Here is a 57,671-nt window from a genome sequence, read left to right on the forward strand (position 1 = left end):
AGTAAATTGACTGGATAGGAAGAGCCGTATGAATCGAGAGGTTCACGTACGGTTCTGTGAGCACCTGAGGGGGAAGTTCCTTCGGGTGACTCGACTAGAGTGTCCAACACACGTCCGCGAGCGCCATGGCGATCATGATCAATAAAAACTTATAACTGAAAATTCCATATAACTACCTAAAGAAAGCGTTGCTTGCGCGAATCATGCAGTGTGAATCAACTCAGAGTTAATTTGCTGCTGCCCGTTGCTTGCAGTGATATGGTTTTCATCTTTAGAGCCAGTATTGTAATCGTCCATGCCATACCTTTTTTGATTGTGAGAGATTGTTTATAGCTGAGCAACTTGGAGATCGTTAAAATAATTCCGGTGATAGGCAGGCGCTGCTGATTTCGGATAAAGATTGTTCACGAATCCGATGACCTTGCCTTGATAACAGGTTGGACCACAGATAGACAAATAACCATTGCTGTTGTTAATTTTTAGTATTCCACCACGCGAGGAAGTGGTGAGTGGCAATGCAGTCCCAAAAACCTTGGTCGCGACATATGCACTTGCGGCGCTTCCTGTGCCGCAGCTCTTGGTCACATCTTCAACACCCACCTCATACGTATGCAATGCAATGCCTTCTGAAGTCCGCCAAATAAAATTAACATTAACACCTTCCGGATGACCAACGGACAGGGCTAACGATTTGTCTTTTCGTAAAGATTTACCTAATATTCTGGCAGTGTCTAAATCTAGTGCCGAGCCAACCACGACTACATGGGGTACTCCGGTAAAGACGAAATGAAGATGCTGATTGATTTGCTGATAATTTCGTGCTTCACCTAAATTGGCTTCGATAAGGTCGCCGCTCACACTCACTTCCTTTTGGCCGTCACCTGTGGCGATCGAAAATTTGTCATTGCTGATGTGTGTGTCGCGTAAATAGCGTGTTGCGCATCGCAGACCATTTCCGCACATTGTTTCTTCGGTACCATCTCGATCGAAAATTCTCATACTGGCCATCCCTTGTTGCACTTCGAGGTAGACAATCCCATCAGTCTCGTGCTGCGTTGCAAGTGCGTTTGAAATCAATGATCGATCCAGACCGGCGAGTGGAGTTTTCATCTCATCTACGATCAAAAAAGAATTGCCACATCCATCCATTTTTGTTGCTTTGATTCTCATCGTTTTTGCGCGCTTTATAAAATTGTTAATGACGGGTTAGCTGCACACTGGATTCAGAATCCCTGTGGGGCTAGCTACGGCCTGTATCCCATTCGTCGAGTAAGGTGCACTTGCGCGACGCCTGAAATAAATTCATCTTGCACGATACCAGTCAGAACAAAGCCGTTCTTAAGATAGAACTGGAGGCTTTCATTGGCATCGGCATCGGTAACCACATTGAGGATTTTTCCACCTTGTTGTTTGATCTCAGCAAAGATGCTATCTAGCAGGAGAGAACCCAATCCCTTACCGCGATGATGCTGGTCAACTGCAATCGTCAATAAGTGATAAGAATCAACCGTTCTTTTCGCGATTGCATAGCCAACGGGGAGGCCATTTTCGATAGCGCAGACGCCAAAACTCTTACCAGATGTGACATCCTCCAACTCGTCGTGGATTGCTGATTGGTACATGGAACCGATGTCTTGTAATGCAATTCTTACGAGATGGGGGTGTAATTCATTTGAAATGGGTACAATCATGATGGTTATTGCTCCCTGGTTTTCTTGTCTAGTAAGGTATACATGCGGTTGCGATAGATAATCGTGTCGGCTTTAGTTGTTTTGTCGAGGGCGAGATCTGCTAATTTCTTGGGTAATTCAGCTTTTCGATCAATTTGTTTTGGATAATACGGGGCGAGCCGTTGCATGGCAGCGTTGACGATTAGAGCAATCATGTCTTTGTGCAAGATATTTGCATGACGGCACATATTGGTAAGATCGGCTTCTGTAGGGTGTATGCCGGGAATGACGTTGGCTTCGAGGAAATAGAGTTGGTCATCCCGTTCGCGGAAATCCATGCGGTTGTAGTCGCGCACTTCAAGTGCTTCGTGCGCCATGATGGCTAGCTTGGCGAAGTGTTTCGTTTTTTCTGTCCAGTTGAGATGTGAGATATAGGGATTTTCAATGTCTTTTACATGCGGGTCACGCACTTGAGGACGCCCTGGGATCTTAGCAAAGTCAATTTCCAAGATCGGGAGTACGTAGTTTCCAATAATGCCGACTGTGTATTCTTTTCCGGGCAGAAATTCTTCGACGAGTGCGGGTTGATTGAACTGCAGGTAGATTGCTTCCACGGCTTCATTGAGCTCAAGCATATCGTGCACCTTGCTTTTTTGGCTGATACCAATACTGGTTCCTTCGCTGTAGGGTTTCACCATCAAAGGAAAGCATAATGCTTCCAGTTGATCGCCCGGCACCATGAGCTGGAATCGAGCAGTAGGTACGCCTTCATAAGCAACGATTCTTTTGGCTGCCGCTTTATCCATCTTATTGATGAAGGTTTTGGGACTGCTGCCTGTATAAGGGATATGTAGGTATTCACAAAAAAAAGGAACGATGGCTTCTCGCAACTCTTTTTCGTCGAGACCCTCTGCATTATTGAAGACTAAATCGATGTGGTGCTTGCGTTTATCAAGCTGATGGTAAATATCTGAATCGACATCGATCAATTCTACGCTTGCACCCAAGCGTTCGAGGGCTGCTATGACAGCTTCAATGGTAGCCGGGCTTTCAAATTCACCGTAACGTTCATCTTCCATACCGGGTTTTCTGACGTTACAGGTGTAAGCAATATTGAATGGTTCCATATGAGAGGGGTATCGTAAAAATAAACGTTCTTTTTATTTGAAAGCGATGGTTACTCAATTATCGTTCAGCAATTCGAGCAGTTTCATCCGTAGCTATACCCGCTCATTAACGCAGTAAAGGGGTCGCCCGTTGACATGCAAGCAAGGTTTAATATTTACTCAGCGAATGATGGTATCGGTAGGTTTGGGGGCATGCGGGTAAGTACTGTTTAGCGGGCTTCTCGCTTAAGTGTATATAACCTGTTTTTTGTCGAGCCGATAGAAACAGCCGTAAACCTGGCGTCGTAAAGATTTTAGATTTTAAGGTTGGATAATGGGGCCGCCAGGGCCAGGTTCGGATAAAGAAGAATTGGTGAAAATAGTAGACAATAGTCTGCAGGATAGGGAGTGAGCTACACGGACGTTATACTTGCCTATCCCTAGGAATCGATTTCATGTCGGCTAGGATGAAAACGTAAATGTGCAGCGCCCTGGGACGGTCTGTATTATTGACTGTATCACGGGTATTCTAGTACCTGTACATTCCGTTCTTGAATTCATACCCATCGTAGATAGGAACCACTGGCAATCCAATATTCTATGGGTTTAATCGTATTGCTTGCTTGTGGGTAACCTAATGGTGTGGATCACAGCACGTAACATTCCCATAAAGGTTAGAAACCAGATCAGCAGCGCAAACCACCCCCAGTATTGAGAAATGATTGCGAGGTATTCAATACCAGCTGCTTGGCCTAGGAAAAGTGTGCTTGCGGTATACATTCCCATTGGGAATACTCTGCTCCATGCTGGTGGATCATAGGCATAATGTTGTTTTCCAAAGGCTAATCTCGACCAGGGAAGCATTTTGATCCAGAGAGGTGTTGAGGTTGCGGCATTGACGCGGATAAATTTTCGAATATCCATCAACAACAAATAGGGTATCCACAAAGTGCCCAAGAACCATATGAAAACGGTCATTTTCATGACTACCATTCTGATATCTTCCCATTCCGGCATGCGAATAATGAACTCAGAGCCCGCCAGCGTGATGATTGCCGCAGCGCCCATGCAGATCCAGTAAGGTGCGTCCCATTCGGCAATTTCAAATTGTCTGAAAAACATGCGGTAAATCAGCATTGTTATGATGATTAAGTAAAGGACAAAACCGGTAAGCCAGAATCCTCCGACAACGCAGTAAGCATATGCTTCGTTTATACCCATTGAATCCAGAAGACGAATTCCCAGCAGGGATACAGAGGTCGTACTGACTACCAGCAATAAAGTTACGCCATTCACAATTTCGTAAATAGGTTTGTCGCGTATCGCAAAGAAGCAGTGAGTAATGAAATAGATGCATCCAAACCAGCTAACGAGCGCCGTTGACCACAATAACATTGCGAGCCCTGTTGCTTGATAGAAGTAAATAAGCTGCATACCAATGGTATTGGTCCCAACTACAAATGTAAGAAAAAGTAACGCGCGCCGGAGTGTTCTGAAGTCTGCCAACAATTTTGGCCAGAAAATCATTCCCCGCGCCGCGAGCAGGCCACAAAAAGCTGGATAAAAAAGCAAGTTTATTCCGAAGAGTGTTTTGGCTATCGCTGGAAAACCGATTGCTTCAAAGGCGATCGAGACGATGCCCGTCGCCATGATCATGGCGAAATAGGCTGGATGAAAATCCCTTATGCCATTATCGATAATGGCGTTGAGTAATTTCATAATAATGCAGAAGTACTTTTCCTTGATATGTCAAAGCGTGTGAGGGATGTGCGAGTGCCGGGAGTAAGAGCGTCTTCCAAATTCATGTGAGTATGAGCGTACATTTACTCCGCTTTGGGGAGAGGCAATCTAATTGTTGACATGTTCACGACAATAATGGTCAATCTCGATCATTTTGTAATGATCAATTTTACTTACTGGATTTCTTACTTCCTTCTTTCGTGATTGGGTTTTGAAGGGTATAGCCTTTCTCTTTCATTTTATACCCTCCATAGGCTCCAGCCCCACCTACAACCAGTGTCCAGCAACCAGATAATAAAGGCAGCATTATTAAAGCAACCAAGATATTCAGAATTCGCTTCGCATTCATTATGAATCTCCTTCTTTGAAATTATATTTCAATAGCTTCGATAACTTACAATGATCAAATGGCTGCATGCTGTACAAATAATCTTTAGGTTACAGATTCTCCAGCCGCCATACAACCGCAAATTCTATCCAAGATCAGCAATACAAGTATCACAATTTTAATCAAGGTGCGCGCCGCCACAAAAGCGATTCGTTAGAATCAGAGTCACTGTCGCTTTCACCGATCAGCGTTTTAAGCTTCTAATTTTAGACTGGCCTGGGCAGGCGGGGCCTGCTTTTGATAATAAGACAAGACGCAGGATGAAGAGGTTGTGACAACCTTCGTCAAGAAGAGAGATGTAATGCTAGAATGCGTTCGTTTATTTTTATTAAAGTTTTTTTTATGCGGCCCATATTGGAGATTGCAGCGGCACTTGATTTACAGCCCAATTCGCTGATTTGTTATGGCGAGCATATGGCCAAACTCCGACTGGGTGTCTTGCCTAAAAAAGAGGCTAAGCCAACGGGTAAGATCGTCTTGGTCTCGGCGATTAATCCCACCCGTAGCGGCGAAGGGAAAACCACTGTTTCGATCGGTTTGGCGCAAGGGCTTGCACGTATCGGTCAGCGTGTAGCGCTCGCTTTGCGTGAGCCTTCATTAGGCCCCATCTTTGGTGTCAAAGGCGGCGGTACCGGCGGCGGCCATTGCCAACTCGAGCCATCGACGCGTATCAATCTGCATTTCACAGGGGATTTGCACGCGGTAGGTGCGGCGCATAATCTATTGGCTGCCTTGCTAGACAATGCCATCCATTTTCGCAGCGAACTCGACCTGGAGCATCGCCAGGTCTTTTGGCGGCGGGTGTTGGATGTAAACGACCGTACCTTACGTCATTCAGTGATTGGATTGGGTGGGCGTCTCAATGGCGTGCCGCGCGAGGCGGGTTTTGATATCACCGCTGCTTCAGAAATTATGGCCATTCTCTGTCTGTACGAAGACCTTGCTGATCTAAAAGTTCGGTTGGGGCGCATCCTGGTCGGATTCGACCGCTCAGGCGATCCGGTAACGGCACAAAGCCTCCAGGCGACTGGCGCTATGGCGGCGTTGCTGCAGGACGCAGTTTTGCCGAATCTTGTGCAATCTAGCGAAGGCGTGCCTACTTTTGTACATGGCGGCCCATTCGGCAACATTGCACACGGCTGTAATAGCGTGATTGCCACCAAGACTGCCGCCACCTACGCAGATTTCGCCGTGACCGAAGCCGGTTTTGGCTTTGATCTCGGTGCGGAGAAATTTTTCGACCTCAAATGCCGCAGCTCTGGTCTTTGGCCGAGCGTGGTCGTGCTGGTCGTAACGGTTCGCGCGTTAAGGGTCCACGGAGGGGGTGAATTGGCTCGCCATGGTGCCATCGAAGAAATCGAAAGTGGCTTGGAACACCTCTCGCACCACGTCCATAGCGTACGCGCTTTCGGTTTCGAGCCGGTTATCGCTATCAATCGCTTTGCCGGCGATACAGCGCAAGAGCTGGCTGCTATTGACAAGGGGTGTGTTCAGCTTGGGCTGAATGCCGTCCACTTTACTGGATTTACCGAGGGGGGTGCGGGTGCTGAAATGTTGGCGCATGCGGTCGTTACCGCTGCTACTCAGCCGATCCCGCCCATTCGTTATCTTTATGATTTGGAATCCTCACCTGAAGAGAAAATCGCTACTGTGGCCCGCACCATCTACGGTGCCACTGATCTTGAGATCAGTCGTAATGCGAGGAAAGATCTGGAGCGGATTCAGGCGCTTGGTTACGAGCGGCTCCCTATTTGTATCGCCAAAACCCATCTGTCGCTGAGTAGTGATCCTGATCAAGCAGGCCATCACAAGGGGTTTACCCTACCGGTTGAATCGGTGCGCATCGCTGCGGGTGCTGGCTATTTATTGGTGCTGACGGGGGATATCGTTACCATGCCCGGCTTGCCGCGTGATCCTGCTGCCCATCGTATTGATTTGTCCGACGAGGGTGAGATTATAGGTATTTGATCTTCCATGTCTCGATGGAAGCGCCTGTAATTAATGAGTATAAACGTGGGTTTGAGTGCAGGTCGATAGCGCTTCATAGTGCCGGCCTGCGTGTTTCGCGAAACCAGATACGGTATTGTTCCATTTTAGTGCGTTGTGCCAAAGGGGCTTGGCGGCGGCAGGTATCATATTCTTCCGTTTCAGGGGTAGCACCCCAACGTATCTCGGGACAATCGTTTGGGTTATAACCCATTTCGAAGGCCGATTGTCGTGCTAGCACTTCAGCGATGGAGAGCGTCCATAGACTACCTTCCGAGCGTCGGTAGCGGATGCTGCGCTCATGAATGCGTTTCGCATGGTGTTGCCTGATTTCGGCACTGGCTTCTTCAGGGTGCTGACCGTTCAGTATGAATAACTCGGGATAACGTACAATTTTATCAGGCAAGCTGTTCAGCATATTGATGGCGATGAGAAGGCGCATGTCGCGGGAAGGGGTAGAGTAATCCTCCCAGGGACCGACAGTCTGAAAAATCGCCGCTCCGCTAGGCATTGGAATAATGGCGCGTGGGTTCTTCTGAAAATAAATTTCACCATTGTTTACTGAGACCACACGGGTTTCGATTTGCTCTACTAACGCATCCAAGGAAGCTTCATAGGCTTGTTTCGGATCAAGACCGCGGGGATTGATAAGTTGGGTAAGTTTTGCGTAGAAATCGTCAGGAGAGAATTGATCCTGCTCCAAGGAAAAGGGAGTAAAATCGGGATGGTCGATTAATTCATCGTTCGAGAGCGGGCGCCATCCGCCCGAATCTGTGAGAATCACAGGACGAAATGCCTTGAAACCTGGTCCTGCGCTAGCCGTGCTGGCAAACAGCGCAGTGCCCTCCCAGACGCGTTTGCGGGCTACTGAATTATCCGGCTGGGCATCGACGGCCAGCAGGCTGCCGGGACTGTCCGCCGTTTGGGGTATCCACTCGACCAGCACCAACACATGCCCATAAGGGTCAGCAAAGACTGTCCCCGGCCAGAGCGTTTCACGGCTGAGCGGAATGGGGTAGAGATCGGTTTTCTCATCCGCCAAAGCGGTGCGCAGTGCGCCCGAATGAACCGTGTTGATCAACTGCCGGTTGAATTTACTGAAACTGGTTTGTGAACTGAGGCCATGAGCAAATTCGGTCATGATAGTGGCTGCACCGCATTGGGGGGGTGACTTGGCTGAGCCACGCCCACAGGCGCGGAAAGCGATAGGCAAGCCGATCTTCCAGGCAAAATAGGCTCGCAAAGTGTAAGGCAGGTCGGCGCAATCGGGAGTGAGTGGTAGATTGTTATCTTCATCCAAGCCTAAGTAATTATGAAGGAAGTTACGCTCACTGTTGCGTAACACAGGCTCTAAGGAAGGAAAACTAAGGCTTTCTTCCGGCGGAACACCAAACAATTCCTCGATCCAGGCGGAATAAAACGCTTCTGTGGCGCGTTCCCAAATCTTGACTCTTTTCTGTGTGCTGGGTCCATCCACAGCAAAGCGATGACATGTAATTTGTTTGCCATCCCGGTTCGCTATCAATTGATAATTCCCCGTGCTGAGATTGTCTAGCTCGGTCATCAAACGCCAAGGCGGTCCCCCACGCTGGCGGGAAGAGAGTTGCCAATGCTGACCGTGATTGTCGATCAAGGCGAGCTCTGCCATGGGACCATCTGTGGACACAGCCATTATCTTGATTTGGTTGCCAGATTGGGGATTAAGCGGCGAAATCCAGATATGTGCTTTCTCTGTTTGCTCACATGCATAATCCTCTGCACGGGCCAATGAAATCTCAGCCAATGTCAGCAAGCAAGCGAGAAAATAGAAAAACACTTTGACTTGGGATGTCATGTTCATAACATTTGCTCCAATCATGGAAAAGCTTTACGCGCTCTCCACTCAGGTAAATCAAATTATACTCACGCATGTTAATACTATTGAGTTTTGCTACCTTAGTCCAAAAAAACAGTTACGTGAACACGCTATCGGATGGTTGCTCGCGCAGATTTTGTGAGTGGCGACGCACTGTCTAACTAAGCTTCTGTTATTGTGCATTATTTTTTCTTGTGGATTTGCCTCGTTGGCAATAGTGGGGTGACGTACCCAGACAAAATGACTTGACCATATCGTGATTACTCGGTACGGTAATATAAGAATGTGCCTGCTCTAGCGACAAAACAAAGCGATAGAAGATATTTATTTGAGATGGTTATTTTCATCGTGCCCTTCTGAATTATATTAATTTCTTTATGTCGGTCAGACTGAGCAAAGATAACCAACAAGAAGTACAAATCGATCGATGTTTCAACCGCTCAATTTATTGCAGTCATTGGCTCGTCATTGGGAGAACAATGTCCCGATATCGAGTTTTGTGATACGCCTTGCTTACAATGCTTGCTGCAGGCAAGACCTGATAAGCAGTCTTCAAACGAGAACACGCTGAACGCTGCGCAATGGGGCTCAATAATTCCAAACAAGCTTACTAACAGCACACGGTTTACGTAAGCTAAGCTGCAAAACAGTGGCAGTTGGTGCGTTATTTTCCTTGATGCATCAGCTGATTAGCAAAAGAGAGGGCCTATGAGTATTGAGGAAGAGAGTCTCTGGTATAAGGACGCCATCATATATCAACTGCATGTGCGCGCTTATTGTGACAGCAATGGAGATGGTATTGGCGATTTCCCTGGTTTAACTTCCAAACTGGATTACTTGAAATCGCTCGGTGTCAATACGCTTTGGTTATTACCGTTTTATCCCTCACCTTTGCGGGATGATGGATATGATATTTCTGACTATCGCGGTATCCATCCTCATTACGGCACGCTTGCTGATTTTCGTACTTTTCTGCACGAAGCACATAAACGTGATCTCAGGGTCATTACCGAACTGGTTATCAATCATACTTCCGACCAGCATCCCTGGTTTCAGGCTGCGCGCGTGGCACCGCCGGGCTCGACCAAACGTGACTATTACGTATGGAGTGATACGGTCAAGAAATACGAAGAGACACGCATCATTTTTACCGATACGGAAAAATCCAACTGGTCATGGGATGAAGTTGCTAATGCCTATTACTGGCACCGCTTCTTTTCACATCAACCTGATCTCAATTTTGCCAATCCCCATGTCGTCAAGGCTGTCCTGCGTGCCATGCGATTTTGGTTTGACATGGGGGTTGATGGCATGCGTCTCGATGCTATTCCTTACCTGTGCGAGCGTGATGGCACCAATAATGAAAATCTTCCTGAAACACACGCTATCATCAAACATTTGCGAGCCGAACTCGATCAGCATTACACCCATCGTATCTTTCTGGCCGAGGCCAACCAATGGCCTGAAGATGTACGTGAATATTTTGGTGAGGGTGATGAATGTCATATGGCTTTTCATTTTCCGTTGATGCCGCGTATTTTCATGGCAGTTGCCCAGGAAGACCGTCATCCGATCATCGAAATTCTAGGACAAACGCCCGAGATTCCAGATAATTGCCAATGGGCTGTTTTTTTGCGTAATCATGACGAATTGACGCTGGAAATGGTCACTGACCGCGAGCGGGACTATATGTATCTCACTTACGCATCCGATCCGCGTGCGCGGATTAATTTAGGTATCCGTCGACGGCTCGCGCCACTGATGGAAAGCAACCGTCCCAAAATCGAGCTGATGTACAGTCTGTTATTGTCGATGCCGGGTTCTCCCATCATTTACTACGGCGATGAAATTGGCATGGGTGACAATATTTATCTCGGTGACCGCAATGGCGTACGCACTCCGATGCAATGGAGTCCTGATCGCAATGCAGGTTTTTCTCGCGCTGACCCGCAACGACTCTACCTACCACCTATCATGGACCCGCTTTATGGGTATGAAGCCATCAATGTGGAAGCGCAAAGCCGCAATGCCAGTTCATTACTCAATTGGATGCGGCGCTTGATCGCCACGCGCAAGGCTTATAAAGCTTTTGGTCGCGGCACTATCACCTTTTTACACCCGGGCAACCGAAAGATTCTTGCCTATCTGCGTGAGTATCAAGGCGAATACCTCTTGTGTGTGGCCAATCTTGCTAACAGTGCTCAGCCTGTCGAATTGGATCTGGCTGCGTACAAAGGCCGTGTGCCAGTGGAATTGTTGGGGCGCACTGTTTTCCCGGCTATTGGTGAACTGCCTTATCTTTTGAGTTTGCCAAGTTACAGTTTTTATTGGTTCCGGTTGGCGGTCGATGTCGAAGCGCCTGTTTGGCACGTGGATAAATTACCGCAAGAGGCTTTACCTGTGCTGGTATTGCCGGAAGGATTGCTGAGCGCGCTCATGTCTAAGCCAGCCGGTGAAATAAGCGATGTGCTGGCGCACAAGACGCGTACGCAATTGGAGAATGAGGTCATTCCACCGTTTCTTGCCGTACAGCGTTGGTATGCGGGGGCAGGACAGCATATCGCGCAACTGGAATTGGATCTGAGCCACACCTGGAAAACGCCCGAAGGTAAAGGATGGTTACCTTTGCTAGTCAAACTTCAATTCGATACCGGTGAAAAACAAATCTATTTCCTCCCATTGGGATTGTTGCTTGGAGAAGCGGCTGATCAGCAATATCATGCCCTCTCGCCTTGGATGCTGGCTAAGGCCAGGCAACGTGCGCGAGAAGGGATACTCTATGATGCTTTAGGAGAAGATGCTTTTTGCCGTTTCTTGCTAGATGCGCTCATGACGAAGGCGCGTCTTCCATTTGCTTCGGGGGAAATGGTGTTTACTAGTGCACCCGACTTCCCTGCGCTCCCTGAAACCATCGAGATATCGCGCCCTGGCATGGAGCAGAGCAATACTTCCATCATATATGGCGACCGTGCTATTCTCAAAGTTTACCGGCAGGTACGAGAAGGCATCAATGCCGAGCTGGAAATGGGGCGATTTTTGAGTGAAATTTCGCCATGTTCCAGCGTCGCACCGTTAATCGGCAGCCTGGAATATCATGCTCATGAGACCGTTACCGCTGTTGCCGTGTTACATCAATTTGTACCCAACCAAGGTACCTTCTGGGATTGCACGCAGGATTATTTAAATCGCTATCTCAAAAGCTGTATCGATGATCCCGATCGTATTTCTGAGCCGGATGTGCATGCTGTCTACTTGATGCAAATGACGACATTAGGACAGCGTACAGCCGAGCTGCACCAGGCGCTGGCGCGTACGACCGGTGATCCCGCATTTGATCCTGTCCTTCCATCAGCCGATGAAATGGCGGCCCAGTTGGATCAGTTACGCCTGTATCTGGTAACGGTTTTCGACAAGCTCGAGCAAGCGATCGGGCAACTGCCAGAGCACGCCCGGGAAGGCTGTAAATACTTGCTCACCCAGAGATTGCAGATTTTGGATCGTGTTGCCTGTACAACATCGCCGAATGAATCGCCTTTGTATCAAATTCGCATCCATGGCAATTACCACCTGGGCCAAGTATTGGTCGCGCACAACGACTTCACCATCATCGATTTTGAAGGTGATCCAGCCCTCCCGTTAGAAGCGCGAAGGGCCAAACAATCGCCGTTGAAAGATGTCGCGGGTATGTGCTTTTCGCTCAGTGCTGCGGCGATCCAAGCGGTAAACCTGCAATTGATCGAACACGCTCAACATCGAAACTTGCTGGAAAGCTGCGGAAGCCAGTGGGAGCGCGCTGCCACAGATGCTTTTCTGTCTGGTTACCGGGCAGCTATCGTAGGGTGCTGCGCTTATCCGGCCGAAGCGGCCCAAGCACAAAAACTGCTCGAATTGTTTTTGCTGGAGAAAGCATTGAACGGGCTCGGCTCCGCCTTGGCGGATCGGCTTGCCTCATTGGAAACCGCATTGCCAATCATGCTGAATGTACTTGAGCGCACCATTTTATCCACGAAAGAGGATGGCCATGTCTAATCCAAAAATACTTGCGATGGTGATGGCAGGAGGTGAAGGAAAACGTCTTTACCCTCTTACTTGTGAACGTTCCAAGCCTTCCGTGCCTTTCGGTGGGCGTTACCGTATCGTTGATTTTGTCCTGTCGAATTTGGTGAATTCGCAGATCTTTGCAATCTATCTGCTTGTCCAGTACAAATCGCAGTCGCTGATCGAACATATCCGCCGCTCATGGGGACTGGCGCCCATTTTTCCCGAGCAGTTCGTCACCATCGTGCCGCCGCAGATGCGTGAGGGTCCCGAGTGGTTTCAAGGTACGGCGGACGCAGTCTATCAAAACATCAACTTGATTCATCAACATGCGCCTGATTTAGTCGCGGTATTCGGTGCCGATCATATTTACCGCATGGATGTCCGGCAAATGGCGCAATTTCACCTGGAGAATAAAGCGGATGTGACGGTAGCCGCTTTACCGGTGCCACTCGCTCAAGCCAGCGCTTTCGGTGTGATTGAAAGCGCCGACGATGGGTGTATTCTGCGTTTCCACGAAAAACCGGATCATCCGCCGTCGATGCCGACAGACAAGGCGCGTGCCTATGCCTCGATGGGGAATTATCTGTTCAGCACGGATATTCTCTACAGTGCGCTGGAAGAAGGAAAGCGCCGGGGAGAAAAGGATTTTGGCAGCCATCTGCTTCCGCGTTTGTGCCAGACTCACCGGGTATTTGCTTATAACTTTGCAGATAATCGTGTGCCAGGGGTACGGGACTACGAAGAACAGTCTTATTGGCGCGATGTCGGTACGATCGATGCTTATTTCCTCGCTCATCAGGATATATTGGGATTGGAGCCGAGATTCAATCAGTTCAACCCCCACTGGCGGTTCGCTTCGAGTGAATATCAAGGGCCTTCGGCCAAGTTCATTCATGCTGAAATCGAAAACAGCATCATCGGTGATGGCAGCTTTATCAAGAGGGCGAGTATCCACAATTCTGTCGTACGTCGTGAGGTACTGATAGAAGAAGGCGTCGAATTGGATGAGTGCATCGTGATGGACTATTCCATCATTCGCCGCGGTACTCGGCTTAGACGAACCATCGTAGATCGTTACAATCTGATCGAGGCCGGAGGCCAAATCGGTTACGATCTGCAGGCCGATGCCAGTCGCTACGTCGTCACTGATTCCGGCATCGTCATTGTACCGAAGGGAAAATATAATGGTTATATAGGCCATTATCTATAAGGAAGAGCATAGTATGAAACGACAGCATTGCATGCCTTTCGGTGCAGAGTGTCTCCCTGATGGCAAAGTGCGTTTTCGTTTATGGGCGCCTGCGGCACAACAGGTTTCAATCATTATCGATGAACGGGCGCCTATTCCGCTGCAGCCGGTAGGAGAAGGGTGGTATGAGCATGTGAGCACACAAGCACATGCTGGAAGCCGGTATCGTTATCAGATTAGCAACCGGTTCGGTGTCGATGGACTCTGCGTACCTGATCCTGCTTCGCGCTACAATCCGGGTGACGTCCACGGCTTTAGCGAGGTAATCGATCCCACGGCCTTCGCGTGGCAGGATGAAAACTGGCGTGGCCGACCTTGGGAAGAGGCTGTCATTTACGAGATTCACATTGGTACATTCACCCCTGAAGGCACTTTTGCGGCAATCGAACAAAAGCTCGATTATTTGGCGGAGCTCGGCGTGACTGCTATCGAGCTCATGCCGGTGGCTGATTTCCCGGGGCGTTGCAATTGGGGTTATGACGGCACGCTACTCTTTGCACCTGACAGTATTTACGGCACGCCCGATGACCTCAAGCGCTTGGTACAAAGCGCGCATCGCCATGGCTTGATGGTGTTGCTCGATGTCGTATACAACCACTTCGGGCCTGAAGGCAATTATCTTCATACTTATGCACCCCACTTCTTCACTGAGCGGCATCATACGCCTTGGGGTGCAGCGATCAATTTCGATGGCGATGACTCACGGATCGTACGTGATTTCTATATCCATAATGCGCTCTATTGGTTGGAAGAATATCATCTGGATGGTTTGCGGCTCGATGCCGTGCATGCGATTCTCGATGACAGTCAGCCTGATATCCTCGAAGAACTTGCGCAAACAGTGCGTTCGGTATTAGGTGCAGAACGCGCTATCCACCTCATCCTGGAGAATGACCACAACACTGCACATTATCTGGCACGTGCGCAAAATGGACAGGCGGACTATTACGATGCGCAGTGGAACGATGACGCGCACCATGCTTTCCATGTGCTCCTAACTTCAGAACGTGATGGCTATTATGCCGATTACAACAATGAACCTATCCGGCACTTGGGACGTTGCCTGACCGAAGGGTTTTCCTATCAAGGTGAAGCTTCTGCCTATCGGCAGGACACGCCACGCGGCGAACCGAGCGCGCATCTGCCGCCGGTGGCCTTTGTCAATTTTCTGCAAAATCATGATCAAATCGGCAATCGTGCGTTGGGTGAACGTCTAACGCTATTAGCATCTGACGATGCATTACATGCTGCTACTACGCTATTCTTGCTTTCACCCTCGATACCGCTGCTGTTCATGGGCGAGGAGTGGGGGGCGCGTGAACCATTTCCTTTTTTTTGCAATTTTAGCGGCGAATTAGCGGAGGCGGTCACGGCAGGGCGACGGAAAGAATTTGCCCGCTTCGAACGCTTCCACGATCCAGCGGCGCGCGCAGCGATTCCCGATCCTTGTGCGGTCAGTACCTTCGAACAAGCCAAGCTAAACTGGCAAGTCATGAATCAGCCAGCACACGCTGAATGGCACATGCTTTACCAGACGCTGCTCACTTTGCGGCAACGAATAATTGTTCCACGCTTGCACAAAATACGGAGAGCACATTTTGAAGTACTCGCTTCCTATGCACTTTATGCTTGTTGGCAAATCGGTGAAGAGGCGCAATGGATTGTCTTCGCCAATTTAGGTGCTACCCCTATTAACTTATCTGCTGCGCCACAAGGCAGCCTGGTATACAGCAATCAAAAAAATAGCCAGCAGCAGCCTATATCGGAAATCCTTCCCGCCTTTACCGTAGCATGGTATCTGAAGGAAGGCTAGAAATGAACGACATTCTGCGGTCGCCGCCAACGACACCTGATAGTTCTGGCAAGGTGCTAAAAAGTGTGACCAAAAACTGTTTGATAAGAAAACGGCCTGCGCGGAGAGGGGTAGGCATGCGTACTTTGTGCCCGCATTTGACATGGCATTATCCATTTGCAGCCGTACCACAATATATCCTGCTAAAGGAAGACAATGAATGAATCTAAGCTATTAGCACGTCTTAGCGAACTGGCGGGTATCTTGCCAGCATATATCGATAACTGGCAGCAACAGCATGCCACTCCTCCCGCTACCCAGCGCATGCTATTGGCTGCGATGGGGTTCGATGTCTCATCTCCAGAAAAATTAGCTGCCGCAATCGATGAGCGAGAACAGCGTTCCTGGCTCCGTCTTCTGGAACCGGTGGTGGTAATCAGAGCGACGACACCTTGGGTGCGTATCGTCATGCAAGATGGAGTGGCTGACGAAGAATGGCAGTGGCGGCTGGATCTGGAAGAGGGCGGTAGTCTGCACGGACAGTTTTACCCGAAAACATTAGCAAAAATTGAAACAAAAAAAATACAGGGTACGACCCATACAGCCTGGCAGCTGACGTTACCAGAACATATTGCGCCCGGCTATCATCGCCTGATCTTACTCCGTGCCGGACAGGTTTATGCAGAGCAGGTATTTATCGTTGCCCCTGCAGCGTGTTATCGACCCGAAGCTGTTGCTAATTCTGGCCGTATTTGGGGGCCTGCTGTGCAATTGTATGCAGTGCGATCGGAGCGAAATTGGGGAATAGGTGATTTCTCGGATTTAAGGTTATTGCTGGAGCAATGGGCTGCGCAAGGTGCCGACATCATCGGTATCAACCCGATCCATGCCCTATTTCCGCATAACCCTGAACATGCAAGTCCCTATAGTCCCTCTAGCCGATTATTTTTCAATATCCTCTATATCGATATAGAAGCAATCACTGATTTTCATGAATGCGATGCCGCTCGTGCGACACTCCGCACGCCTGAATTTCAGATGCGACTTGAAGGATTGCGAACGACTGAGATGGTCGACTATGCGGGCGTTGCCGGACTCAAATTACCTGTGCTCGAAATGTTGTATCAGCATTTTAGTGAGCAACATCTGGCGAAGGACAGCGAGCGAGCTGCGGCATTCCGTGCTTTTCAGGCACGCGAAGGGGAAAGGCTATACCGTCACACCTTATTTGAAGCGCTGCAAGAGCATTTCCATAATCAAGATCCAAACGTCTGGGGCTGGCCTGTTTGGCCCGAACCCTACCGGCATCCTGATTCAGCGGAGGTACGTGCGTTTGAGGCTGCGCACCAGGATCGCATCACCTTTTTTGCTTACCTGCAATGGCAAGCTGATTTGCAGCTTGCTGCCATAGGTTGGCGGTCGTTAGAGCTTGGATTGGGTGTAGGGCTATATCTCGATTTGGCGATCTCAGTCGATGGTGGTGGAGCAGAGGCTTGGGCCAATCAGGCGCTTTACGCCATCGGTGTGGGTGTGGGTGCTCCCCCGGAACTTAACAATCAACTCGGTCAGGATTGGGGGCTGCCGCCATTCGTGCCCGATCGTCTGCGCGAAGCAGCTTATGCACCCTTTATTGCCACACTTCGGCACAACATGCGGCATGCGGGCGCACTGCGTCTTGACCATGTGATGGGGTTGATGCGCCAATATTGGGTACCTGCTGGCACGTCACCCACTGAAGGCGCTTATGTACGCTATCCTTTCGAAGATCTGCTCGGTATCTTGGCATTGGAAAGTCAGCGTAACCAATGTCTGGTCATTGGTGAAGATCTGGGAACTGTACCGGAGGAAGTGCAGGCTGCGCTTCCTCCGCTTGGCGTTCTCTCCTACCGACTGCTGATGCTGGAAAAGGAAGCGGACGGCAATTTCATCGCGCCCGCCGCATACCCTGCACAATCGCTCGCAGCGTTTACCACGCATGATTTGCCGACATTGCCTGGTTATTGGCAGGGGCGCGATATCATCCAGCGAACAGAGCTGCAGCTGTTTAGCTCCGATGAAGCCCGCAGGATTCAGGTAGTCACACGCGCGCAGGAGTGCGCTTATCTATTGTTGCTGCTGGAACAGGCTGGCTTGTTGCCGGAGCATATCACGGTCAATCCCGTATCGCTGCCTGCCGTCACACCTGAATTCATTCAAGCCGTTTATGCCTTTCTTGCGCGCAGCCCAGCCATGATATTGATGGTGCAACTCGAAGATATTCTCGAGGTGCTCGATCAGATCAATATTCCTTCTACCACTACACAGCACCCCAATTGGCGACGCAAATTGCCTATTTATCTTGAAGCCTGTGTGGCGGACCGTCGCGTACTCGAGTTCGCTGCAGCCATGCGGCAAGAACGCCCGATTGTCAGGGCAACCCCAGCACCAAAACGGCGCTTGCGCATTCCCTTGTCTACCTACCGTCTCCAGCTCAACCGCAATTTCACTTTTGCGCAAGCTGCGCAATTGGTGCCCTATCTTGCGCGACTCGGCGTTAACCATGTTTACTGCTCTCCCTACCTTAAAGCGCGCCCCGGCAGCAGCCATGGCTACGACATTGTCGATCATAATGCACTAAATCCGGAAATCGGGACGCAGGAAGATTTTGAGGCATTTTGTGCTGTGTTGCATGCCCATGATATGGGACAGATCCTGGATCTCGTCCCCAATCACATGGGGGTCATGGGCGCAGATAATCAGTGGTGGCTGGATATCCTGGAAAGCGGCCCTACTTCGGTCTATGCGCCGTTCTTCGATATTGATTGGCAACCCCTCAAAGAAGAGCTGCGTGGCAAAGTGCTGCTTCCCATTCTTGGTCGCTCTTATGGCGATACGTTGGAAGATGGCGAATTGAAGCTCAACTTCGATGAAACGCGGGGGAGTTTCAGTGTGTGGTATTACCATCACCGTTTACCTATCGCCCCGCGCGAGTACCCCCGATTGTTGAGGCATCGCCTGAACCTACTGGAAGCACAGTTGCGGCCGGATAGCGAAGATCTGCAGGAGTTGACCAGTCTGATTACGGCGTTTGATCATCTTCCTCCGCAGGAAGCGACCACACCTGACAAAATTCTCGAGCGGCATCGCGACCAGGAACTGCTCAAACGGCGACTGGCAGCATTGGTTGGCATCTCCTCACCTATAAAGCAGATGGTGCTGGATACGGTCAATGATTACAACGGCAATCAGGGCGAGCCCGCTTCTTTTGCCTTGCTGCATGACTTGCTCGAAGCTCAACCATGGCGTGTTGCCAACTGGCGTGTTGCTTCCGATGAGATCAATTACCGCCGTTTTTTTGATATCAACGATCTGGCAGGATTGCGCATGGAGGATGGCCATGTTTTCGAAGCCACTCACCAACTAGCGCTGGAACTGGTTGCGGAAGGGAAAGTGGATGGACTTCGCATTGATCATCCGGATGGCTTGTATGATCCCCTGCAGTATTTTCAGCGATTACAGGATCGTGTCGCGACACGTTCTCTTCCGTTAGAAGGGGAGAAATCAATCTATATCGTGGCAGAGAAAATTCTAGCAAGCCACGAATCTTTGCGTGAGGATTGGGCTATCCATGGTACGACCGGCTATGATTTTTGCAATTTGGTCAATGGCTTGTTCGTCGATCTGCGCGCCCGAACGGCGCTAGAAAGAACCTACCGCGCTTTTACCCATCTGCGCTTGGATTTTGATGAGCTTGTCTATCGCAGTAAGCATCAGATCATGAAACATGCCATGGCCAGTGAATTAAACGTCATGGCAGGCCAGTTGAGCCGAATATGTGAATTGCGTCCGCATACACGCGATTTCACCACCAATAATCTGCGCAATGCCCTTGCCGAGGTCATTGCCCGGTTGCCTGTTTACCGCACTTATGTACGTGACGGACAAGTCAACGTGCTGGATCGACGCTATGTCGAATGGGCTGTCGCACAAGCAAAGAAATTGACTCAAGTCCTGGATGTCAGTATTTTCGATTTTCTCAGTTCCGTGTTACTGCTTGATGCCGCTGCCGATAAAGATCCTGCGTATGTAGCTGCGATTACCGCGTTTGCCATGAAATTTCAGCAGCTCTCCAGCCCGGTCATGGCCAAAGGCTACGAAGACACCGCGTTTTATCTCTACCATCGCCTGATTTCCTTGAATGAGGTCGGAGGCGATCCTCGTCTGTTCGGAATCTCGATAAAAGCGTTCCATGCGGAGAATGCCAAACGCCTCGAGCGCTGGCCGTATTCGATGCTCAATACCTCAACGCATGACAATAAGCGTAGTGAAGACGTGCGTGCACGCATCAATGTGTTGTCGGAAATCGCCAATCTTTGGCATGAACAAGTGCTCCGCTGGAAACGATTTAACCGAAGTAAAAAACTGCTGGTCGACCGCGAGGAGATCCCAAGTGCTAACGACGAGTACTTGATCTACCAAACTTTGGTCGGCATCTGGCCGTTTGGAGAACTCTCTGCGGCTGAACACGAAACGTTGATGACACGAATCGAGGCGTATATGCTCAAAGCGGTGCGTGAAGCCAAGCAGCACACGAGTTGGATCAACCCCAGCATGGCCTACGAAGACGGTCTGTCGATTTTTATCAAAAAAATACTCAATACTTCCGAAAAAAATACCTTCTTGACCGATTTTCTTTCCTTTCAACAACGTGTTGCTTATTGGGGAATGTTCAATTCGCTTTCGCAAACCCTGCTGAAGCTGACCGTACCTGGCGTGCCTGACATATACCAAGGTAATGAACTCTGGGATTTCAGTCTGGTAGATCCCGACAATCGCCGACCTGTCGACTATACCCAGCGTCAACAGCAATTGAATGAAATCGAGACGCTGGTTACCGTGTCCCAGGAGACGCTATCAATCCGAGTACGATCATTGCTCGATTGCATGACCGACGGTCGTGCCAAGTTGTATCTGACATGGAAATTGCTGCAGAGTCGTAAGCAATGGCCGGCTGTTTTCCAGGAAGGCGTATACCTGCCACTTATAACCACAGGGCCGCGTAAAGATCATCTCTGCGCCTTTGCACGTCAGCTGGGTGATGTTACGCTCATCGTTGCTGCACCACGCTGGTTTTCCCGGCTGATCCCGGCGGCATCGGGTCAGTTGCCGCTGGGGGATACTGTCTGGAATACTACAGCCATCGAAGTCCCGAATCTTATTGCGGGAATGCAAGGTATTAATGTCTTGACAGGAGAAACTGTGGAGGCTTCCCAAGTGAATGATGTCCCTGGACTGTTAGCGTCAGCGCTATTTGCTTCGTTTCCAGTGGCTTTGCTGCGATTCTAATTTTCAGTAGATGATGGACTAGTGTTTCAGCGAGCGGCGCTACCCAATGCTGGTATCCGCGTTTTATGCAATCGTTCAGAGATTGTTAATTTCCACGCAACGCTCGCTTTTCCTACAACGATTTCTCTCACCGATATGAACCCGAATATTGTTTTGCCTTAGATATTCAGATTAATTTTTAAAGGTTCCTACGGTTCTGTCATTTAAGTAACTTAAGAGCAATCTTTCTGCATTTATAGAAGGCTATTCATAGCTAGTAGCATTTTCCACATTGTTGCTCGTCAGCACGAGTGCCTCTGGGTAGCTGCTAGTCGAAAAACTGGATGAAATACTGTTGAATAGCGAAAGAACTACTACTAGTAAACTGATTGCAAATATAGAAATAAATAAAATAATCAGACTCGAATACATGACTTTAAAAAATGATGATTTGTTTTCATGTAATTTAGCAACCATAATACTACCCTCCTGTATAAAATAACCTTATCAACGAAGTGGACAATTGAAGAGCAATTATGTGCATAATTTTGCTTCCAATACGTTCTTTACAGTTGACAACACCTCACCAATTTTAATTAGTTTGAACAAATCTATAAAAAGGCTAATCTCTAGTAATTCGTTTTAAAGTCCATAGCCATAGTAGAAAAATGGCTATTTATTACTGAAAAAAACCCTGATCGCTATGCTGATTTTATTCTGGGAAAAATGATAGTTGATTCATTAAATAAAGATAGTGCTAAAAATTGAAATACATTGTTTCTTTTAAATATACAATTGGGTTTTGCTCTAAAAATAAAAACCCTATTTATATATAGGTTTTTAACAGACTATAAAATTTGTTCTTGCTAAATTAAAGTGGCTGAGCAGAAGCAAGTTTCAAGGCAACCAGGCCCGCAAAATGAATGTTGAATAAGCGCAATGCTCCGTAGCGAGACGGATGCAGATTTAACTTACAACGATGGATCGCGGCTTGAACAGGGTATGCGAAAGCGTTATGCCGGTTATGAAGTTGATAGAATCTTCAAAATTCAAACTTACAAAAAAACAGCACTCGATGAGTGTTCGATGACGCAGAAGTACGTAATCTGTAAAGGGCGCCTCAATATAAATCCATTATTTCGTCACAAAACATCGCTGCACACAAAAACTGTTTCCTAGCATGTCAATCATATGCTGCGTCAACATTTTTTGTTCACGCCTTGTTATGCTTAAAAACTCTGAATTCTTAGAGGTGCCCTTAAAATAATTTATGGGTAAGGAGTGACAAAGGATAAGAAATAAAAACCCGTCAGATCGTGACCGACCTGACGGGGTGCTACATGTTCAATCTCCTTATCAGGAGCTCACGGTAATCAGCCGTGAAAATATATTAACGGAACTATTAGACATCGACTTTAATTTTTTTCTGATATACCTGACATGACAGCATTTCTCCGGGAGAAGCGTTGCTCAAAGACACAAGGCTATTAGAGCATATCGCTTATTTTTGAAAGGCGGATGGCTTAAGAGGGTCTATACAAAAGCTTTTTTCTTTGGCGCTGATGGGTGGCTATTTGGTGCCCGGAGCCGGAGTCGAACCGGCACGAACGTTAAGGTTCGAGGGATTTTAAGTCCCTTGTGTCTACCAATTTCACCATCCGGGCAAACTAAATCATGCAGATTTTGGAGGCGGGGGTCGGAATCGAACCGGCGTAGACGGCTTTGCAGGCCGCTGCATAACCACTCTGCCACCCCGCCTTTATTTATATGATCAGAATGTGGTCTGTATCGTAACACCACATATTGAAAAATACGACATGGATTTTTCTGGAAGTTACTAAAAAATCCAATCCTATTTCGTTGGAGCGGGAAACGAGGCTCGAACTCGCGACCCCAACCTTGGCAAGGTTGTGCTCTACCACTGAGCTATTCCCGCAAGCTAGAGTTCTACGTACTTAAGAACACAATTCAGAAACAAGAGGTGGATTATAAAGGTGTAGTTTATTTTGTCAAGAAGCGCATCGGTCCGATATTTCGGAAAGCCCGTATGGAGGGATGTATGAATTTGTCAGCGGATAACCTGACCTAACCATATGCTGATTTCCGCTATTTCTTCATCGCAAACGGAATGGCCCATCCGATATTCGTGCCATTCAACGGGATAGCCTGCTCCGATCAATAATTCTTTAGAGGTTCGTGCCAACTGAATGGGCACGATAGGATCGTCGCTTCCATGCCCCATGAAAATGGGGGTGGATGTATTGGCAACCTGTGCTTCTGGTGTGAAGGTATGCGTCAAGGGGAGATACGCCGATAACGCGATGATGCCTGCTAACCGATACGGATAGCGGAGGCCGACGTGTAAGGCCATGACACCGCCTTGTGAAAATCCAGCCAATATAATATTGGCTGAGGGAACTCCGCGTTGGTTTTCCCGCTCAATGAGTGCTGCAATAGCTTGTTGAGAATGACGAATGCCTGTTTCGTCTTCATGGCGTTTGAGGTTGATATGTTTAATGTCATACCAAGCACGCATGACGAGACCGCTATTGATGGTTACCGATTGTTCTGGAGCATGCGGAAAAATAAAACGAATAGCCGCCGCAAAAGGGAGCTCAAGTTCTTGTACGATAGGTACAAAATCGTTACCATCAGCGCCTAATCCATGCAACCACAAAATCGTATGAGTAGGATGAGCGCCCGTCTCTAATTCGATCGCTGGCAAATAATTTGTGGTGGGGATTGACATTGTCGAGAATGCATTGACTTGATTGAACAATAAGATTAGATTTATTGAGATATTACATTAAATGAACAGGAGAAGTATATGAAACGTAGGGATTTTATCAAAACGATCGGTGTGGGTGCTGCATTGCTGCCCATTGCTCCATCCGTTTTTGCGCATTCCACCGGCCCTACCAAATGGCGCAGCTATCGATTGTCCTACCAAGTGACTTTACCTTCGACAGGTAAGCACGCTCATCTTTGGCTTCCCTTGCCGGATACCAATGATACGCCTTATCAGTTTACGCAGGGTAGTGTATGGAGTGGCAATGCAAAATCAGCCAAGTTTTATACACTTCCCCAAACCGACTTTCCAGCTTTTCATGCAGAATGGAATGGCAGCGGAGAGCGCCAAGTGACGGTGAGCAGCATCGTCAAGACGGCTGACCGCCAAGTGGACCTGGAATATTATCGAGCACCGGCCAAAGCGGTTATCCCGGACATTATCAAGCGGTATCAGCAGTCTACCCAGCAAATTCCGCTAGACGGTATCGTGCGGAAAATGGCTGCAACCATCACCAAAGAGAGCAACCCACCTTTGCAGAAAGCACGCGAGATCTACGATTGGGTGGTCGATAACGCGAATTATGATATGGGAGTGCGTGGACGGGGACAAGGGAATGTCAAGGAAATGCTGGCAAACGAGAATTTGAGTGGTAAGTGCGCTGACATTAATGGTCTTTTTGTCGGATTGGCGCGCGCATCGGGCATTCCGGCACGTAAGCAATTTGGTATTCGGATTAACGAATCTTCTCTCAATAAAAACTTGGGCAAGTTTGGCGACGTCAGTACAGCGCAACACTGCCGCGCAGAATTTTATCTAGCGGGCTTGGGCTGGGTCCCCGTCGATCCAGCTGATGTGTGCGAGGTTATCGCATTGGAGGGGCTGCCTCGCAATCATGAGCAGATCGCTACTTTGAGAGAAAAACTATTCGGTGCGTGGGAAATGAACTGGGTGGCCTACAACCACGGTGAGAATGTTGCATTGGGTCAAAACAGCAAGGCCGGTAAAGTGCCGTTCTTCCTATATCCGCATGCCGAAATCGATGGCCATCAGCTGGATAACCTCGATCCGCAAGCATTTACCTACAAAATTGCTTCTGCCTTGCTGGTTGGAACAGGCGCCAAATTGTAATCGATAGACTATCGTTTGACAGGTGCCGTCAGTCTTTTTTGTCTCGTAGCCCGCGAGATGGGTAGACATTTGACGGCACAGCTGATTTTATTAGCGCTCTAGTTTGTCCAGCTTATCAGTTACTTTCGCCCAATCGTCCGCATCGGAGAGTGCATCTTTTTTCTCGATGATCGGTTTCCATATCTTGGATAATTCTTCGTTGAGCGCAATGAATCCGCGTTGATTTTCGGGCACATCGTCTTCCGCATAAATCGCTTCGACTGGGCATTCAGCTACACATAATGTGCAATCGATACATTCGTCGGGGTCTATTACTAGAAAATTCGGACCTTCGCGGAAGCAATCCACCGGGCATACATCGACACAATCCGTATATTTACATTTAATACAACTTTCAGTTACTACATAAGTCATGATGGAATTCCTTGCGTGGCACTATACAATCAGAACCCGCGATTCTATCAGAAATTCAGTCTTTTCTACCACTCCCTATCAGCGGTCTTCTGACGAGCGCATTACCCGTAAAGGTTACACCTGGCAATTAAGGCCTGATGTCGCATACAGGCGCGCACGTATTCTGTGTTAAATTTAATCATTTATGTTCATGTATTATAGTCCACCATGAAAATCGTTACCTGGAACGTAAATTCACTGAAAGTGCGCCTACCGCAAGTCGTCAACTGGCTAGAAGCCAATCAGCCGGATGTGCTGTGTTTGCAGGAAACCAAATTGCAAGATGAATTCTTTCCGGTGAATGACATTGCTGCGCTCGGCTATCAATCGCTCTTTATCGGTCAAAAAACCTTCAATGGTGTAGCGCTACTGAGCAAGCAAAGTGGAACAGATGCAGTGACCGCGATACCCAATTGGGAAGATGAACAAAAGCGCGTTCTCGCCGCAACCTATGGTGATGTAAGGGTGATCTGCGTGTATGTGCCCAATGGGGAAAGCGTCGAATCCGACAAATACCAATACAAATTAAAGTGGCTGACAGCCTTGAAAGAATGGCTCGGCAAGGAGCTGCAACAGTATCCGCGCCTGGCGGTACTAGGCGACTTCAATATCGCTCCGGAAGATCGTGATGTGCATGACCCTGAATTGTGGAAAGATCAGGTATTGTGCAGCGAGCCCGAAAGAAACGCCTTCCGGGAATTATTGAGCCTCGGCCTCGCTGACAGCTTCCGCTTGTTCGAACAGCCTGAGAAATCCTACACTTGGTGGGATTACCGCATGCTTGCTTTTCGCCGCAACCGGGGGCTGCGCATCGACCATATCCTGCTCAGCAACGCGCTAGCAGGCAACTGTAAAAGCTGTGTTATCGATAAGGAACCCAGAAAGCTGGAACGGCCCTCCGATCACACGCCCGTAGTAGCGGAGATTGCGTAGTGGAAAGGACGCACGCGTAAGTCTACACTGATTTCGTCCAGGCATTCGATAACCGTTCAGCCTGCGCCAACACGAGTTTGATCGCATCTTCCTGCCGGTCCGGGGGATATTTGTAACGTCGCAGCGTGATGCGTACCAGATTACGCAGCCGCGCACGCACGCTTTCGCGTTTTTGCCAGTCAACCGTGGTGCTGTGGCGCAGCTTCTCGGTCAACTCAAGCGCAATTTTCTTCAGGATGTCGTCACCTAGCGTACGCACCGCGCTTTCATTATCCGCCAGCGCGTCGTAGAAGGCCAACTCGGATTCATTCAGCCCCAGATGTTCACCGCGTTGAGCGGCCTCGCGGAACGCTTTGGCCATCTGAATCAATTCTTCGATGACCTGCGCGCTTTCAATGGCCCGATTGCGGTAGCGATTCAATGCCTCATGCAAGCGCTCGCTGAATTTCTTCTCCAGAACTACGTTGGTTCTGCTGCGGGATTTGATTTCATCATTGAGCAATTTCTGTAACAGTTCCACCGCAAAGTTGCGCTGCGGCAAATGACGCACTTCTTCCAGAAAGCCATCGGACAACAACCCAATATTCGGCCGCTCCAAACCGGCGAGCTGGAAGATATCCTCTACACCTTCGGCCACCACTGCATTGTCGATGATCTGCTTGAGCACGGCATGCTTGCTTTCTTCCGACAGTTCCTTGTCGGTTTCGGTAGCTTTGGCGATCACGTTCTTGATCGCCTGGAAAAAGGCGATTTCTTCGCGTAATGCGATGGCTTCATCCAGCGTGCCACACAGCGAGAAGGCCTTGGTAATCGCCAGCACTACATCAGCCCAGCGTTTCTTGCCATCTTCCAGTCCCAGCACAAAATTGGCAGCAGGTAGCAGCAGATTTGTTGCTTGCGTGCGATAGGCGCTATAGTCGAAACCATGCAGCTGATTGCGCGCCACCTCCATCAGCTCCTTGAGCTTGGCCAGCGCCTCGGCTGCGTCCAAGGTAGGCTGCCCTTTGCCGCGGCTGTCGGTATAAATTTTCAATGCCCGGCGCAGTTCGGCAGCAATGCCGATATAGTCCACCACCAGTCCGCCTTCCTTGTCGCGGAATACACGGTTGACACGGGCGATGGCCTGCATCAGGTTATGGTCGTGCATCGGTTTGTCCACGTACAGAGTATGCAGGCAGGGTAGATCAAAGCCGGTCAACCACATATCGCGCACGATCACCAGCCTGAGCGCATCCTTGGGATGCTTGAAGCGTTTCTCCAGCAGTTTTTTGGTCGTGGTACTGTAGATATGCGGGCGTAACAGCGCTTTATCCGCCGCCGAGCCAGTCATGACCACCTTGATTACCCCCTGCGCCGGATCAGTGCTGTGCCAATCCGGTCGCAGCGCCACGATGGCGTTATAAAGCTGGGCGCAAATCTCGCGGCTCATGGCTACGATCATACCCTTGCCTTCCATGGCCGCATTACGCGCTTCGAAATGTTGCACGATATCGGCTGCCACTTGTTTGATACGCGGCTCAGCACCGACCAGTTTTTCCAGCGCAGCCCACTTGGTCTTGGCTGCCTCGCGCAACGCGATGCTCTCTTCATCCTCGAAGATTTCCTCCACCTGTCCGCTGAGTTGCTCAATCTGCGCTTGATTGATATCCAGCTTGGCCAGGCGGCTTTCATAGTAAATCGGTACCGTGGCGCCATCATCCACCGCATCCTGGATGTCGTAGATGCTGACGTAATCGCCGAACACTGCGCGCGTGTCCTTGTCATCCGTCTCCACCGGCGTGCCGGTGAAGCCGACAAAAGTGGCGCAGGGCAAGGCGTCGCGCAGGTGCTTGGCGAAGCCATATTTGTATTGGCCGGATTGCTTGTCGAGCACGGCGCGGAAACCGTACTGCGAACGGTGCGCCTCGTCGGCAATGACGACGATGTTGGTGCGCTCGGTTAGGCACGGAAATTGATCTTCGTCCTTCTCGGGCGCAAACTTCTGCACCGTGGTGAAAATGATGCCGCCGGATGGCCGCCCTGCTAGCAATGCCCGCAACTGCTCGCGGTTTTCTACCTGCTGCGGGGTTTCCTTCAGCAGTGAGCGCGCGCCGACAAAGGTCTGGAACAGTTGCCCGTCCAGATCATTGCGATCGGTGACCACCACAATGGTCGGGTTATGCATCTGCGGCTGTTGCATCAGTTTGCCAGTGAAGCACACCATGGAAATGCTCTTGCCCGAGCCCTGGGTATGCCACACGATGCCGCCCTTGCGCGAACCGGGCACCACCTGCTTGCCATAGGTGGCGCGTTCCTCTCGCTGCGTGTTTCGCTCGACCTGCGGTTGCGTGGCAGCAATTACCGTGACCCGTACCGCCTCACGTACCGCATGAAACTGATGGTAGCCCGCGATCTTCTTGATCAGCCCATCGTCGCTCTGCTCATAAAGAATGAAGTAGCGCAGATAATCCAGCAACAACTCGGGCGAGAAGAAGCCACGTACCACTTTCTCCAATTCGAACTCCAGCAACGGCCGGTCATTCTCGTTGCGGATCGTGCGCCAGGGCAGAAAGCGCTCGCGGTCGGCCGTGAGCGAGCCCACGCGCGCATGCAGACCATCGGAAATCACCAGCGCCTCGTTGAATATGAACAAGTCGGCGATCTCGGCCTTGTAAGTTTCGAGCTGGTTGAAAGCTGCCCAGATATCGCTCTGTTCAGCTGCCGGGTTCTTGAGCTCGATCACCGCCATCGGCAGGCCGTTGATAAAGCACACCATATCTGGGCGACGCGGCTGTTTGGCTCCCTGCACCGTGTACTGGTTCACCACCAGAAACTGGTTTTGTTGCGGCTGCGCAAAGTCGATCAGGCGCACGCGGTCGCCACGCTTCACGCCGTCGATCACGACCTCGACCGGCACGCCATCGATCAGCAGTTCGTGAAAGCTGCGATTGTTCAGTATCAGCGACGGATGACCTGGTTTGGTAAGTTGGTGCGCCACATCATCCAGCACCGAAGCCGGGATGCCGGCGTTCAAGCGCTGTAGCGCTTGTTTCAAACGGCCAGCCAGCAACACTTGGCGGTAATCGGTACGTTCAGGGTTATCGCCATCCGGAGCGATGTCCGGTCCATAACGATAGTCCCAGCCAGTATCCTGGAACCAGGAAAGGGCGAGTTGTTCGAGTTGGTCTTCAGTGATCATTGGCCTCGCTCGTGAACATGCCTGTACGGAAGGCCTGGAATCGCGTCGACAGCTTGCGAGCGGGTTTGTATTAAAGCATTTATCTGGTTGAATTTATGTAACATATTGCTTTGTTTAGGATTATTTTACGGTTAGCTTTAAAGCATTCTCACAATCGAAATGGCAGATACTCAAATTTATTCTCTGCTTCATGCAATTGATTCCAAAATAGCTTCATAAAACCTTAGAAAACTTCTCGAGCGACTATTTTGAGGATCAAGGCAAGATCCAATTACTTGAGCAACCTCGATTTTGCGCAGGCCAGTTCTGAAGTACCCGTGCTGGCGCAATATACGTTCAAACGCTTCCCATGTTCCACCTGGTATCGCATCCGGATCACGATAACTCGCTTTGTTCGGGACGGTAGGCGATACTTTTGGAAAAGCGCTACACACCGCTTGCCAGTCGCCGAAGTACCAGGCTTCCAGTTCTTCAATGGCGATACGATTTACGACTTGCCACTGCGTGTTGCTGACAGCAGACCGCGTGCGTAGTCCGGCTGCATTTGCCATAATTTCCAGACGTTGTTTTAGTTTTTCGCAATCATCGTCATCACGATCGATTACGACTATAATCCGCCAATCATCAGGTAGCCATAGCGCATAGCCACGCAAACGGGATTGTAATTTACCCAGCAGGTCGGCCTTACCTTGGAATGGATGCACCTCAAAGGCACAATCCGCTGGCAGCAGTCGTGGTAGCAAACATCGCAAAAAAGCCTCCATCGAAGGTTCTTCAACCAGGAGCACCAAATGTGAAGCTTTCATCGGTTGCGACCTCCGATAGGACGAGTCGGTGCACCTTGGTTCACTAGAGGATCACCCACACCGAGCTGCCCTTCCATCCAAAGGTGGCCAAGCAAAGCACCCTGCTTAACAAACTCCTTCACTCCCTGCAAATCAGTTGCGCGTCGAGTCTGTGTGTAGCCCTTTTCATCACGCCATAGAATCCGTACTTCCTCCGATCGTAGTGCATTGAGAAAGAAAGGCGAGTGCGTAGTGACAAGAAGCTGTGTACGATCGCTTGCGGCGCGACACTCTTCAGCAAGTTCCGGCAATAGTCGTGGATGTAAAAAATTCTCGGGCTCCTCGATACCAATGAATGGTGGCGGCATTGGGTCGTAAAGTAACACAAGGTAAGCCAGCATCTTCAGCGTGCCATCGGAAGCGAAGCGTGCGAGTATTGGATGACTGAATGGTGCATCCTTGATTTGCAACAGTAATCGCCCGTCTGGCATAGTCTCTGCTAGCACACGTTCGACACGTGGCACGCGTTGGCGTAATACGTCGAAGATCTGCTCAAGCTGGTCTCCATGCTGTTCGGCCAAGTATTGAATGACGTTAGCAAGATTATCGCCTGTCTTAGTCAATTTTTCCTGTGGACCGGCCTCGGGCTGGCCACGAGCACTGTCTGTGGATAGATAGGACACATACCAGCCGATAATAAATTCGCGCAATGCTGCAACACGCGGATGATCCGCGAATTGACCCAGTGCATTCACTGCCAAAAGGTCAGCCGATTTCAGAGGCACTTCGACCCGCCGATCTTGTTCATCGGGTAAATCTCCGCTGACGGCACGGCCTTGCCCTTCACGGTAATCGAGAAATCGAAAAGGTTTTCCGCGCTGGCCACGTCGCCATTGCAGCCATTCTTCAACGACCACAGGACCGCTCTTGCTGTCATCGACGGCTACGTGATAGGTTATGAGCGGATATCCTGTTTCCCTATATTTGATCTCTATGGTTACCGGTCCATCGCTACCGCGCGTTTTAAGTTCTTTGGCCCTTCCACGCTTATCCCAAGCACGGCGAAGGCCGAGCTCAAAACACTCGGCGAGAAAAGCAAAAACATCAAATACTGTTGATTTGCCGCTACCGTTCGGGCCGAGCAGAACGGTCAAAGGTGTCAAATCTTTGAACTCCACGTCATGCAAAGCGCGAAAATTTTGCACTTTTAGGTACTCGATCCTTGCTCTTGCACCTAGCTGGGTATTGTAAGCTTTCATGCAATCTCCTTTGTTAGTTATTGGTTAGTCAGCAACTGGTCGTTCACTTCTCCTTCGTGCACGACAAACTGCGACTTTCCATAACTCGGTTGAAATATTTAGGATCGGATTGTACTTCCACCTCGTTGCTCATGATGCACTTCTGACCGGCACGCGCAGCTCGCCGGAGAGGAGTTTGGGGAGAAGGGTGTCGCGTAACTCTGCCAAAGTGCGTCCTTGAACGCTATTGGCTTTTATTTTTTCCATTAGAGGAGTAACCACTGTCTCAAACGCTGTCACCACAGGCTGGAAGGTGACGACGCTTACACCAGCAAATGTATTCCGAGTGATTGTGTCGAACACCGCACCATGGCTATGTTGCTTAAGTGTTGAGACCAGCTCACGAGTGGCGTAATAGGTAAAAAATGAACCGCCGTCGAGGCCACGCAAACCATAGCAAGATTGGTTCATGGCCATTGGCACACCTACCAATGCTACTTTTCCGACTGTGCCACGGGCTGAGATTATGGTCGTTCCCGCTGAAAGTATTCTCGCTGATGAGTCATCCAAGCCGGTTTGCGTAATTTTCTTTTCCGTATCAATGACAAAAACATCACTCTCAGCCGGAGCATCAACGACGGAAAACCAAGGAATGTCCCCACCCCAATACTCGGACACAGAGGTTTTTGGTGTGCCACCACCGATGATTTGGACTGTTTCAGAAAAAGGTTTTACCTCCCACCCCTCCGGAATCTCGCCGAGTTCAGAATCGACGAAACGGTCGGGGAAGAGGGCGAGCAGATCGGGGGTGAGTCGTAAGCGACGGCAGATGGATTCGGGTGGCTCGCCGCTGGCTTTGGCGCGCACGGGGTCGAAGTCGATGAACCAGGATTTGAACATCGCCCGCGCGATGGCTTCCAGCGTTTCGTTCATGCGGCGGTTGAGTTCGATCTTGTCGTCGAGGGCTTTTACGACCGCAACTATCTGTTCTTGCTCAGAAAGTGTAGGCAAATTTACCGGTAGTTCTTGCAACTGCTTCGTGTCGAATTTACCTGCACCAATGCCAGTGAAATCGACAAGTTCAAGAAGATTTCTCTCCTTTCCCAAGAACCAGTAAAGCAAGAACCAAGGAGACAGTCCTTCCTTGGCCTTAATTGCTTTGACGTCCTGATTGAATGCCATGGGCCGGGTGGCGATACCTACTGGAACACGCTGATGAAGTATGCTTCCACGTACCAGTAGCAGAACAGTCCCGACTTCGGCAAGGCGTGATCCTCTAGCTAGACCAGTTTCTGTGAGCTTTAACTCAGAGTCGCTGTATCGGTTTCCATACATGGACGATGCACTAATCCATGGAATGGCCCCACCCCAGTACTTAGCATCATCTTTTGGTGGTGTTCCACCAGACGCCCAATCAGTTATTTCACCGAGCCGCACTGTGCGCCACTCACCCGCCATAACCCAACCTCGCCAAATTCTCACGGATCACCGCTTCCAGCCGCGCGCTCTCTTTGAACTGCTCGTTCAGTTGCGCGGTGAGCCGCATCATCTTGTCCTCGAACGGTTCGCCATCGGTTTCTTGCTTAGCCGCGCCGACGTAGCGGCCGGGGGTGAGCACGTAGTCGTGCTTCTTGATTTCAGCCAGCGTGACGGATTTGCAGAAACCGGGGATGTCTTGGTAAGCGCGCTGGTCGCCTCCCTCATCCGACCCTTCGGGCCACCTTCTCCCAGCGGGAGAAGGGTGTATTGCGCCCTCTCCTGTTGGGAGAGGGTCGGGGTGAGGGTTCAGGGTGTCATAGATCCTCTGCAATACCGCTTCTGTGTTTTGCAAGACATCGTTATTCCAGAAGCGAAGAACGGTTATGCCTTGGGATGCCAGAAATTCCGTTCTTTTATGGTCTTGAGCGATGGCGGGCTCGGTATTGTGTTGACCACCATCCAGCTCTATGGCGAGTTTCTTTTCATGGCAATAGAAATCGAGAATGTAGGGTTCAATAGGATGCTGGCGGCGGAATTTGCAGTCGGCAATCTGCCGGTCGCGGAGCAATTGCCAGAGAAGGGATTCTGCATCAGTCTGGTTTTTTCGCAGCTCACGGGCGTTTTGCAATAGGTGCTCGGGTATTTTCTGGGATTTAGCCTTGTTGTTTTCTTTGCTCAGGCTGCCCTTATCGTGGCCCTCTCCCTGTCCCTCACCCCGGCCCTCTCCCAGGGGGAGAGGGGGGGTTGTGCGCCAGGCGTGGAAAGTGTCGGCAATTTTGCGGATGTCTTCGGGCGCGAAGTCGCGCAGCACGCGGTCTTTCATGTAGCCGAGGTTGCGGGCGTCGATGAACAGGGTTTCGCCGCGGCGGTCGCGTGTTTTCACCCCAGTTTCACTCACTCCATTCACCTTCATTCCTGTCTCCCTCATCCCTGCCGCCCTCACCCCTGACCCTCTCCCGGGGGGAGAGGGGGATTTATTCTTGGTGAGGAACCAGATGCAGGCGGGGATTTGGGTGTTGGTGAACAGTTGGCCGGGGAGGGCGACCATGCATTCGACCAGATCGGCTTCGATCAGCGCCTTGCGGATTTCGCCTTCGTTGTTGGTATTGCTGCTCATGGAGCCATTGGCGAGTAGCAGCGCCATGCTGCCGTGCGGCGCGAGGTGGTGGATCATGTGTTGCATCCAGGCGAAATTGGCGTTGCTTGCGGGCGGGATGCCGTATTGCCAGCGCGGGTCGTCGTCCTTCACGCCGCTGTTCCATTCCTTCATGTTGAACGGTGGATTGGCCATGATGTAGTCAGCGCGCAGGTCGGGGTGCTGGTCGCGGCTGAAGGTGTTGGCCGGTTCCTTGCCAAAATCGAAATCCATGCCGCGGATGGCCATGTTCATCGAGGCCAGCCGCCAGGTGGTGGGGTTGGATTCCTGCCCGTAGACCGAAAGTCTACCGATACGGCCACCGTGCTCTTCGACGAATTTTTCCGACTGCACGAAGAAGCCGCCGGAGCCGCAGCACGGGTCGTACACCCGGCCCTGGTAGGGCTCGAGCATTTCGACGATGAGGGTGACGATGCTCTTGGGCGTGTAGTACTGCCCGCCTTTCTTGCCCTCGGCCATGGCGAACTCGCCGAGAAAGTATTCGTACACGTGGCCGAGGATGTCTTTTGCGTGGAGCGTACCGTGCCGAAAGGGGATTTTGGCGATGAGGTCGATGAGTCCTGGCAGCGCGGTGTCGATCTGCTTGCGCGCGTAGTCTTTTTCCAGCACGCCTTTCAGTTTGGGGTTTTCCTTCTCCACGGCTTCGAGTGCGTCATCGAGCAGGCGGCCAATGCCGTTGAATTTGTATTCCGTGGTCTTGCCGTTTTTGACCTGAAGCACGGTGCCGATCGCGACCTTGGCATGGGCTTGCAGAAAATCCCAGCGTGCCAGCGCAGGTACCCAGAACACGTTCTTTTCGATGTAGTAGTCGCGGGCTTCGAGCTCCTCTAAAATCAAGTCTTCGGCGTCCTCGCCCAGGTAGTAATCGTGGTTCGGGTCACGGAAGGCCGCCTCCAGTTCCGCGCGCCGTTCCTTGAAAGCGTCCGATACGTACTTGAGGAAAATGAGGCCGAGCACGACATGCTTGTAAACCGCTGCATCGAGCATGGGCAGCAGCTTGTTGGCCATAGTCCACAGACGTTTGTCGAGGTCACTGAGGAATTGCTGTTCTTCCAGGTCCATAGGGTTACTGCATGGCTATATCTGTTCGGGAGTGCCGATTTGAGCACTTGGTAGCGCATGAGTCAAGCAGGCTATAATCAATACGGATATTCAACAGTGATACTTTAATACCCAGCTATCAATCAGTTCGCACAGCTCGTCAGGATGGGTAGCGGGTAGCCAGTGATCCGAATCGATGGTTGCAAACGCCACTTGGGGCAATGTCTGGAGCAGATCCTGGGTGCGTGCTGCGTCGGTAATGCTGCGTCCGCACGATTGGATCACGAGGGCAGGGCAATGTACCTTGGTGATCGGCAGGGGACGTATGATCTCGATGAGATTGCCGAGATACTGCGCGGTGGGAATGACTTTGAGATCATGTTTGGGGGAGCCGTAGTCTTTCAGCATGACTTTTAACTCGGTGGGGCTGGCTTCATGCACGCGGCGATCCAACGTTTGCAGGTCCAGTGTGCCGAGCTGGCGGCGATGCAACCCTAGCCGGTTGAGCTGCTTGATCAGCGTCACGAGCAGTTTCAATATAGGGACAAACGACTTCAGTTTAGCGAGAATGCCAGTGAAAGCCTCACGGGCCATGGGTTCGATCAGAATCAGGCCACTGCAGTACTCGGGATAGCGTGCTGCGAAATTGAGGGCGATGTTGGCGCCTAGGCAATGGCCTACAATAACTGCACGTGGTTGTTGCGCATGTTGCAGCAATTCGGCGATATCTCGGGTCCATTCCTCGATATGCGCCGGGCCGCGCCACATCGATTCGCCATGACCGCGCAGATCGGGGCGAAGCAGGCAATGATCGGCAGCCAAGCGGCTATGGCGGGTGAAATGCCACCAGCGCGTAGAATTACTCGCTGCGCCGTGCAGCAGTAGCAGAGGAGGGGGTTGTTCGTTTTGCGCGGGTGACCATCGCCGGTAAGTGAGTGTGACGCCGTCGCTGGTCAGGAAACATCGTTTTTCGTCCATCTATAGCCGCCCCGTTTTTTTCAAACGCCGCTTGACCATCCAATGATAGAGCGAGGACAGCAGCGGCCGAATGACGGGTAAACCGATCAGCCAGGCAAGTGGCTTGAGCAATGGAACGCGTGACATCAACACGATATAGGCATCCAATTCGGAGACGATGCGCTGCTGTTCATCCTGAACGTGCAGCTCGCTTACCGCCTTGCGCGGATCGATGCCCATCTCCCGCAGCTTGTCTTCCTGGCCAGTGATATCGAACCAACAGACTTCTTCTCCATCTTTGCCGGCCAGTTTTTCGTACTTCTGCCGATCCTTGACGCAACTGGGACAGGCACCATCGTAAAAGACGGTAATTTTTTTCTTTTCCTCGCTCATGTTGGCCCTCCGATGAAAAGCAATCGTTCCGGCGAAACCATGAAAGTTCACGGGGAACGCGTGAAACCACCTGCTTTCATTCTAAAGCAAAACGGCGGGCATAAACTTATTTACAGGCATCTGAATTGAGGCGAGGCTTAGATAATTTTAGAAATCAACTGATTAGATAATTGCTTCGCAAATAGGACGCTTTTTCAGGAATTCGTTAGCTAGCGCTATTAAGCACAATCAGTTCTTGTGTTGCGCGGTTCATGGCGACGTATAACAGACAAGCTTCCTCATCCTGCTTTTCTTCTTCAGCCTGCATGTTGGCATCTGGAATAGCGACCAGTGGGAATTCCAGTCCTTTGCTGCTATGGAAAGTCAACAATTTGACCGTATCCTGCTGCGCGTTAAATTGAATATCATTTTTCCAGCTAAAGGGGATGCCCGCGGTAACCAGGGCGTTTCTGACAGTTTTGCCGACGAGATGCCAGTTTCGATAAAGAATGACCCCATAAGACCATGGGAAAAGGAGTTGGCCCCGCAACTTGCCACTGCTAAACACCAGCTGACAATCTTTTTGGAGGCTATTTGCTACTGCCTGAGCGTATTGGCGAGCTTGTTCAAGCGGATTGGAGCGTTGTTTTACCCCGTCGTAGGTAAGTAAAGTTACCCATGCATTATTGATGGATTGGATCGTATCCAATTTCCAATCCTTGGCTTCCAGAATCAGCAATCTTCGCCTTGGATGCAGCACTATAAAATCGGGATGCCTCATCGATTGGCCAATGGGCACATCATACCAACAGAGATAGTCGTCTTCCAATTTTGCTTCTAATCGCTGAGCGAAACGCTTCTCGCCAGACGTCATGCGTGAAACACAACTCGAGTAACTGGGAATTAAAGTGGCCATTTGTTGAAATTTTAAGTGGTCTTGTTTCTGATAACGGAATCTGCTGCTGTTTTTTTAGGGCGCAGTCTATTGGGCATCCTCGATCCGAAGATGCGGACTGCGGCTACGACGGGTTGCACACTTCATCATTTTTGGTGATTGAGTGATATCCTAAGTGTGAACAGGTGGATTTGAACGGGTGCCGTTTCTCGCATTGTTAGGTAGCAACAATACCCGCTAACGGCAAATTAAATTTCTGGCAAAAAGGAGGCAACAATATGACCATTACGCTTAACCATACCATTGTGCCGTGCTTTGATAAGCAAGCATCCGCGAAACTGTATTGTCGATTATTTGGTTTCGAATATTTGGGTGAGTTTTCGCGTTTTCTCGTGGTGCGCGTGAACGAGACGCTATCTCTCGATTTTGACAGCAGAGAGAAATTTGAATCGCATCACTACGCCTTCAAAGTTTCCGAGCAGGAATTCGATGAGATCTTTGCGCGCTTGCAGGCCGAGGGGCTTAAATATGGCAGCGGCCCCGCTGAAGCCGAGAATATGACGATCAATCATAATTACGGGGGGCGGGGGGTCTATTTTCGCGACCCCAACGGCCATCTGCTCGAGATGTTGACCGCCGATTACGAGATGCCGCCGCAACAAAGTACTCAGTGATTGGCTCCTTGCGCTGTCGTCAGTCGATGGTGGATTTCCCATAACGCCTCTTCGGGCAAAACTTCTTGTAGCAGGGGAAATAGGCGCTGCTCTTCATACCGTATATGCTGGCTGAGTTGATCGGCTAGCGTTTGGCTCGCGACCGCTAGGTTAGCAGCTTGCTCAAGGTCATTTTTTAATTGATCGACAGCGGCGCGGATATCGTCATGCTGCCGCAAGGTTTCGACGATTTCGGGGTGGTCGGCCGTAGTATGGCGTGCGAAGACAGGCAGGAGGATAACTTCTTCCTGGCGGAAATGGGCGCACAGATCATTGCTCCAATATGTAATCGTTTGCATGGCAACCTGACGCAGCGTTTCCTTATCATCGGCATTTTTAGCCGCGATGCGTAAGTTTTTTGCCTGAACGAGTGCGTGATGATGATCGTGAGAGAGGGGATAAAGGCTTTTATGGCGTTTCATGGCAATTCGCTCTTTTGTTTATCGGATACCGTATCATTTTTACAATCTGATCTGGAAAGACGTTTTTTGGTAAATGAATCTGCCAGAATGCAGTATAGTGGTTTTGGCAAGATCTGGTTTGTTGGGAATAGGTGATCGTACGTATTTACCACTTGATCATTGAGTATGTATTGTGGAAGGCAGTTCAAGGAAATCTAATCAGCCCATCGAGGGCGCCATTGAAGGAGGAGTCATCAAATGAGCTATAGCGAGATTATTGGACGAATGTTGAAAACGATGACCGATGAGGGACGTTCAAGGATCGAGCATGTGGCCAATACGCCACAATCGACTACTGATCAAACGGTAAACAAGTGGCTAGGGATAGTTGAAAATTTTCTTCATTCCAAGCAAATGGGAGATGTAACCGGTAAGCAAATAGGCACCATCGGGGCAGTGGCAGGTGCATTGCTTGGGGGCGGATCGGCCGCGATAAAAGGTGCATTGGGGGGAGGGGCGCTCTCAATGCTGGGTGCCTTGGCGGTCAACGCACTCCAAAAAAAGTACCCTCCCCAATCAGCAGGAATTCAAGAAAAAGGGCTAGCTGATTCTTTGCCCAAGGAACAGGTGGAAACCATGGTTTCAGCGGATACGCAAAAACTGATCGTGCGTGCGATGATCAGTGCGGCCAAAGCGGACGGCGCGCTCGACCCGTCAGAAATGAACAAGATCATGGGCAAAGTCGGTGAAGATGGCATTACTGATGAAGAACGTCAGTTTATCCGTGACGAACTCAACCAGCCGATCGATCTGAACAAGCTTGCTTCGAGCATACCAAGTCAGATGGTTGCAGCGCAGGTTTATGCAGCTTCCTTGTTTGCAATCGATATCGATACAGATGAGGAGAAAATCTATATGCGTCAATTGGCGCAAGCGTTGAATCTGGATTCCGATACCGTGAAAAGGCTCCATGAAATGACGGGCGCCCCTATGGTTTGAGGATTGAAGGCGAGTCAATATTCAGGTTAATGATGTAAAAAAGCCCTACAGTGGAACCTACTTGGAACCTATACGGATGCTATCGCTCGATTTGCGGATGGCGTTTATCGGCGGATCAATAATTTTAGTGCTGCAGCTCCTTATGTCATAAGAATGTCACCATGATATGGCAGGGTGACTCGGTTCAGGATACCCGCTATGAATCTACCCCGTCAAACACGCCGTGCCGCCGGTCAAGAAAAACTCAAAGCTTATGCTGCTTTATTGCAGGAATTGGAGGCACTGCAACAAGAATTGATCTCGGCAGAAAATGGATCTGCAGAAATCCTCAGTGCGATCGATGCGCGTCATAAAGCAAGTGCTGCCAACTTGATTCACTATCTCGCGCTACGCCGGAGGGACGTGCGTCCATTGCAGAAAAAATTGGCTGCAGCTGGCTTGTCTTCGATGGGGCGTGCAGAGGCGCATGTATTAAGCAATCTGAACGCGATTATCGTATTGCTGCAGCATGCCCTGAGAAAGCGTGCGCAAGAAGCGCCAATGGATCTGACCCTACCTCCGGTCAGCGGTGCCGGGTTGCTAGAAAGCAACACCAATAATTTGCTGGGTGCGCCACCTGCGAACAGGCGGGTGCGTATCATGGTGACCTTGCCCACTGAAGCTGTCAGCAATTATCCCTTGATCAAGGAAATGTTGCTGGCCGGAATGGATTGCGCACGTATCAATTGCGCGCATGATAACGAAGCCATCTGGTCGAGAATGATCGCGCATATCAAGCAGGCCGCCCGTGAAACGGGACGCCCTTGCCAAATTCTGATGGATCTTGCCGGGCCGAAACTGCGCACTGGAGAAATAGCGTTGGGACCCGGGGTGATAAAATGGCGCCCCCATCGTGATGTTTACGGTAATCTGACTGCACCTGCCCGCATTTGGCTGCACCCGGAAAATAGTTCGCCTGCATTCTCAGTTCAGGCAGATGCATGTCTCCCAGTCAAGCGCGACTGGCTCCAACAACTCAAGCCCGGAGACAAAGTTGAGTTTGCCGATGCAAGAGGTGCCAGCCGTACCCTGAGAATAGTGGAACAAGCGGGGGATGGCTATTGGGCGGAATGCAATAAAACGGCTTATCTCAAGCCAGGTATTCAACTCAGTATAGTGGCAAAAAAGGGGTCTTCGAAAAAATTGCAAGCCGTGCGCGCCTGTGAAATCGGTGCGTTGCCTCGCATTCCCGAGGTCATTAGGTTGCAGCGAGGGGATCATTTGCTTCTGACGCGTGAGTTGAATCCAGGACGGCCCGCCCAACTGGATGCGGACGGACATCTTCTCTATCCTGCCAGTATCGCCTGCCCGATACCCGAAATCTTCAGTTGTGCACAGCCAGGGGAGCGGGTACTTTTTGATGATGGCCGTATCGGTGGCGTCATACGCCGCGTCAATACGGATCATCTATTGATCGAGATTATCCAGGCAAGCGATGCGGGAGAAAAATTACTGGCAGACAAAGGGATCAATCTGCCCGATACCCGGCTGGAGATGGCGGGTTTGACGGCAAGAGACGTCGGGCACTTGGCATTCGTTGTCAAACATGCGGATATCGTGGGACTTTCTTTCGTCCATTATCCTGCTGACATCGCCTTGCTACAAAGCCACCTTACGCAGCTTGGCGGTCAGCATCTTGGCATCGTGATCAAAATTGAGACCCGCACTGCGTTTGAGCAATTACCGGGACTTTTGCTTATGCTGTTACGTTGGCCATCGGTCGGCGTGATGAGCGCACGCGGTGATCTAGCGGTGGAATGTGGTTACGAACGATTGGCCGAAATACAGGAAGAAATCCTATGGTTGTCCGAAGCCGCCCATGTGCCGGTCATTTGGGCGACGCAAGTATTGGAGACACTCGCTAAACGGGGTAACCCAAGCCGCGCCGAAGTGACTGATGCAGCGATGAGCGAGCGGGCCGAATGCGTGATGCTCAATAAAGGTCCGCACATCATTCGCGCAATCGAAATGCTGGATAACATTTTGCAGCGCATGCAAGCGCACCAGCAGAAAAAAAGCGCATTGCTGAGACAGCTACATTGGTAACAAGAAGGTCACTTCTGCTGTTTTCTATTCGTGAGGGAAAAAGAATGCTGCCATCAAAATGGCTAAGTATGTTGCTGTGGTTAACCATGTTGTTTTATTGGGTCGCGCCAGTGCAGTCGAACACAGATCGAGCGATCGATACGGATTCAGGAAAATTTGAATTCGCTTTGATTGGCGACATGCCCTATCGAATTGTCGATTATTGGAAATTCGATAATGTCATCAATGCGATCAATGCCAATGAACGCCTGGAATGGGTGTTGCATGCCGGGGATATCAAGCCGGGCATAGCGCCCTGTTCCGATGCGCTATTGCTTGATCGTCTAGAGCGTTTTCAGCGATTCAAAATACCGTTTATCCTGACACCGGGCGATAATGAATGGACAGACTGCCATCGTGCCGCAGCGGGATCTTATCAACCGCTTGAAAGGCTGGCGCGGCTGCGCGAGCTGTTTTATCCGCAACCTGGTGTCAGTTTAGGGCAGAAGACCATGACTATGGTGAGTCAGGCGAGCGATTCGCAGTATCCGGAATTTGTCGAAAATGTGCGCTGGACTAAAAAACGAGTGCTGTTTGCAACGCTGCATATCGTGGGTAGCAATAATGGACTTGTGCCTTTTGCTTCACGTACGCAGGCAGACGACGATGAAGTGGCGCGACGGATCGCAGCCGTGCTTTCATGGTTACATCAAGCGATTGACGAAGCTGAAGCGATCGAAGCGCGGGGGATATTTCTATTGTTCCAGGCCGATCCCCGCTTCACGGCCGCCAAGGGCAAACCAGCGCGGCATGGATTCGAAGAAATTCTCGAAGCATTCGAACAAGCATCGCTCCGCTTCAGAAAACCTATCGTCCTAGCGCATGGGGATTCACATCGTTTTCTGATCGATAAACCCCTGCAAGTACAGGAGAGCGAGCGCACCCTTGAGCATGTAACCCGCGTGGTAACCTTTGGTGACCGCGATGTGCACTGGTTACGGGTGGTTGTCGATCCGGATGCACCGGAAGTGTTTACCATTCATCCGGAAATCATCGAGCGGAATGTTAGTGGTTATCCGTTGTTTTAGCCGGTTGATAGCGGTCTGCAAGCCGCTGCCACCAAAATTGTCAACGGAATTTGTAGGGTTGGCATGTTCTATTGATGTTTCGGCCTATTTGGCACGATCAGGTTGAGAGCTTGCAGAATTTATTGTGCAGTAGCTCACTGCCGATCGAGTGTCTGCAACCGTTTGTCCAGCCACTGCGCGATATTTTGCAGAATTGCATCCCGTAATGGCCGCGATGAGAACAGGTGCTCGTGATGACTCAGCTCAGGCAGAGGTAATAATGCGTTGTCTGGATGGTTCTGCAAGGTAGCGCGCGCGAAATCTTCGCTCCCCCAGGCGGGGGTGATCGGGTCTTGCCCTGAGTAAATCAGATAATAAGGCAGCGCAAATTGTCCCATACGCTGGCGGAAGGTGACGATTTCTGACTCGATTCCTTTGACATAGCGCAGCAGATTACGTCGGATGAACCAGCCATCTGCGCGGATACGGGCCCTTTCTGCTGTACTGTCGGTGAGATAATCCACAACCCAGTCCGGCGCGACTGGCGTGGCAAGTATTCGGATACCTGGCCAGGATAAGACTTCAAATAAACCATCGAGCAACGGTACTGTTAGGAGAGAGACGAACTGATTGATGAGTAACAGCGGCCAAGGCTCGTTCTGCGGATTCAGGAAATGTTCTTCGGCGTGAAACGAGAGCTTGATGATGGGATTGGCCAACCAGCCCTGCCAGCCCGGTACTTCGGTTACGGAGAAGCCCGGTCCGAGCAAAACAACCCCTTGCACACGCATCGCCAGGTCACGCTCATATCGGTCCGATAGCAAATAAGAGGCCGTGACGAGTGCCCCAAGACTATGGGCAACGATGAAGACAGGTTTGCCGGGCTCGTTGTGCTGGTCACACAGGGTGACGAAGCGATTCAACGCCTGATGCAAGCTTTGCCGCATCGGCTCCAGATCGTATAATTCGGTTTGCGCCAGATAGGCCTGGCCGACCTCCTGTCTGGCAGCGCCGGCAATGAGCGCCTGATCAGCCTGCTGTAAAATCGGATTGGATAGGCCGTGTGCATAAAGATCAAAACCTGCCACGATGAAACGTTCAGCAAAATAGTGGGCAATTTCAGCGTAACGCCCAATGTATTCGTTCATGCCGTGGACAAGCAACATGCATGCTGACGCAGACGAAGGTTCGGCAGGTTGCATAATGCGCAAAATCAGGGGAATGCCGTTCTCTGCCTGTTCGATGGGGATTTCCTCGCCCCAACGGGGATAGGGCTGCGTGACGTACTGGCGATGGATACAGCCAGAAAGCATGACCAACAGTAAAAAGAGCAAGGCCAGTTTGGTGGCCGTTTTCTCGTAACTTGCCATTACATCGTCTGCTTGAGAAGTGGTCTGAGTGCTTTCAATGAGCGTGTGTTCAGGACATCCGATTTCTCCAGCCAACCGCGACGCGCCTGCCCGATACCAAAACGCAGGTTATCGAAATCCAGCACACTATGGGCATCCGAATCGATACAGATCAGTACGCCTTCTGCCTTGGCCGCTTGGCAATAGGTATCGAGCAGATCCAGCCGGTCGGGGGTGGCATTGAGCTCCAGATAGCAGCCGCGCGCTTTTGCTTGGCGGATGATGCGCATCATATCGATATCGTAGGGTTCACGCTTGGCGATCAGCCGCCCGCTGGGGTGGGCCAGCAGAGTAAAATGGGGATGCTCCATCGCTTTCAAGATGCGCTCGGTCTGCCGGGCGCGGGAAAGCCCGAAATGACTATGGACCGCACCGATCACCAGATCCAGTTTTCCCAATATCCAGTCTGGCAGATCCAGACTGCCGTCTTCCAGAATATCGACTTCGATTCCCTTAAGTAGGGTAATGCCTTCGAGTTGCGCGTTGAGCCGGTCGATTTCATCGATTTGCTTGGCAAGTTGTACCGAATCGAGGCCACGTGCGATGGTGAGCCGGCTTGAATGCTCGGTAACGGCCAGATATTCGAAGCCCCGCTGTTTTGCGGCTTGGGCCATTTCTTTCAGGGTGGCATGACCATCGCTCGCTTTGCTGTGCGTATGCAAGTCGCCTTTTAGGTCGCTCAATTCGATGAGTTTGGGTAAACAACCCTTCCGGGCTGCCTCGATTTCTCCCCTATTTTCCCGCAGTTCCGGTGGAATGAATGGCAATCCTACGGCTTGATAGACCGATTCTTCCGTTTCACCCGCAATGCGTGTCTGGTCTTTGAATACACCATATTCATTGATTTTGAGTCTTTTTTCCTGGCCCAAACGGCGAATGGCGATGTTATGGGCTTTGCTGCCGGTGAAATAATGCAGCGCTGCACCGTAGCTCTCAGGAGCGACCACGCGTGCATCCACTTGCAATTTACACTTGAGAATGACGCTGCTGCGCGTTGGGCCGTGAGAAAGGATTTCCGCTATTTCATCATAGCCGCAAAAACGCACCATGACTGGGCTGTGCTCGGTCGCCGTGATCAGGATGTCGATATCCCCGACGGTCTCCCGTGCGCGCCGATAACTGCCTGCCACGACAACCTGCTGCACGCCGGGTACTGTGCGCAGCCAAGCTGCGAGCGGTTCGGCATACTGAGCAGCGATAGCCAGTTTGAACCGGCTGGTGTTGCTGGCGTGTATTGCCAACGCATCGGCGATGCGCATCTCGGTTTTTTCACCGAAACCGGGCAGGGCCTGGATACGGTGATCGCGTACCGCGCGTTGCAATTGTTCCATAGTCTGGATATCCAGTTCGTGGTACAGCGCGCTGACACGCTTGGGCCCGAGCCCGGGAATTGCTAGCAACTCCGTGATGGTGGGTGGCAACTGCTTGTGCAGCTTATCCAGCATGGCGCAATGGCCAGTTTCGACGATTTCCTTGATCTTGTGAGCGAGATCGTCGCCAATACCGGGTAGCCTGGTCAAATCCTCACCTTTCTCCACCATCGCACGCACGTCTTTGCCGAGTTCTTGCAAGATTCGAGCCGCATTGCGGTAGGCGCGCACACGAAAGACGTTGGCGCTCTCGATTTCCAACAAATCGGCAATCTCTTCGAAGATAGCGGCGATATCGGCGTTGTGGATAGGCATAACGACTCCTTTATCTGGAATAGGAGCAAGGACGATTGTTCATGATAAATCGTCAATTGCGTCTATGATCATATGGGCAATTGAACCTAGATTCAGTTGATTGCTAATTCTGGCGCTAACATTATGAATATTCTAGCTTTGCAACAATTTTCACCTCCACCTTTCGGGTTGTCAACGCTACGATGCAGACTGCGCGATTTTATGGGTGCATGATTGCGTTGCAACGCCTTGGAATAGCGTGACTATTCCGCGTCGTTGCGCCTTGTCCTGCACCCCTAAAACCGCACATTCCGTCCTGTCCAACCGAATCTAGGTTGAAGGTTTTGACCAGTGCAGCGGGACATGGCAAGAACGAAACGGACAAATAACTTTTGGCCGTGATGGTTATGCAGCGCTTCGTTCAAGAGTGACTGCTATTTGTCGTCGGGATTGAGCAGGTTGAAAACGACCGCAGCGACTGCGCCGCCAGCGAAATCTGCCGCCAGATGTATCCAGATATCACTCCAGTGCAAAAGCCCCATGAACGGTACGCTGAGTGCAACGGCTGGATTGAATGCGCCTCCGGAGATTCCGCCTACTGCAAAAGCTCCAACCATCACGACAAAACCAATAGCCAAGCCGTAATAGGAATTGCCGCTGGTTCCTTTTGCTGTGGCTACATTGAGAACGACATAGGCGAGCGCGAAGGTAAATAAAAACTCTGCAATCAACGATTTGGTGACATCGAGTGTACCCGCAGTGCCTGTACCGACCAGAAATTTTGCCACAAAGGCTGCAGCAACCGCTCCCAACACCTGAGCGATCATATAAAGTGGGGTCTCGGCTATCGAACAGCGGCCACGCAGCATGACTGCCAGAGTCACCGCGGGGTTATAGTGTGCTCCCGAGATATGGCCGCCGGCATACACCATGACCATCAGCACCGAGCCAATCGTGAGCGGTGCGGCGATTGCTGCATTTCCCGGAATGACGGTGAGGCCAATGGTAAGAACCAAGAAAAAAGTACCAATAAACTCAACGATATACTTATTCATGATGATGCACTCCTTTAAGGATCTCGAAATTCAGTGGCGCCGCTCTGTATGAAGGTGAAAAGTACAGTTCGATTGGAGAATTTAATCTACGACTTCGAGGCGGACGTGGGCGCGACCTTGTTTTACAAATCCCAGCTCTTCTGCTGCGCGTTTGGAAACATCAATAATATTGCTGTTGCGAGTGGGCATGCGATCGTTTATCTTGACGACCACACTTTGATCGTTATCTAAGTTAGTGACTTTGACACGTGTTCCAAAAGGATGCTTTTTATGGGCTGCTGTCAGTTTTCTTTGGTCAAAAATTTCTTTGCTGGCAGTTTTCTTGCCTTGAAATAGGTTGCTGTAATGAACGGCATATCCTGTTTCTGCCGATACACTGCTTGAACCTAACACCATAAAACTGATTGCTGCTATGAGAGACATTGAAATAAGGTCTTTTTTCATTTGGACAGCGCCTTTTGGTGAGATAGAGGAGATTTTGTCCTATTTAAGGATAGGACAATTTCATTCTAGGGTTTGAGAACAATTAAGACAATAAGCTTCTTAAGTTTTAATTGGCTAACGGTTCAATTAAGGTTGCCGGTTTGAAAAATTGAGACCTTATCCGTATTCAGCACGTCAGCGAAGCGCCGTCGGATATGTTCCAGGTGCGATCCTTCCCAATAGATCCGCTGGCAGTGGAGGCAGCGACGGAAACGTTGGTAGTAAAGCTTGGTTTTAGGCTCGAGGCGATCCAAAATAGCCGTTTTGTCGACCGGGGCTAGCATCCCGTTACACACAATGCAACGCACGAAGGGGTGGGCAGATTGGCACAAATTGTAACGCTGCGCCACTTCCTTGACCTGACTTTCCACATGAACCGCCCTCACCCAATAACCATGTTGGATTTGTTTGGCATAGAGCAGGCGGCGGTCACGGGTCAGTACGATGCGTTGCTCATTTACGGCGATCTTTACGATATCCGGATCATGGTAATGGTTGCAGTAAAGGCTGTCGAAACCCAATAACCGCATGAATTTGGCAAGCTTGCCCAGGTTGACATCCAGGATAAAACGAGGCTCGGATGGGATCGGGGCGCGTAATGGGGGTAAAGTCGCGATATCTAGGCTCGTGAAAAAGGGATAAACCGAGACACGATCATTCGCTTGGAGCTGATAGCCGAATCCTACCGGCTGACCATTGACGATGATCAGTGCGACTTCGGTATGAGGGACGCCGAAGGCCTCGATTGGATCTTTAATGCCGGGGTGTCCGTTGAAGCGATAGCATAACGTTTGCTGCCGCCGCTCCAGGGGGAGGAAATCATTCAGCTCGGCGTAAAAGCGAAATGCTGCAGTATTGCCTGATCGCATGGCTTTAATTGACAATTCTACTATTTGTGGCGCTACCCTTTCTGTGTGCGCTTAGGTAGCTGCTAATATGATGGGGATATCGGCTGAAGACGGGCATTCGACAGGCTGAGGATCAGCAATCGATTCCGTTCATGGGGGTGTGACGTACCATGAACGTAATCAACTGGTTGCCGCAACAATTCCGTTTGCATCAATCACAACGACCCAGATTAGTGGCTGGATTGGCTAATTCAAATACTAGATTGCCATTGCGTGAGAGCTCGGGCGCAAAGCGCAAGGTGGCCCAGTAAACCTCCACTCCGCTCGGCGTGATGACGCTGACTCTGGGAATATGCAAGTTGGTATCTTCTGCCACAGAAGGGTGTGACTGATTGCATTTGTCCCGAGGGGGTGTTGTTGTGACATGACCAGACAGTTGTCTGCATTGATCTTCCTTGCTGCCTTGCACGATGTTGCCACCACCGACGGGGGCAGGGGTGTTTTCTTTACATTGTAAGTTGCCGTCGATGGTATTTCCTTCGATTTCTACACCTCCCGTATTCTGGACGACTTGAACATTGCCGCCGACGGTGCTGCGCAATACCTGGAGCAGGCTTATGTTACTATCATACTGGATGTCGCTGTCGATAAAACTATCGCTGACATTGGCGCCACCCCCCTGTTTCACTTGTACTGATCCGCCTATGCGAGAGCCATTCAGAATATTGACCTGCGAGGCATTCTCGGCTTGAACATTGCCTACTACGATGATTTTTTCCGCATTGAGCGTTGCGTTGGCTTCCACCGTGATCGTGCCCATCACTCGCGTACCATTGAGGTTGCAGTCCGAATTAGCAGGAACCAGTAGATTGTCGACGGTTGTGTTACTCAGAAAACCTGGACAGGTGATTTCTTCGGCCATGATAGATACGGGCATGAGCAAACACAGCGAGGTGCCTAAGGCAATGCGATTGAGAAGAGTCGTTAACTTCATGGCTAACCTCCGGTAATTATAAAATGAACAAGGCTTCAGTATGCTGATTTATAGAGCGAGAAATCAACCGTTAATTCAATCGTGAAGCGGTGCATGGTAATGATCTCGGTTGCTCATAGGGCAGTGAACGAGTCTGCTGCTAAAATAACGGGTTTCCATCATGAAGCATCCGAGTAGCGGAATGCTAAGCATCACAGCAATGATGGATCGATGGGTTGACCGCGCCGTAATGCCATTACTTGCCAAATGCAGGGTACAAAATGAAAAAAACAAGAAGAAAAGGAGAGATCGAACGTATGCTGCATTACACAGTAACAAAATTTACCTTTTTATTTGAGGCCAGTCGACCATGACCGCCCTGTTTTTCCAATTATTTGGAGGAATCGGTCTGTTTTTAATGGGCATGGTATTGCTGACCGATGGGCTCAAGGCAGTTGCGGGCGATGCATTGCGCGGTGCGCTGGTTCGCTTCACTGGCACGCCCTATAAGGCTTTCGTGTCAGGTGCCTTGGTCACGTTGATGGTGCAATCATCGACCGCGACAACAGTCACGCTAATTGGCTTCGTAAGCGCTGGCTTACTGACTTTCCCGCAAGCAGTGGGTGTAGTGCTAGGCGCGAGTCTGGGAACGACCGGGACGGGGTGGATGGTATCAATGTTGGGGTTGAAAGTCAGCTTGGGTTTCTACGCTTTGCCGCTGGTCGGGATCGGCGCATTGCTGCGCTTGCTGACTCATGGCCGTTGGCGGTCGTCGGGGCTCGCGCTCGCGGGTTTTGGCTTGATATTCGTAGGCATTGATCATTTGCAAAATGGCATGCAAGTATTGGCGGGTGCCTTCGATTTGACGGCATTACCCTCGACGGGCGTGATCGGTCATCTGATAGCGACGGTTATTGGCGTGTTCATGACGGTCGTCATGCAGTCTTCGAGTGCAGCGGTTGCGACAACACTGACGGCCCTGCACGCCAATGTGATTAATTTTGAGCAGGCCGCCTCCCTGGTGATAGGCGCGGCGATCGGGACGACAATTACCGGTGCGTTGGTCGCCATCGGCGGCAGCGTTTCCGCCAAGTGCACTGCACTGGCTCATATTGTTTTTAATCTCACCACAGGAGTATTTGCCTTAGCATTGTTGCCGGTTTTACTGGGGGGGTTAGCGCTGGCGCAGCAACAGCTGGGGCTGGATGCCGGGCCGGTAAGCTTGGCTGTTTTTCATACGACGTTCATTGCCTTGGGTGTGATGATCTTTTTACCGTTCAGCCGGCCCTATGCACGGTGGATTGAGCGGTGGTTGCCCGAGCGGGGGGCGCGACTTGCGCGTCATTTAGACGACACTTTATTGCAAGCGCCGGCAGTAGCGCTGGAGTCGGCGCGGCGCACCTTGGTTAACACGGCACTTGAAATAATCGATCAACTGAATAAGTTGCTCAGTAGTGCTGTGGCTCGAGTTAGTGAGCAAGAACGGATGGAAATCAAGGAGGCGCTAGACAAAACACAGCGTTTTTTTGCAAAAATTCCACCCATTGCCGATGATGAACCCTTGTCTCATTCGCGCATCGCTCAGTTACATGCAATTGATCATCTGATGCGTTTGTATACTCGCCTGGGTTTAAACACGACCACACGCAATGTGCTGGCACAGCCTCCCTTGCAAGGGGCGTTGAAGCAATGTCAAGAAACATTGGAGTTGGCGCGGCAGGGACTGCTTGGCAGGGCTTCTGAAAATTGGTTGGTTCAATTGGAACACCAGGCGCAGATGCTCGCTGAGTTGCGGCGTAATGAGCGCCTAGCCATCCTGCGCCAGACAGCGGGGGGAAATCGGACGCCATTCGATGCGCTGCAAGCCTTGGATGCGATTCGCTGGTTGGAGCGCGTGATCTACCATACCTGGCGGCTAAGCCATTATTTGGCAGGAAACGGCAGCGAAAACGGGGCGATTGAAGCAGCCGATCAGTTGGATGCATGAGAACTTCCTCATCATTGTGCGTCGTGGAGTAGGGCATGAGTGAATTGTTCGTGTGGTTTGGTATCGTGGTTTGTCTTAGCCAATCGGCGGTATTTTCCGGGTTGAACCTGGCCATTTTCAGCTTGAGTCGGTTACAGCTGGAGGCTGTAGCGCAAAACGGGGACGTGGGTGCCCAACGCATTCTGGCGTTACGGCAGGACGCGAATTTGACGCTGACGACGATTTTATGGGGCAATGTTGCGATCAATGTTTTGCTAACCTTGCTGGCAGACTCAGTGTTGACGGGCCTGAGCGCGTTCCTGTTTTCCACGATTGTGATTACGTTTGCAGGTGAAATCGCACCACAAGCCTATTTCTCGCGGCATGCACTATCGGTAGCGGCACGGCTTGTACCGTTGCTGCATTTTTATCGTCTGCTGCTATGGCCAGTGGCATGGCCTTCGAGCAAACTGCTTGACGCATGGATTGGTCCTGAAGGGATTCCCTGGCTGCGAGAACATGAGCTCAGCCAGATATTGGAACAACACGCGCGTAGCGTGGGCACTGAGATCAGTCATGTCGAAGCCGTCGGCGCTATCAATTTTCTGGCGCTGGATGATCTGCCGGTGGGGCAGGAAGGAGAATTACTGGACCCACTAAGCGTGTTTCGTCTGGTATTCCACAATGGTCGGCCAGTTTTTCCGGAGATCAAGCGCAGTGTGGATGACCCTTTTTTGCGTCAGATTGCAGCCTCTGGCAAAAAATGGATCGTGTTGGTGGATGAAGCCGATGAACCTCGTTTGGTAGCGAGTGCCGCTGTATTGTTGCGAGCTGCGTTATTTGACAAGGGTCCTTTCGAGCCTTTCCACTGGTGCCACCGCCCTTTAGTAGTGCGTGACCCGAATTTGCCGCTGGGACAAACATTGACGCGGCTGATAGTGCGTCCGGAGCGGCCAGGTGATGATGTCATCGATGAAGATTTGATCCTGGTCTGGGGTAAGGACAAGCAGCGCATCATTACCGGCTCTGATCTATTGGGGCGATTACTTCGTCGGATTGCGCGGCAGGTGCCAGCCTCTAATTAATACGCATAACGTATGGCCGATAAAGTCTGGCATTCGAGAATTAGAAGTCAGTAATGGCTATATACTTTGTTAGCTTCTTCTAAGTATTTGTACTTATTGTGGTAATAAAAAAGTTGGGAAGCAATGGCGTTGGGTCAATAAGCCTATTCGGATGACCAAATCAATGAAATGCAAACGCGTTGATTAGGTAATCAATGCTTGGGATGCTTTGGCGAGGTTAGCACAGCAAAATTACCCCGTAGATCACATACAGAAAAGCTGGTCTTTCCCATCTCGTCCACAGTTCAGTAGAGCTAGCTTCAGCTAAAATAGCAGACAAATTTGTTTGCATTTCCTGCAGTGCTTGCTGCTCTTCAGCTTGAAGCAGCGTGCGTTCGCCTTCTCACGCTTAGCCAAATTTGGAATCAATTAGCCAATTAAACGGACGGCCGGCCTCAATCAATCCCGGCGCTAAAGTCGTTAGAACTGGAATCATACGATACCTTCCACAAATTCTGCCATCCGGTTATTGCGGGATCAAGCTCATTCGGTGCCCACTGGTAGCTCAGTGGCACCCATCCAGTAGCATAGTAGTGGCGCGGGGATGCGCATAATTTGAGTTGGAGCCTGGCCGCTACCGCGAGCAGGCTGCGGGGCGGTCATCAGGCCGAAGTCATCAAGCGATTTGGTGACAACATAGCCGCGCGAGATGCGTTTGCTTTCGCACAATTCAATCAGGCCTTTGAGTTCACGTACACCAGTATGCTGGGCGCGATATTTCACTTCGAAGGGAATGATTTCACCGTCTACTTCAGCTACGAGGTCTACCTCGTGATCTTTTTTTTCACGCCAGTAGGAAAAGCGCACGTTTTGTGCGTAATAGCGTGCAAACAGGTGTTTAAACACAGCGGTTTCAGTGGCTACGCCGAGCGCGGTTGCATCTTCCAGGATGGCTTTGCCCTTAAGCATGACGGCTGGAGCAATGGCGGCGTCGGCCAAGTAGATCTTGAAGCGCGCGCGCAGCACGTCCTTGCCATAGCCGAAGGGGGGTAGGCGGTAGATGAGATGCGTTGCCTCCAGTAGTTCGATGAAACTCTGTGCTGTGGGACGTTTGACCTCCAGGTTGGCACACAGGTCTACCATGTCGAGCAGGCCACCATCGTGCATACATAGGTAAAGGAAGGTGTGCTCGAGGTCCAGTACGCGGCGAACGCCGAACAGTGCAGTCATGTCACGCTTGAGAACCTTGTCGATGATATCTTCGCGCAGCAGACGCTGTGCCTGGGTAATGCTGTCTGTCTGCGCGGTCTGCGGAAAGCCGCCGCGCACTAAGTATTCATGGAAATGACCAACATAGGTACTGGCGGCCTCGGCAATTCGGTAGAAGTCGGTCTGTGGCCATTCAAATAGATTTTTCAGGCTGCGAAGCTTGGGTAGGGCGGGGAGTGATAGATTCTTGATCTGTAGGTATTCGTAGAATGTTAGAGTGGTCAGGCGGATGGTGTGCCAACGACCGACCCCGGATTCCTGGCCAGCTTCCACCAAAGGCATCGCGGAGCCAGTGAAAGTAATGCGCCGTTCCTTGCAGAAATCAACCTGATGCTTGACCCATGTGCCCCAGTCGCGTATGAACTGAGCCTCGTCCAAGAATAAGTACTCCACCCCCTCGACCTTAGGCTCGCGCTCGCGCCATGCGTCGAGTACGGCGTCGATGGATGCGAGCTTGAGAATGGGGTGATCGAACGTGGCGTAAAGGATGTTGGCGGTAGGTATACCAGCTCTCAGCAGCACATCCACCGCTTGCAGCATCAGTGTCGTTTTACCAATCTGGCGGGCGCCGGAGAGCAGCACGGCACGAGGCGCCGGCGGCGCAATGATCCAGGTATGAAGCTCACGAAATGCGGCTCGCCGCCACTTAGGGAGGTCGGCAATGGCTTCGTCACGCCACCAGGGGTTGAACTGGGCGAGAACAGCGACGAGTTCTTCCTTAGATACTTTCATGTAGTGTATTTTAATTGAATACTATATTTTATGAAAGTACACTTTAACAAAATAAGTATTATAAGAATTTTATGCCGTTTCCGGGCTCGTTTATGCTTGGTTCGTTGATAGAACAATGCGATCATAGGTATATCGTTAATCGCACTGCTGCTATCCACATAAAATTGGAATGACTGCAGCAACTTGCTAACGGCCATTTTTGACATCATTCTGAAGGCATCCAGTGGGTCATGTGGGCGATCACGACTGCGTCGAGGCGGTGAGGGTGAACACACAAAACGGATGTATTCTGGGTAGGAATGATATCTATCGGCATCGGGCACCCGTTATGGAGTTGATAGCGTCTGCCCCCAGACCCCGGCTGGTTTGACGTTATGGGCCTCGCGTGAAGAAGCGTTGGGAGTCGTTTTCTGTTGTCAGGTCAACAGCTTGCTTGTTGGGTCTCCGCCACTTATCAAAAACCCGTGCCGCGGTATAGCCGTGCTACCCAGCGCCTACCGCTGATTGTTCACAATCAGGAGGATTTTTCCGTCAGCTGGAGAGTCTGAGCTGCTTGTGGGCATTTTAAATTACGTTTTATAGCTTTGCGTTCCCGCTCCACATCCTGCCGCTACAGAATATCACCTATTTGGCGGATGTTTCTGGAGACGATAGCCCGCTCGACATAACATTTAAAATCTTCAATGCCATGATCTGGCCATTTATCTAAACGAATTTAGTCAAGCTATAGGACTGCCTTTCAAGCCTTTTTCATGGGACAATCGACTTATCATGAAAAATACAGCTACCTTGGAATTACGCGGCATCAGTAAGACATACGGGAATGGACGGCAGGTGTTGTCCGATTTGTCGTATACCCTAGCAGCAGGCGAATATGTGGCGATCATGGGGGATTCTGGTGTAGGGAAATCGACGCTTTTGAACTTGATCGCTGGCCTGGATGCACCTGATACAGGTGAAATATGGGTCGACGGTATTGCCTTGTCTGCGAACGATGACGATGCTGCCACTAGGCTGCGGCGGCGTCATTTTGGTTTCATCTTTCAAGCGTTTCACGTGTTACCGCATTTGACCCTGTTGCAAAACGTTTCACTGCCGCTGCTGCTCAATCATTTACCACTCGATCGTGCCGAAACCATGTTGACCGCGGTTGGACTGAAGGGGCGCGAGCAGGATTTTCCGCGCCAATTGTCGGGCGGAGAGTTGCAGCGTGTGGCGATTGCCCGTGCCTTGGTGCATCGCCCCCGTTTGATTCTGGCCGATGAGCCGACAGGCAATCTCGATCCGGATACCGCGCAGGAAATTCTGCAATTGATGCGTTCTGAAATCAAAGCCAACGGCGCTGCGGGTATTATCGTCACCCATTCGCAGGCAGCCGCCGCCACGGCCGATCGTATCCTGCTGCTGACCAAGGCTGGTTTGCAGCCGCTAGAGGGTGGATCAAACGCATGAACCGTAATTTGCTATTCCGCTGGCTCACGTTGGGCGAGTGGCAAGCGCATCGCTTGCAAATCGTGGTGTCGATCATTGCCATCATGCTGGGCATCGCCATGGGGTTTTCGATTCATCTGATCAATACCGCAGCGGTCAGTGAATTTTCAGCAGCCGTTAAAAGCCTCTCGGGTCAATCCGACTTTCAGGTACGCGCAACGCAACCGACTTTCGATGAGATGCTCTATCCGAAATTGGCGCAACATGCGGGGGTGGCACAGGCCAGTCCGATACTGGAAATCCAGGCTGCTATTCCCGGTAAAGCGGATGAAATAAGAAACACCACCCTGAAAATTCTTGGGATCGACATGCTGCGAGCGATTACCGTGACGCCAGATTTGCTCGGCGTGCCCGCTGAAGACCGTCCCTTCGACATGCTGATGGAGGATGCTATTTTTCTGTCACCGGCAGCGATGGAATGGCTGGAAGTGAAGGAGGGCGATGCGTTGCCGCTGCGTCTCGGTACGAAAACCGTGACATTGCGGGTAGCGGGCGGATTGGTCAGGGCCCATGCCGGGCAGCGTATCGCCGTCATGGATATTGGCGCGGCCCAATGGCATTTTGACCATGTGGGCGTGTTGTCGCGCATCGACCTGAAGTTGAAGCAAGGTATTTCCCATGAGGGGTTCAAGGCGGCGTTGGAACGCGAATTACCCAACCACTATTTGGTGATCGAAACAGCCGATCAGGAAAAACGTATTCATAACATGTCACGGGCATATCGGATCAACCTGAATGTACTGGCACTGGTCGCACTGTTTACCGGCACTTTCCTGGTATTTTCAGCACAGGTATTGTCTACGCTGAGGCGGCGTCCACAATTTGCGCTGCTGCGCGTACTCGGTCTGACACGCAAGCAAATCCTCTGGCAAATCCTGCGCGAAAGCAGCTTGCTCGGTATCGTGGGATCACTGCTAGGGCTTGGATTCGGCTATGTCTTGGCGGCGACTGCGCTGCGTGTGTTCAGTGGCGATCTCGGCGGGGGATTTTTTCCTGAGATTCAGCCGAGCGTGCAATTCGATCCGATGGCGGCATTACTCTTTTTTGCGCTAGGTGTGGGCGTGACCTTGCTGGGTAGCTTGATGCCCGCTTGGGAAGCCGCACGGGCGCATCCCGCGCCTGCACTCAAATCAGGCAGCGAGGAGATCGCGCTGGCTGGATTACGTAAGCCTTGGCCTGCGTATAGCTGCTTGGTGTTGGCCGCTATATTGACGCAACTGCCGCCAGTTGCGGAGCTGCCTGTTTTTGGTTATTTCTCGGTAGCGCTGCTGATGATCGGGGGCATCCTCTGGATGCCATCGCTTGCATCGCTATTTTTTGCCTGGTTATTTAACGTGTTTAACCGATTGTCATCCGGTGCATTGGCTGGGTTAGCATTGGCTAGGCTGGCGAATGCGCCGCAGCAAGCAGCCATTGCGTTGAGCGGGGTGCTGGCAAGTTTCAGCCTGATGGTGGCGATGGCGATCATGGTGGCGAGTTTCCGCATCTCGATCGAGGACTGGTTGACGCATATTTTGCCTGCCGATGTCTATGTGCGCACAGAAGTTCGCCAGGATGCAGTAGGCTTCTCGCCGCAGGAGCAACAAATGATTGCAAATGCGGCAGGGATCGAACGGATCGACTTCATACACTCATTACAGATTACCTTGGATCCGGCCCGGCCTACCGTTACGCTGATCGCTCGACCGATCGATTTAGCCGACCCAGGCAATACCTTGCCCATGACCGATGACGTACTGGCCTCTGCTGAGTTGCCGTCCGATGCGATCCCCATCTGGGTATCGGAGGCGATGGTCGACCTGTATGATTATCAAGTGGGCAAGCGCGTGACTTTGCCATTGAGTGATGAGCCACAAGATTATATCGTTGCAGGCGTGTGGCGTGATTACGGGCGTCAGTTTGGCGCCATTCAAATACAATTGAGCGATTACCAGAC

The 57,671-nt window shown here is 50.7% G+C and carries 41 protein-coding genes, 3 tRNA genes and 1 pseudogene (1 of these 45 running past the window's edge); 16 read left to right on the forward strand and 29 right to left on the reverse strand.

The genetic code is table 11. The features are described from left to right. Positions 1–327 precede the first annotated feature (327 nt). From dapF to C8R30_RS04180, 5 genes are all read right to left on the reverse strand, one after another. A complete protein-coding gene (dapF, locus tag C8R30_RS04160; protein WP_107789611.1) occupies positions 328–1,170 on the reverse strand; it encodes a diaminopimelate epimerase in 843 nt (280 codons plus the stop codon). 74 nt (positions 1,171–1,244) lie between these two features. Continuing rightward, entirely contained in the window at positions 1,245–1,691 is a 447-nt protein-coding gene (locus tag C8R30_RS04165; RefSeq protein ID WP_107783291.1) for a GNAT family N-acetyltransferase, read from the reverse strand. Between the two features lie 5 nt (positions 1,692–1,696). Further along, the gene (locus tag C8R30_RS04170) at positions 1,697–2,797 is read right to left on the reverse strand and encodes a D-alanine--D-alanine ligase family protein (RefSeq protein ID WP_107789612.1); all 1,101 of its coding nucleotides are present in this window, start codon (positions 2,795–2,797) and stop codon (positions 1,697–1,699) included. A gap of 585 nt (positions 2,798–3,382) precedes the next feature. Then, positions 3,383–4,495, reverse strand: a complete 1,113-nt coding sequence (locus tag C8R30_RS04175; protein WP_107789613.1) for a tellurite resistance/C4-dicarboxylate transporter family protein — start codon at positions 4,493–4,495, stop codon at positions 3,383–3,385. A 190-nt stretch (positions 4,496–4,685) separates the two neighbouring features. After that, a complete protein-coding gene (locus C8R30_RS04180; RefSeq protein ID WP_090666708.1) occupies positions 4,686–4,865 on the reverse strand; it encodes a hypothetical protein in 180 nt (59 codons plus the stop codon). 381 nt (positions 4,866–5,246) lie between these two features. On the opposite strand from C8R30_RS04180, the gene C8R30_RS04185 reads away from it, so the two are divergent. Continuing rightward, a complete protein-coding gene (locus C8R30_RS04185) occupies positions 5,247–6,872 on the forward strand; it encodes a formate--tetrahydrofolate ligase (protein WP_258191930.1) in 1,626 nt (541 codons plus the stop codon). A 73-nt stretch (positions 6,873–6,945) separates the two neighbouring features. Here the strand turns inward: C8R30_RS04185 and C8R30_RS04190 are convergent, their stop codons facing one another. Then, the gene (locus C8R30_RS04190) at positions 6,946–8,730 is read right to left on the reverse strand and encodes a hypothetical protein (protein ID WP_107789615.1); all 1,785 of its coding nucleotides are present in this window, start codon (positions 8,728–8,730) and stop codon (positions 6,946–6,948) included. A 723-nt stretch (positions 8,731–9,453) separates the two neighbouring features. On the opposite strand from C8R30_RS04190, the gene treS reads away from it, so the two are divergent. Genes treS through C8R30_RS04215 form a run of 5 tightly spaced genes read left to right on the forward strand, consistent with a single transcriptional unit; the run spans position 9,454 to position 21,152 of the window. Continuing rightward, positions 9,454–12,774 (forward strand): maltose alpha-D-glucosyltransferase, encoded by a 3,321-nt coding sequence (treS, locus tag C8R30_RS04195; protein ID WP_107789616.1) that lies wholly within the window; start codon positions 9,454–9,456, stop codon positions 12,772–12,774. Further along, entirely contained in the window at positions 12,767–13,996 is a 1,230-nt protein-coding gene (locus C8R30_RS04200; protein WP_107789617.1) for a glucose-1-phosphate adenylyltransferase, read from the forward strand. Before treS ends, C8R30_RS04200 begins: the two co-directional genes overlap by 8 nt. Before the next feature lie 13 nt (positions 13,997–14,009). Further along, on the forward strand, positions 14,010–15,848 hold the full coding sequence (gene treZ / locus C8R30_RS04205) for a malto-oligosyltrehalose trehalohydrolase (RefSeq protein ID WP_181258695.1): 1,839 nt from the start codon (positions 14,010–14,012) through the stop codon (positions 15,846–15,848). 2 nt (positions 15,849–15,850) lie between these two features. Next, entirely contained in the window at positions 15,851–16,051 is a 201-nt protein-coding gene (locus C8R30_RS04210; RefSeq protein ID WP_090666716.1) for a hypothetical protein, read from the forward strand. Continuing rightward, on the forward strand, positions 16,044–21,152 hold the full coding sequence (locus C8R30_RS04215) for a malto-oligosyltrehalose synthase (protein ID WP_107789618.1): 5,109 nt from the start codon (positions 16,044–16,046) through the stop codon (positions 21,150–21,152). Before C8R30_RS04210 ends, C8R30_RS04215 begins: the two co-directional genes overlap by 8 nt. A 1,554-nt stretch (positions 21,153–22,706) precedes the next feature. Here the strand turns inward: C8R30_RS04215 and C8R30_RS04230 are convergent. The 4 genes from C8R30_RS04230 to C8R30_RS04245 all read right to left on the reverse strand — a co-directional run bounded on the left by C8R30_RS04230 (position 22,707) and on the right by C8R30_RS04245 (position 23,880). Beyond that, positions 22,707–22,795: transfer RNA gene (locus tag C8R30_RS04230), tRNA-Leu, on the reverse strand. Between the two features lie 20 nt (positions 22,796–22,815). Then, positions 22,816–22,889, reverse strand: a tRNA-Cys gene (locus C8R30_RS04235). Between the two features lie 103 nt (positions 22,890–22,992). Beyond that, positions 22,993–23,067: transfer RNA gene (locus C8R30_RS04240), tRNA-Gly, on the reverse strand. A gap of 132 nt (positions 23,068–23,199) precedes the next feature. Beyond that, positions 23,200–23,880 (reverse strand): alpha/beta hydrolase, encoded by a 681-nt coding sequence (locus tag C8R30_RS04245; RefSeq protein WP_090666724.1) that lies wholly within the window; start codon positions 23,878–23,880, stop codon positions 23,200–23,202. Positions 23,881–23,958: 78 nt separating this feature from the next. Between C8R30_RS04245 and C8R30_RS04250 the strand changes: the two genes are divergently transcribed. Then, positions 23,959–25,050: a transglutaminase-like domain-containing protein gene (locus C8R30_RS04250; RefSeq protein WP_090666726.1), complete on the forward strand. Its 1,092-nt coding sequence runs from the start codon at positions 23,959–23,961 to the stop codon at positions 25,048–25,050. A 90-nt stretch (positions 25,051–25,140) separates the two neighbouring features. Here C8R30_RS04250 and fdxA read toward each other — a convergent pair whose 3' ends face one another. Beyond that, entirely contained in the window at positions 25,141–25,464 is a 324-nt protein-coding gene (gene fdxA, locus C8R30_RS04255) for a ferredoxin FdxA (RefSeq protein ID WP_090666728.1), read from the reverse strand. Positions 25,465–25,671: 207 nt separating this feature from the next. Here fdxA and xth point away from each other — a divergent pair, with 207 nt between their 5' ends. After that, positions 25,672–26,436: an exodeoxyribonuclease III gene (gene xth / locus C8R30_RS04260; RefSeq protein WP_090666730.1), complete on the forward strand. Its 765-nt coding sequence runs from the start codon at positions 25,672–25,674 to the stop codon at positions 26,434–26,436. 22 nt (positions 26,437–26,458) lie between these two features. On the opposite strand, the gene C8R30_RS04265 is transcribed toward xth, so the two are convergent. From C8R30_RS04265 to C8R30_RS04300, 8 genes are all read right to left on the reverse strand, one after another. Then, a complete protein-coding gene (locus C8R30_RS04265; protein ID WP_090666731.1) occupies positions 26,459–29,614 on the reverse strand; it encodes a type I restriction endonuclease subunit R in 3,156 nt (1,051 codons plus the stop codon). A 188-nt stretch (positions 29,615–29,802) separates the two neighbouring features. Beyond that, positions 29,803–30,420 carry a DUF4276 family protein gene (locus C8R30_RS04270; protein WP_090666733.1) on the reverse strand — a complete coding sequence of 206 codons (618 nt, stop codon included), beginning with the start codon at positions 30,418–30,420 and terminating at the stop codon, positions 29,803–29,805. Further along, positions 30,417–31,658 (reverse strand): AAA family ATPase, encoded by a 1,242-nt coding sequence (locus tag C8R30_RS04275; RefSeq protein WP_090666735.1) that lies wholly within the window; start codon positions 31,656–31,658, stop codon positions 30,417–30,419. Before C8R30_RS04275 ends, C8R30_RS04270 begins: the two co-directional genes overlap by 4 nt. A 129-nt stretch (positions 31,659–31,787) precedes the next feature. After that, positions 31,788–33,119, reverse strand: coding sequence for a restriction endonuclease subunit S (locus C8R30_RS04280; RefSeq protein ID WP_143068206.1), 1,332 nt, complete (start codon positions 33,117–33,119; stop codon positions 31,788–31,790). Continuing rightward, entirely contained in the window at positions 33,085–35,334 is a 2,250-nt protein-coding gene (locus C8R30_RS04285) for an N-6 DNA methylase (RefSeq protein WP_107789621.1), read from the reverse strand. The genes C8R30_RS04280 and C8R30_RS04285 overlap by 35 nt, the downstream gene beginning before the upstream one ends. A gap of 90 nt (positions 35,335–35,424) precedes the next feature. After that, positions 35,425–36,291 (reverse strand): alpha/beta fold hydrolase, encoded by an 867-nt coding sequence (locus C8R30_RS04290; protein ID WP_090666741.1) that lies wholly within the window; start codon positions 36,289–36,291, stop codon positions 35,425–35,427. Next, on the reverse strand, positions 36,292–36,663 hold the full coding sequence (locus tag C8R30_RS04295) for a thiol-disulfide oxidoreductase DCC family protein (RefSeq protein WP_090666743.1): 372 nt from the start codon (positions 36,661–36,663) through the stop codon (positions 36,292–36,294). Positions 36,664–36,868: 205 nt separating this feature from the next. After that, complete coding sequence (locus C8R30_RS04300) at positions 36,869–37,558, reverse strand: nuclease-related domain-containing protein (RefSeq protein WP_146162676.1); 690 nt, start codon at positions 37,556–37,558, stop codon at positions 36,869–36,871. A 257-nt stretch (positions 37,559–37,815) separates the two neighbouring features. On the opposite strand from C8R30_RS04300, the gene C8R30_RS04305 reads away from it, so the two are divergent. Then, the gene (locus tag C8R30_RS04305) at positions 37,816–38,211 is read left to right on the forward strand and encodes a VOC family protein (protein WP_090666747.1); all 396 of its coding nucleotides are present in this window, start codon (positions 37,816–37,818) and stop codon (positions 38,209–38,211) included. On the opposite strand, the gene C8R30_RS04310 is transcribed toward C8R30_RS04305, so the two are convergent. Next, positions 38,205–38,672 carry a hemerythrin domain-containing protein gene (locus tag C8R30_RS04310; protein ID WP_090666749.1) on the reverse strand — a complete coding sequence of 156 codons (468 nt, stop codon included), beginning with the start codon at positions 38,670–38,672 and terminating at the stop codon, positions 38,205–38,207. The genes C8R30_RS04305 and C8R30_RS04310 overlap by 7 nt on opposite strands. Before the next feature lie 237 nt (positions 38,673–38,909). On the opposite strand from C8R30_RS04310, the gene C8R30_RS04315 reads away from it, so the two are divergent. The 3 genes from C8R30_RS04315 to C8R30_RS04325 all read left to right on the forward strand — a co-directional run bounded on the left by C8R30_RS04315 (position 38,910) and on the right by C8R30_RS04325 (position 42,802). After that, the gene (locus C8R30_RS04315) at positions 38,910–39,650 is read left to right on the forward strand and encodes a tellurite resistance TerB family protein (RefSeq protein ID WP_090666750.1); all 741 of its coding nucleotides are present in this window, start codon (positions 38,910–38,912) and stop codon (positions 39,648–39,650) included. Positions 39,651–39,848: 198 nt separating this feature from the next. After that, on the forward strand, positions 39,849–41,735 hold the full coding sequence (locus C8R30_RS04320; protein ID WP_107789623.1) for a pyruvate kinase: 1,887 nt from the start codon (positions 39,849–39,851) through the stop codon (positions 41,733–41,735). 44 nt (positions 41,736–41,779) lie between these two features. Continuing rightward, positions 41,780–42,802, forward strand: a complete 1,023-nt coding sequence (locus C8R30_RS04325; protein WP_090666754.1) for a metallophosphoesterase — start codon at positions 41,780–41,782, stop codon at positions 42,800–42,802. Between the two features lie 134 nt (positions 42,803–42,936). Here the strand turns inward: C8R30_RS04325 and C8R30_RS04330 are convergent, their stop codons facing one another. The 6 genes from C8R30_RS04330 to C8R30_RS04355 all read right to left on the reverse strand — a co-directional run bounded on the left by C8R30_RS04330 (position 42,937) and on the right by C8R30_RS04355 (position 49,234). After that, on the reverse strand, positions 42,937–44,151 hold the full coding sequence (locus C8R30_RS04330; protein ID WP_090666756.1) for an alpha/beta fold hydrolase: 1,215 nt from the start codon (positions 44,149–44,151) through the stop codon (positions 42,937–42,939). Next, positions 44,151–45,875, reverse strand: a complete 1,725-nt coding sequence (gene polX / locus C8R30_RS04335) for a DNA polymerase/3'-5' exonuclease PolX (protein ID WP_090666759.1) — start codon at positions 45,873–45,875, stop codon at positions 44,151–44,153. The genes C8R30_RS04330 and polX overlap by 1 nt, the downstream gene beginning before the upstream one ends. Positions 45,876–46,288: 413 nt before the next feature. After that, positions 46,289–46,909 carry an MIP/aquaporin family protein gene (locus C8R30_RS04340; protein WP_181258696.1) on the reverse strand — a complete coding sequence of 207 codons (621 nt, stop codon included), beginning with the start codon at positions 46,907–46,909 and terminating at the stop codon, positions 46,289–46,291. An 81-nt stretch (positions 46,910–46,990) separates the two neighbouring features. Next, entirely contained in the window at positions 46,991–47,353 is a 363-nt protein-coding gene (locus C8R30_RS04345) for a septal ring lytic transglycosylase RlpA family protein (RefSeq protein ID WP_090666762.1), read from the reverse strand. Positions 47,354–47,475: 122 nt separating this feature from the next. Further along, the gene (locus C8R30_RS04350) at positions 47,476–48,261 is read right to left on the reverse strand and encodes a Mut7-C RNAse domain-containing protein (RefSeq protein ID WP_107783312.1); all 786 of its coding nucleotides are present in this window, start codon (positions 48,259–48,261) and stop codon (positions 47,476–47,478) included. A 190-nt stretch (positions 48,262–48,451) separates the two neighbouring features. Further along, complete coding sequence (locus tag C8R30_RS04355) at positions 48,452–49,234, reverse strand: hypothetical protein (RefSeq protein WP_181258697.1); 783 nt, start codon at positions 49,232–49,234, stop codon at positions 48,452–48,454. Between the two features lie 349 nt (positions 49,235–49,583). Between C8R30_RS04355 and C8R30_RS04360 the strand changes: the two genes are divergently transcribed. Then, positions 49,584–51,200 carry a Na/Pi cotransporter family protein gene (locus C8R30_RS04360; protein ID WP_107789625.1) on the forward strand — a complete coding sequence of 539 codons (1,617 nt, stop codon included), beginning with the start codon at positions 49,584–49,586 and terminating at the stop codon, positions 51,198–51,200. A 35-nt stretch (positions 51,201–51,235) separates the two neighbouring features. Next, the gene (locus C8R30_RS04365) at positions 51,236–52,264 is read left to right on the forward strand and encodes a DUF21 domain-containing protein (RefSeq protein WP_090666768.1); all 1,029 of its coding nucleotides are present in this window, start codon (positions 51,236–51,238) and stop codon (positions 52,262–52,264) included. A gap of 217 nt (positions 52,265–52,481) precedes the next feature. Here C8R30_RS04365 and C8R30_RS16630 read toward each other — a convergent pair whose 3' ends face one another. From C8R30_RS16630 to C8R30_RS04385, 3 genes and pseudogenes are all read right to left on the reverse strand, one after another. After that, positions 52,482–52,631, reverse strand: coding sequence for a 3TM-type holin (locus C8R30_RS16630; protein ID WP_420812391.1), 150 nt, complete (start codon positions 52,629–52,631; stop codon positions 52,482–52,484). Positions 52,632–52,786: 155 nt separating this feature from the next. Further along, a complete protein-coding gene (locus tag C8R30_RS04375) occupies positions 52,787–54,244 on the reverse strand; it encodes an ATP-binding protein (protein ID WP_090666770.1) in 1,458 nt (485 codons plus the stop codon). Between the two features lie 494 nt (positions 54,245–54,738). Further along, positions 54,739–54,953: pseudogene (locus C8R30_RS04385) on the reverse strand (ISNCY family transposase); the annotation flags it as partial. 62 nt (positions 54,954–55,015) lie between these two features. Between C8R30_RS04385 and C8R30_RS04390 the strand changes: the two are divergent. Further along, on the forward strand, positions 55,016–55,696 hold the full coding sequence (locus C8R30_RS04390; RefSeq protein ID WP_107783317.1) for an ABC transporter ATP-binding protein: 681 nt from the start codon (positions 55,016–55,018) through the stop codon (positions 55,694–55,696). Further along, positions 55,693–57,671 carry the 5' portion of an FtsX-like permease family protein gene (locus C8R30_RS04395; protein WP_107789626.1) on the forward strand. Its footprint extends 571 nt past the window's final position, so 1,979 of the gene's 2,550 nt are visible here — the first part of the coding sequence; the start codon lies at positions 55,693–55,695; its stop codon lies off the right edge, out of view. The genes C8R30_RS04390 and C8R30_RS04395 overlap by 4 nt, the downstream gene beginning before the upstream one ends.

The organism is Nitrosomonas nitrosa (genome assembly GCF_003051105.1).
Classification (GTDB): Bacteria; Pseudomonadota; Gammaproteobacteria; order Burkholderiales; family Nitrosomonadaceae; genus Nitrosomonas; species Nitrosomonas nitrosa.

Coding starts and splice junctions, on each gene's coding strand:
- C8R30_RS04175 (WP_107789613.1), bottom strand. CDS start 4,495: ATGAAATTACTCAACGCCATTATCGATAATGGCATAAGGGATTTTCAT.
- C8R30_RS04305 (WP_090666747.1), top strand. CDS start 37,816: ATGACCATTACGCTTAACCATACCATTGTGCCGTGCTTTGATAAGCAA.
- C8R30_RS04165 (WP_107783291.1), bottom strand. CDS start 1,691: ATGATTGTACCCATTTCAAATGAATTACACCCCCATCTCGTAAGAATT.
- C8R30_RS04325 (WP_090666754.1), top strand. CDS start 41,780: ATGCTGCCATCAAAATGGCTAAGTATGTTGCTGTGGTTAACCATGTTG.
- C8R30_RS04345 (WP_090666762.1), bottom strand. CDS start 47,353: ATGAAAAAAGACCTTATTTCAATGTCTCTCATAGCAGCAATCAGTTTT.
- C8R30_RS04185 (WP_258191930.1), top strand. CDS start 5,247: ATGCGGCCCATATTGGAGATTGCAGCGGCACTTGATTTACAGCCCAAT.
- C8R30_RS04320 (WP_107789623.1), top strand. CDS start 39,849: ATGAATCTACCCCGTCAAACACGCCGTGCCGCCGGTCAAGAAAAACTC.
- xth (WP_090666730.1), top strand. CDS start 25,672: ATGAAAATCGTTACCTGGAACGTAAATTCACTGAAAGTGCGCCTACCG.
- C8R30_RS04245 (WP_090666724.1), bottom strand. CDS start 23,880: ATGTCAATCCCCACCACAAATTATTTGCCAGCGATCGAATTAGAGACG.
- C8R30_RS04210 (WP_090666716.1), top strand. CDS start 15,851: ATGAACGACATTCTGCGGTCGCCGCCAACGACACCTGATAGTTCTGGC.
- C8R30_RS04375 (WP_090666770.1), bottom strand. CDS start 54,244: ATGAAAGTATCTAAGGAAGAACTCGTCGCTGTTCTCGCCCAGTTCAAC.
- C8R30_RS04350 (WP_107783312.1), bottom strand. CDS start 48,261: ATGCGATCAGGCAATACTGCAGCATTTCGCTTTTACGCCGAGCTGAAT.
- polX (WP_090666759.1), bottom strand. CDS start 45,875: ATGCCTATCCACAACGCCGATATCGCCGCTATCTTCGAAGAGATTGCC.
- treS (WP_107789616.1), top strand. CDS start 9,454: ATGAGTATTGAGGAAGAGAGTCTCTGGTATAAGGACGCCATCATATAT.
- C8R30_RS04310 (WP_090666749.1), bottom strand. CDS start 38,672: ATGAAACGCCATAAAAGCCTTTATCCCCTCTCTCACGATCATCATCAC.
- C8R30_RS04315 (WP_090666750.1), top strand. CDS start 38,910: ATGAGCTATAGCGAGATTATTGGACGAATGTTGAAAACGATGACCGAT.
- C8R30_RS04275 (WP_090666735.1), bottom strand. CDS start 31,658: ATGAAAGCTTACAATACCCAGCTAGGTGCAAGAGCAAGGATCGAGTAC.
- dapF (WP_107789611.1), bottom strand. CDS start 1,170: ATGAGAATCAAAGCAACAAAAATGGATGGATGTGGCAATTCTTTTTTG.
- C8R30_RS04365 (WP_090666768.1), top strand. CDS start 51,236: ATGAGTGAATTGTTCGTGTGGTTTGGTATCGTGGTTTGTCTTAGCCAA.
- C8R30_RS04180 (WP_090666708.1), bottom strand. CDS start 4,865: ATGAATGCGAAGCGAATTCTGAATATCTTGGTTGCTTTAATAATGCTG.
- C8R30_RS04355 (WP_181258697.1), bottom strand. CDS start 49,234: ATGAAGTTAACGACTCTTCTCAATCGCATTGCCTTAGGCACCTCGCTG.
- C8R30_RS04250 (WP_090666726.1), top strand. CDS start 23,959: ATGAAACGTAGGGATTTTATCAAAACGATCGGTGTGGGTGCTGCATTG.
- C8R30_RS04390 (WP_107783317.1), top strand. CDS start 55,016: ATGAAAAATACAGCTACCTTGGAATTACGCGGCATCAGTAAGACATAC.
- C8R30_RS04190 (WP_107789615.1), bottom strand. CDS start 8,730: ATGAACATGACATCCCAAGTCAAAGTGTTTTTCTATTTTCTCGCTTGC.
- C8R30_RS04295 (WP_090666743.1), bottom strand. CDS start 36,663: ATGAGCGAGGAAAAGAAAAAAATTACCGTCTTTTACGATGGTGCCTGT.
- C8R30_RS04330 (WP_090666756.1), bottom strand. CDS start 44,151: ATGGCAAGTTACGAGAAAACGGCCACCAAACTGGCCTTGCTCTTTTTA.
- C8R30_RS04265 (WP_090666731.1), bottom strand. CDS start 29,614: ATGATCACTGAAGACCAACTCGAACAACTCGCCCTTTCCTGGTTCCAG.
- C8R30_RS04285 (WP_107789621.1), bottom strand. CDS start 35,334: ATGGACCTGGAAGAACAGCAATTCCTCAGTGACCTCGACAAACGTCTG.
- C8R30_RS04200 (WP_107789617.1), top strand. CDS start 12,767: ATGTCTAATCCAAAAATACTTGCGATGGTGATGGCAGGAGGTGAAGGA.
- C8R30_RS04215 (WP_107789618.1), top strand. CDS start 16,044: ATGAATGAATCTAAGCTATTAGCACGTCTTAGCGAACTGGCGGGTATC.
- treZ (WP_181258695.1), top strand. CDS start 14,010: ATGAAACGACAGCATTGCATGCCTTTCGGTGCAGAGTGTCTCCCTGAT.
- C8R30_RS04170 (WP_107789612.1), bottom strand. CDS start 2,797: ATGGAACCATTCAATATTGCTTACACCTGTAACGTCAGAAAACCCGGT.
- C8R30_RS04340 (WP_181258696.1), bottom strand. CDS start 46,909: ATGAATAAGTATATCGTTGAGTTTATTGGTACTTTTTTCTTGGTTCTT.
- C8R30_RS04290 (WP_090666741.1), bottom strand. CDS start 36,291: ATGGACGAAAAACGATGTTTCCTGACCAGCGACGGCGTCACACTCACT.
- C8R30_RS04270 (WP_090666733.1), bottom strand. CDS start 30,420: ATGAAAGCTTCACATTTGGTGCTCCTGGTTGAAGAACCTTCGATGGAG.
- C8R30_RS04360 (WP_107789625.1), top strand. CDS start 49,584: ATGACCGCCCTGTTTTTCCAATTATTTGGAGGAATCGGTCTGTTTTTA.
- fdxA (WP_090666728.1), bottom strand. CDS start 25,464: ATGACTTATGTAGTAACTGAAAGTTGTATTAAATGTAAATATACGGAT.
- C8R30_RS04300 (WP_146162676.1), bottom strand. CDS start 37,558: ATGGCCACTTTAATTCCCAGTTACTCGAGTTGTGTTTCACGCATGACG.